The organism is Bradyrhizobium denitrificans (assembly GCF_013179005.1).
Taxonomy (GTDB): Bacteria; Pseudomonadota; Alphaproteobacteria; order Rhizobiales; family Xanthobacteraceae; genus Bradyrhizobium; species Bradyrhizobium denitrificans.
This window is the reverse complement of sequence record NZ_JABFDP010000013.1, coordinates 173,015-230,685: the sequence shown is the minus strand read 5'-3', so window position 1 is coordinate 230,685 and position 57,671 is coordinate 173,015. Positions and strand designations below refer to the sequence as shown.

Here is a 57,671-nt window from a genome sequence, read left to right as displayed (position 1 = left end):
AAAGCTCGGCATGATCAGGCCATGGGCCTCCGCGATCAGCGCGACCTTGTCCTGCTCCTCCACATAGCCGGCGAAACGGATGTTCGGCGGCAGGTTGCGCGCCTGATGCGTCTTGCCGGCATAGCCGATGACGACGAGATCGGCCTGAGGCAGCCGGCGAAAGGCGCGGATCAGCGCATCGAGATTCTTGCGCGGCTCCGCGGAGACGATGACGACGAAACTCGGCCGGGCGGCGCCCGCGGCGGTCGCGATGGGCGGCGCAGCCTCGTCGAACCGCGTTCGCGGATAGACCACGCGCGCCGGCAGATGCGCGTGCTGCGGCATCAATTCCCGGAAGCGCTCCAGGCTGTAGTTGGACACGAAAGCCAGCTCGTCGGCCTGCGCGATGCTGGTGGCCAGCCGCGACAGGAACAGCCGCGTCGCGGCATCGCTCAGCTTGAGATCCGTAAGCGGCAGGAGATCATGGACCACGCAGATCACGCGGGTCCCGGCATCGCGTCGGACCGCGACGCGCGTCGGCGTGTCGATCAGGACGATGTCATACCCGCGCGCGTCGATCCGCGGCGGCGGCAACCTGAAGAACGCCGAGCTGTCCTGGTAGCTGTAGAAGCCGGGCTCGAGCAGGAACTTTCGGAACAGCCGGAGATGCCGCAGGTCGGGCGGAATGTATTCGAGGCATTCCGTGCGGTTCTCCAACGCGTCGTGGCGTGGAAACCAGAATCCCAGCGCCCGGAGGAAGCAGCGGCAGTACTCCGCGGATACCGATACGGTGAGACGGCTCCGCAGCCAGTCCACGCGCTGGCGCAGACCGCTCCTGCTCGCGGAGGCGTTCATGTCGGCCTCGTCCAGGAAGCGATAGAGCGCCAGCAGCTCGATCAGTCGCGAGTTGGCGGCGAACAGCCGCGACTGCTGCTGGCGCTTGCGCAGCTTGCGATAGCGCCTGGTGGTCTCGACCAGCAAAGTGAGCTCGTGCCCTTCCGCGGCGAGCGATCGCAGCAGTTCGCGGGTGAAATGGAAGATACCGCGCTTGTGATTTGGCTCGCCCAGCGCCTCGCTGATGATCAGGATGCTGGTCATGCGCAGATCTCCTCCAGTTTCCGAGCCGATCGATCCGTCTCACCGCCTCCCTCCGCGCCGACGATGCGGCCGCGATCGAGGGGAACGATCCTGTTGCAGACGCGGCGCAGCAACTCCTGATCGTGCGATGCCAGCATCACGATCGCTGCACCATCCACCAGTTCGAGCAGCCGCCGCTCGGCCTTCGCCGAGAAGCGCTCGTCGACGACGCTGAGCCATTCGTCGAGCAGCAGGATATCGGCGGGGAACGCCGTGGCCGTCGCGAACAGGACCCGCATCAGCATGCCCGACGAGAAGGTGCGCAGCGGCAGCCGGCGCATGCGGTCCTCGAGCTCGGTGAACGCCCAGATGTCGTCGATGATCGCGGGCGTCGGCCGACGGCCGCCGATCCGCAGCAGCAGGCTGATATTGTCGGTGGCGACCAGGTCGAGATTGGCCCCCGCGGAGAGACCGAGCAGCGGCATCACCCTGCCCCGGACCTCGATACGGCCGCTGGTCGCCGGATAGACGCCGGCGATCAGCCGCAGCAGCGTCGATTTTCCCGATCCGTTCGGACCGAACAGTCCGATGCGCGCGCCGGAACGGATGTCGAGCGAGACCTGATCGATCGCCCGTACGGCATGCGCGCCGTCGGCCTCTCCGAGCAGGCGGTTCATGAGGCGCCGCTTGATCGAGAAGTCGTAGGCTCCGTAGAGCGGGTAGTCGAGACAGACGTTGCTGAGGGTGATGCTTGTCATGGCTCAAATCCAGAAGGCGGCTTTGCGCAGCCGGCTCAACGTCACGAGACTCGCGACCACGAGCACCGACAGGCTCATGACCACGTAGAGGACGCTCGACATCGGGACCTGCCCGGTTGCCAGCGGCTCGCGCCAGATCGCGAACAGATGCGTCAGCGGATTCACCCGCATGATGAATGACCCGCGGTCGATCATCTCGGGGGACCAGATGACGGGCGAGGCCAGGAAGGCGAGCGTCAGGCAGGATTCGATGATCGGCTTGAGGTCGCGAAACCGCGTGGCCAGGGCGCCGAGCACGAGGCTCGCCGCGAAGGTGAAGGCGATGAACAGCAGCACGCCCGGCAACGCGGCGAACACGCCGCCGACATCCATCGGATCGATCGCGAGCCACAGCGCCAGCGGCACATAGGCGTTGTGAAGCGCGAACAGGCCCTGGCGGAAACAGCATTGCAGCAGGAACACGACCGGCGGCAAGGCGCGGTCCTTGATCAGGCTGGCCGACGCCTGCAGCGCCGTGGTGGCATCGAGCACGACGCCGTTCAGGAACGTCCATGCGGTGAGGCTGAGCGCCAGCATCGGCAGCCGGGACAACCCGCCGGCCGGGCCGAAATGACTGATCACCGAGCCGAGCACCGCCACCATGATCGCCATCTGGATCGACATCCAGAACGGGCCGAGCAGCGAGCGCACGTAGCGATGGCGCAGATCCGACCAAGCCAGCGCGGCGGCGATCCGAACCGAATCGAGCAGTCCGACACCCTGCTCCGATGCGCGATGCGCCGCCGCATGCGCGGCGACAGCGCGGCGATAGATCCGCTCGATGCCCTGGTCGAATGCCGCGGTCGCAAAATGCGTCGCCGCGCGCTGCCGTGCGGCATCCCCCATGCGGCGGCGGCGCGCGGGGTCGGCGAGCAGCGCGTTGATCGCTCCGGCGAGCGCCACGGCATCGCCCGGCGGCACGGTGACGGCCTCGCGGCCATCACGGGCGACGCGGGGCACGCCGGTGTCGAGCGCGGTGTTGACGATCGGACGGCCGGCCGCCATCGCCTCCAACTGCACGAGCCCGAAGGTCTCGGCATTGGTGACCGAGGGCATGACGAAGACGTCGGCGGCGCCGATCTCGGCCACCATCTCGTCATCGCATAGCGAGCCGAGCAGCCGGACTCGATCCGCGATTCCGAAGCCGTCGATCAGCTGCTGCAGATGAGCGCGCTCGCGTCCCTCGCCGATGATCCTGACCTCGAAGTCGTGGTCGGCCGCGGCACGGATCAGCACGTCGAAGCCCTTGTACGGCACGAGGCGGCCGCAGGCGACGACGCGCCGGCCGGCGGAGCCCGGCCGCTCGCTGTTTTCCAGCGCCGCGAATTTCCGAAGATCGACGCCGAACGGAACGACGTGGCACTTGTTGGCGACGTCGCGCAGCAGCGCGGTCCGCGTCGCGAGCGCGGCATCGGAGACGATGATCGCCTCCGCGCGCTGCAACGTTCGCCGCATCAGCGGCTCGACCAGCCAGCGCAGCCGGCCATGCGACACGATGTCGGCATGCCAGTGCACGACCAGCGGACGCGCCCGCCCGAGACCGCAGGCGAATACGAGATCGGCCAGCGGAAACGGCGCATGCAGCGCGACCAGATCGTACGCGGCAATGCGGCGCCACAGCCGGAACGGATAGGTCGGCGCAATCGGCAGCGAGAACAGGTTTCCGAGCGAGCGCACGCGCTCGACCGGAATGCCGTTCACGATCTCGTGGCGGGGCCGCGGCGCGTCCGAGCAGACCAGCACCGACGACGCGACGGCGTGCGCCAGGCCGGCGCAGATGTCGCGGATCACCGTGAGCGTGCCGCCGAACAGGTCGGGATAGAAGACCTTGAAGACGTGAAGCACCGAGAAGCGGCGCGAAGAGGCAGGAGCTGCGTCCATGACCGGGCTCGCGGGGCTCAACGGGGCAGAACCAGGAGCATGGCCGGGACGCCGGCGAGCAGCGGCCGGGGATGAGATGGATCCGGGCTGCAGCGGAGGGACGCGTCGACGGGGGCGGCGGCTGCAGCGGATCGGACCTGAGAGCAGGGCATGATTGCGAACTCCTGTGCCTCAACTCCGCCTGCATTACGTGGGAATTTTTCACACGTCAATGGATGTGGGTGGGATTGTGTCCCACATGTGATCTCGCTAGACTTGATCGATGGATCCGAGTTCCGGACAATCGCCGCCGGCTGCGCCCTCGCCGCTCGCCGCGACACAGCTGCACGCGCCGCTGGCGCGGCTGCTGCGTCCGCTCGTGCGCCTGTGCATTCGCAGTGGCATGACGTTTCCGGCGCTGGCGCAGCTGCTCCGCGAGCTGTTCGTGAACGTCGCCGAGCACGACTTCGCGCTGGACGGCAAGCCGCAGACCGACAGCCGCGTCAGCCTGCTCACGGGCATCCACCGCAAGGAGGTGGCGCGGCTGCGCGGCGCCGGAGCTCCTGTGAACGAGGTGCCGGCGACCTTGTCGCGCACCAGCGCCATCATCGCGCACTGGCTGGCCGCGCCGGAATTCACCGATGCCAAGGGCGAGCCGCTGCCGCTGCCGCGCACGGCCGACGGCGATGCGCCGTCGTTCGAGGCGCTGGTCGCCGCGATCACCAAGGACGTGCGGCCGCGCGCGGTGCTCGACGAATGGCTCGATCGCAGGCTCGTGACGATCGATGCGCAGGACAACATCGTGCTGGCCGAGACCGGCCTCGTGCCGCGCGGCGACGACGACCGCAAATGGTACTATCTCGGCCGCAATCTGCACGACCACATTGCGGCCGCAGCGACCAACGTCTCGGGCGATGCGCCGCGCTTCATGGAGCGCGCGGTGCATTATGACGGGCTGTCGCCGAAGCTCGCGCGGCGACTCGAGCAGCGCTCGCGCGAGCTGGCGATGGAGGCGCTGAAAACGGCGAACCGCGAAGCCAACCGCGCCCTCGCCAAGGACAAGGGCGGCGACGCGCGCTGGAATTTCGGCGTCTACATTTATCTCGAAGAGCCGCCGGACGCGCCCGGCAAGGGCGGCACGTCATGAGCCGGCCGCCCGGTTTGTCGCGCAGGTCGCTGCTCGCCGGCATCTGGCTCGCCGGATCGTCGGCTCTGGCGTGGGGACAGACGCGCAAGGGCAATGATCAAGGTCTCGGCGGCACCGGCATCACCGGCGGCCAGGACCAGGGCATGGGCGGCACCGGCATCGTCGGCGTGATCCAGCGCTTCGGCAGCATCTTCGTCAATGGCGAACGCGTCAGCTACGCTGCCGACGTGCCGGTGCGGATCGACGGCGAGGCGGCCTCGGCTAAGGCGCTCAAGATCGGGCAGCTCGCACGCGTGCTGGCGCAGCGCGACGGCAAGGGCACGCTGACCACACGAAGCATCGACATCGTCAGCGAGGTCACCGGACCGATCGAGGCCATCAGGCCCGGCGAGCTCACCGTGCTTGGCCAGACCGTCGTCTCTCCGGGCCAGGAGAGCTGGCGGAAGATCGGCACGCACGTCGCCGTGTTCGGCCTGCGGCGCAGCGACGGCGTGATCGTCGCGAGCCTGGTCGATCCGCGCCAGACCACGGTCAGCCGAGTCAGCGGCGTGGTGGTGCGGGATCGCAACGGGCTCGCCCTCGGCGGGCTCCACCTCGCCGGTGTCGATCCGGCCCTGATCGGACGCCGCATCCAGGCCGAGGGCCGCATGGCGCAGGGCGTGCTGCAGGTCACACGTATCAGGCCCGACGATCTCCAGGATTTCGCCCGCGCCAGCCGGCTGCTGGTCGAAGGCTATGTCCGGCGTGTCGGCAGCGAGCTGCAATTCGGCTCGGGCTATGTCGCGCGTGACAATTCGCGCTTCCAGCCGTCTGGGGAGACACGCGTCGTCGTCAACGCCGTGCCCGACGGCGCCGGCGGGCTGCGGGTCGAGACCGTGCAGGCGGTGAGCCGATTCCCCGGCGAGTCCGTCCAGGGTCCGCACGCCCCGCCGCGCAGCCAGGGACCCATGCACGGACCGGGCGGCCCAGGTGGCGCGAATGCTCCGGGCGGACCGAATGGTCCGGGCGGATCGGGTGGACCGGGTGCTCCCGGCGGCCCGGGCGCGCCAGGATTCGGCAGGGACAATGGGATGGCGCCGCCCGGCGGATTCAGTCCCGGCGGCCCAACGGATGGGCCAGGCTTCGGCGGCGCCCCGGGCGGTCCGCCCGGTGGCGGCGGCGGCCGGCGCTGATCGAACCCGACCGGCGCCGCGACGGCTCGCTTGCCATCCGCGCCGGTTCAGCTCGCTGCCGTGCCGTTCGCCGCGGTCTCGTTCCTGAATGCGGCCGCGAACAGGGCGCGGGTGTAGTCGGTCTTCGGGGCCTTGAACAGGTCGACGGCCGGGCCCTCCTCGACCACCTTGCCGTGGCTCATCACGATCAGGTGGCTGGCGAGCGAAGCGACGACGCGCAGGTCGTGCGAGATGAACATGTAGGTGAGGTCGAGCTTGCGCTGCAGGTCGCGCAGCAGCGCGACCATCTGCGCCTGGAACAGCATGTCGAGCGCCGAGGTCGGCTCGTCCAGCACGACGAAGGAAGGCTCAAGCACGACGGCGCGCGCCACCGAGATGCGCTGGCGCTGGCCGCCGGAGAATTCGTGCGGATAGCGGAAGCGCGTCGCCGGATCGAGCCCGACCTCGTTCAGCGCCTTGATGACCTTGGCCTCGCGCTCCTCTTCGCTGAGCCTGGGCTGATGCACGCTGATGCCCTCGGCGATGATGTCGCCGACCGACATGCGCGGGCTGAGCGAGCCGAACGGATCCTGGAACACGATCTGCATGTCGCGGCGGAACGGCCGGACGTCCTTGAAGGACAGTCCCTGGATCTCCTTGCCGAGAAACACGATCGGGCCGTCGGAGGAGATCAGCCGCAGCAGCGCCAGACCGAGCGTGGTCTTGCCGGAGCCGGATTCGCCGACCACGCCGAGCGTCTCGCCCTTGCGCACGGCGACGCTGACGCCGTCCACCGCCTTGATGTGGCCGACGGTGGAGCGGAACAGGCCGCGCTTGATCGGAAACCAGACCTTCAGGTCTTTCGCCTGCATCACCACCGGCTCATTCGGCCGCGGCGGCGCCGGGTCCGGCTTCGGCTCGGCCGCGAGCAGCGCCTTGGTGTAGGGATGCGCGGGTGCGGTGAACACCTGCTCGACCGGCCCCTGCTCGACGATCTTGCCGCCATTCATCACGCAGACCCGGTCGGCGATGCGGCGGACGATGCCGAGATCATGGGTGATGAAGAGCAGGCTCATGCCGAGCCGCGCGCGGATGTCGGCGAGCAGCGCCAGGATCTGCGCCTGCACGGTGACGTCGAGCGCGGTGGTCGGCTCGTCGGCAATCAACAGGTCCGGCTCGTTGGCGAGCGCCATCGCGATCATGACGCGCTGGCGCTGGCCGCCGGAGAGCTGATGCGGATAGCTGCCGAGCCGCGTCTCCGGCTCAGGGATGCCGACCTGGGTGAGCAGTTCGAGCACGCGCTTGCGCGCCGCACTGTTCGAGATCGGCTGGTGCAGTTGCAGGATCTCGCTGATCTGCCGCTCGATCGTGTGCAGCGGATTGAGCGAGGTCATCGGCTCCTGGAAGATGATCGAGATGTCGCTGCCTCTGATCTCGCGCATCTCGCCTTCGGAGAGAGGCAGCAGATCGCGACCCTTGAAGCGGATGCTGCCCGAGGGATGCGAGGCGACCGGATAGGGCAACAGCTTCAGCACCGAGAGTGCGCTGACAGATTTGCCCGAACCGGATTCGCCGACCAGCGCAACGCATTCGCCGCGCTTGATGTCGAACGAGACGTGGTCGACGGCGGTCGTCGCGCGGCCCTGCTGGTGGAAGGCGACCGAGAGATCGCTGACCGATAGAAGCGGCTGGCTCATCGCATCCATGGCGGTCACCTGAACGTCTTGCGCGGATCGAAGGCGTCGCGCACGGCCTCGCCGACGAAGATCAGCAGCGACAGCATGATCGCGACCGAGAAGAAACCGGTAAGGCCAAGCCACGGCGCCTGCACATTCGCCTTGGCCTGCGACAGCATCTCGCCGAGCGAGGGTGAGCCCGGCGGCAGGCCGAAGCCGAGGAAGTCGAGCGCGGTGAGCGTCATCACCGAGCTCGACACGATGAAGGGCAGGAAGGTCATGGTCGCGACCATCGCGTTCGGCAGCAGATGCCGCCACATGATGACGGCATTGGAGACGCCGAGCGCGCGCGCCGCCTGGATGTATTCGAAATTGCGGCCGCGCAGGAATTCGGCGCGCACCAAGCCGACCAGCGACACCCAGGAGAACAGCAGCATGATCCCGAGCAGCGTGAAGAAGCCGGGCACCAGCACCGCCGACAGGATCAACAGCAGATAGAGATAGGGAATCGCGTTCCAGATCTCGATGAAGCGCTGGAACAACAGGTCGACCCAGCCGCCGAAATAACCCTGCACGCCGCCGGCGGCGATGCCGATGATCGAGGAGAAGAACGTCAAGGACAGGCCGAACAGCACGGAGATGCGGAAGCCGTAGATCAGCCGCGCGACCACGTCGCGGCCCTGATCATCCGTGCCGAGCCAATTGTATTCCAGATCCCGGCAGCTCTTCAGCCCCTTCTTCTCGACCACGGGCTTGCACTGCGCCTCGGTCAGCATCCAGGTCGGCGGCGACGGCGCCGGCGTCGGCAGATCGAGATTGTGGGTGGCGTAGGAATAACGGATCAACGGCCAGATCACGGTGCCGCCCTTGTCTGCGATCAGCTTCTGCAGATACGGATCGCGATAATCGGCGGCGGTCTCGAAGTCGCCGCCGAACGCCGTCTCCGGATAGGACACGAAGGCCGGCCAATACAGATGGCCGTCGAACTTGATCAGGAACGGCCGGTCGTTGGCGATCAGCTCGGCGAACAGCGAGACGATGAACAGGAACAGGAAGATCCACAGCGACCAGTAGCCGCGGCGGTTGGCCTTGAAGTTCTGCCAGCGGCGCTGGTTGAGCGGCGACGGCCGGAATCTGTGCCGCGTCGGTGGCACGGCCTCGCCGAGCGGCGCCTGCGTGGTGGTCTCGACGGGGGGCGCGGTTTTGAGCATCGTCAGACCTCCCGCGCCTCGAAGTCGATCCGCGGATCGATCCACATGTAGGTGAGGTCGGAGATCAGATTGACCACCAGGCCCAGCAGCGAGAAGATGTAGAGGTTGCCGAACACGACCGGATAGTCGCGGTTGAGGATGCTCTCGAACGACAGCAGGCCGAGGCCGTCGAGCGAGAAGATGGTCTCGATCAGCAGCGAGCCGGAGAAGAAGGCATGAATGAAGGTGCCGGGGAAGCCGGCGATCACGATCAGCATCGCGTTGCGGAACACGTGGCCATACAGCACCTGGGTCTCGCTGCAGCCCTTGGCCCGCGCGGTCATGACATATTGCTTGCGGATCTCGTCGAGGAACGAGTTCTTCGTGAGCAAGGTCATGGTGGCGAAGGCGCCGAGCGCCATCGACAGCAGCGGCAGCGTGAGATGCCAGAAATAGTCGATGATCTTCCAGTACCACGGGAAGTCGGCCCAGCCGTCTGAGGTCAAGCCGCGCAGCGGGAAGATGTTGAAGAACGAGCCGCCGGCGAACAGGATGATCAGCAGGATGGCGAACAGGAAGCCGGGAATCGCGTAGCCGATGATGATCACGGCCGAGGTCCAGACGTCGAAGCGCGAGCCGTCCTGAACCGCCTTGCGAATGCCGAGCGGGATCGAGATCAGATAGGTCAGCAGGGTCATCCAGATGCCGAGCGAGATCGACACCGGCAGCTTCTCCTTGATCAGCTGCAGCACGGTCGTGTCGCGGAAATAGCTCTTGCCGAAATCGAAGCGGGCGAAGTTCCAGACCATCAGCGCGAAACGTTCCGGCGCCGGCTTGTCGAAGCCGAACTGCTGCTCCAGCTTCTTGATGAAGGCCGGGTCGAGTCCCTGGGCGCCGCGATATTTCGAGTTGGTGTCACCGCCGGAGCCCACCTGGCCCGGCGGCCGCGCGCCGAAATCGGAGCCGCTGCCGCCGGAGATGCGCGAGGTGCCGCCAGTGTCGGCGCCGGTCAGTTGCGCGATGACGCGCTCGACCGGGCCGCCCGGCGCAAACTGCACCACGACGAAGGAGATGAACAGGATCCCGAGCAGGGTCGGGAGCATCAGAAACATGCGGCGAGCGATATAGGCAGCCATGAACTACTTCGCTTGCTCCAGCTTTGCGGCCTTGGCGGCATCGTACCACCAGATGTCGGGGGCGCCCACGCCGGATGCGTATTTCGGCGGCTTCGGCGGGTGACCGAACTGATCCCAATAGGCGATCGGATGGGTCTGGCGATACCATTGCGGTATCCAGTAATGGCCGGCACGGAACACGCGATCCAGCGCGCGGCAGGCGAGCGTCAGTTCACCACGGGTGTCCGCGCCGATCGCCTTGGCGACCAGCGCATCGATCGCGGGATTGCTGATGCCGGCGAGATTGTACGAGCCCTTGGTCTTGGCCGCGTCGGAGGTGAAGTACGGCCTCAGGCTGTCGCCGGGGGTCGGCGACATCGACAGCCGCTGCACCGTGATGTCGAAATCGAAATCCTCGACCCGCGCGCGGTATTGCACCGCATCGACGATGCGCAGGTCGGCATCGATGCCGAGCGTCTGCAGATTCTTGATCAGGGTGCCGTGATGCGGCTTGAACGACACCTCGTCGATCAGGAACTCGATGCTGAAGACCTCGCCCGATGGCAGCAGCCGCTTGCCGTCCTTGACCGGAAGACCCGCCTGCTGCAGCAGTTGCGTGGCCTTGCGGAGCATCGCGCGGTCCTGGCCCGAGCCATCCGAGACCGGCGGCACGAACGGTTCGCCGAAGACGTCGTCAGGCACCTGGCCGCGGAACGGCTCCAGCAGCTTCAGCTCCTCCGGCGAGGGCGGCCCGACGGCGACCATGTCGGAGTTCTGGAACGGCGACACCGTGCGCGCATAGGCGCCGTACATGATGGTCTTGTTGGTCCATTCGAAATCGAAGGCGTAGGTTAGCGCCTGGCGGACACGGGGGTCCTTGAACTTGTCGCGGCGGGTGTTGACGAACCAGCCCTGGCCGCCCGACGGCGTCTCGTCCGGCAGCAGCTCGCGCTTGACGCGGCCGTCCTTGATCGCCGGGAAATCGTAGCGCGTCGCCCAGATGCGCGAGGTGAACTCCTCGCGAAACAGATAGCTCTTGGCGGTGAAGCCCTCGAAGGCGACGTCGCGATCACGGTAGAATTCGTAGCGCACACTGTCGAAATTGTAGAGGCCGCGGCTGACCGGCAGGTCGGCGGCCCACCAATCCTTGACGCGCTCGAACTCGACGTAGCGGTTGATCTCGTATTTGCCGACCTTGTACGGCCCCGAGCCGAGCGGCACGTCCAGCGGATTCTCGTCGAAGGCACGGTTCGCATACCAGGCCTTGGAGAAGATCGGCAGGGTGACGACGTAGAGCGGCACGTCGCGGGCGCGCTTCTCGACGAAGCTGAGCACGACGGTCGCGTCATCGAGTGCCTCGGCCGTCACGAAGTCGCGCAGCTGCACGACGATCAGCGGGTGGCCCTTCTCCTTCAAGGTGTTCAAGGACCACGCGACGTCGTGCGCCGTGATCTTCGAGCCGTCGTGGAAGCGCGCCTCGGGCCGCAAGGTGAAGCGATAGGTCAGCTTGTCCGGCGAGATCGCCACGGACTTCGCGACCAGCCCATACACCGCATCCGGTTCGTCGGTCGCGCGCACCATCAGGGTGGCAAACGTCATGTCCATGCCCTGCGCGCCCTCACCCTTGAGGACGTAGGCATTGAAGGAATTGAACGTCTGATAGGACTGGTTGTAGGCGCGCACCGAGGGGATCAGCGAGAACATCCCGCCCTTCGGCGCGTCCGGATTGACGTAATCGAAATGAGGGAAGTCGGCCGGATATTTGAGGTCGCCGAACGCCGACATGCCGTGCGAGTCCGCGCCGAACTCCGCGGCCATCGCCGGCTTCAGCAGGGGAACGCCGAGCGCGCCGAGGCCAAGCCCGAGCACGCCGCGGCGCGACAGATGCGGGAGCCGGCTCAAGAGCGCTTCACCTTGGCAGCCTTGTCGGCGTCGTACCACCACAGCGTCGGCCAGCCGGTGCTGGCATATTTGGGGAACGGCTCGAAATGGCTGAAGCGGTCCCAGCGGGCGCTGCGCGCGAACGGATAGGTGAATTGCGGCACGACGTAGAAATTCCACAGCAGCACGCGGTCGAGCGCATGCGTCGCCGCTTCCAGGCTGGCACGGTCCTTGGCGAAGATGATCTTCTCGATCAGTTGGTCGATGGCCGGGTTCTTGATGCCGGCCGCGTTCTTCGAGCCCTGCTCGTCGGCCGCCTTGGAACCCCAGAAATCGCGCTGCTCGTTACCGGGCGACAGCGACTGGCCCCAAGTGTCGGTGATAATGTCGTAATCGAAGGTGCGAACCCTTTGCTCATACTGGACGTTGTCGACCTGGCGCACCGTCACGGTGACGCCGAGCCGCTCCAGCGACGGCTTGTAGAACAGCACGATGCGCTCGGACGAGGGATCCTGCACCAGCATCTCGATCGCGACCGGCTTGCCGGCAGGATCGACCAGCTTGCGGTCCTTGATCTCGTAGCCGGCGTCCTTCAGGAGCTTCGTGGCCTCGCGCAGATTGCCGCGCACGTTCTCCGGATTGCCGCCGACCGGGTTCTGGTAGGGCGTGGTGAACACCTCAGGCGGCACCTTGTCGCGCAGCGCCTCCAGCAGCTCGAGCTCCTGGCCCTGCGGCAGGCCCGAGCAGGCGAGATCGGTGCCTTCGAAATAGCTGTTGATCCGCTTGTACTGGCCGAAGAACAGCTGCTTGTTCATCTCCTCGAAATCGAACGCATAGTTGAAGGCGCGGCGCAGCCGGGCATCCTGGAATTGCGGGCGGCGCAGGTTGAACACGAAGCCCTGCATGCGGCCGGAATCGCGGACCGGGAATTCCTCCTTGACCGCGCGCTTGTCGACAATCGCCGGGAATTCGTAGGCGGTGGCCCACTGCTTGGCCGAGTTCTCGTTGATCCAGTCGGCCTGATCGGCCTTGAACGCTTCGAGGGCGACCTGGTTGTCGCGGAAGTACTCGTATTGCAGCTCGTCGAAATTGTTCTGGCCGATCCGGACCGGCAAATTGGCGCCCCAATAGTCCTTGACGCGCTCGACCTTGATCGAGCGTCCCGGCACGAAATCCTTGATCCGGTAGGGGCTGGACCCGAGCGGCGGCTCCAGGGTCGTGGCGGTGACGTCGCGCTTGCGCCCCTGCGCATCGGTGCCTTCCCAATAATGCTTCGGCAGCACGATCATCTCGCCGACGATGTGCGGCAGCTCGCGATTGCCCGGACCGTCGAAGGTGAACTTCACCTCGCGGTCGCCGGTCTTCTCGGTCTTGATGACGTGACGGTAGTAGGACGAGTAGAATGGGCTGTTCTTCTTCAACACGTCGAGCGAGAAGATGACATCCTCCGGCGTGACCGGCTTGCCGTCATGCCAGCGCGCCTCCGGGCGCAGCCGATAGATCACCCACGAATAATCGTCGGGGTAGGACGCCGCCTCGGCGAGCAGGCCGTATTCGGTCGAGATCTCGTCCTGCGACCGCGTCATCAGCGTCTCGTAGGGGAGCATCGCGGCCGCGGCGATGTTGCCCTTCACATACATCACGACGATGTTGAAATTGTCGAACGTCCCGAGCGAGATCATCCGGGCCGTGCCGCCCTTGGGCGCGTCGGGATTGACGTAGTCGAAGCGCTTGAAGTCGGCCGGGTACTTCACCTCGCCGAACAGCGACAGGCCGTGGCGCCAGACCAGTTGCTCCCCGGCCTGCGCCTGCGCGGCGTCGAGAGGGGCAAGGCTGGCGGCGGTGCCGAGCGCCGGGACCATCGCAGCGAAGGCGCTGCTCTGCAGGAGCTGTCGTCGGGTAATCGTCAAATGAGACTTCCTCTGAATAAGACCGCTGAGGAGCAGAGTCCGGCGGTGGACGCCCCTGCTCCCAGATCGAACGTTTGATCGTAACCCGTTTGGCGAGGGCGGGTTGCGCCGGCCGGGCAAGGGCGCCCGGAACCTGCGACCCCGTTCCATTCAGGGGACCAATATACGGCAAGGTTTCGACGAATAACCTTGCTTTTTCCTCATGATACCGGGTTGTGAACGGGACGGATGCGACCAAAGGTCCCAAATGGGGCGAAATTGGCCCGCCAAAGCAAAACGGCCGGGCTTGGGGCCCGGCCGTCGAAAGCCTGAGAGCTTAGCTTTGGATCACTTGGCCGCGGTCGGCAGCGGCGCCGGATTGTCCGACAGCGAGTTCAGATAGGCCAGCACGTCAGCCCGCTCCGAGTCCTTCTGGATGCCGGCGAAGCCCATCGCGGTGCCCGGGATGTAGCCCTTGGGGTTGGCGATGAACTGGTTCAGCGCGTCGATCGTCCAGGTGCCGCCCTTGGCCTTGATCGCCTGCGACCAGTTGAAGCCGCGGCCTTCGCCGATCTTGTCGCCGACGACGCCCCAGAGGTTCGGCCCGACGCCGTTCTTCTCGCCCTTCGCGAAGGTATGGCAGGCCGCGCACTTCTTGGCGGCGGCGGCGCCCTTCTCGACCGAAGCGGTCTGCAGCAGCTTCTCGATCGGCTCGGCGGCGGCCGGCGCAGCGCCACCCTTGGCGGCGCCCTCGCTCTCCTTGACGGCGATCTCGAAACCCGGCTTCTCGGGCATTTTCGGCGCGAACAGCGCGCCGGCACTGAAGCTCGTCACCAGCACGACCAGACAGGCAGCCAGGACGGCGCCGAGGATTTTGTTCAGTTCGAAGGAGTCCATTTTGGAATCAGGCTCCGAGGGCGGATTTCATTGCTTTTGAGGTCGCGGGGCCGCGACCGTGAATCGCCCCAGGACTCGAAGGCATCGAGACTCGTGAAGGCATCGAGCGGAATCGAGCCGTCGCGCCTCCCCCTGCGGCAGAAGTGAGATATCGGTTTGCCCGTGCTCTGGCAACCCGTATAAGCGGGCGGTTTTTACTGTCTCCACATCGTCCGGACGCGCTGTTGCGACCGGCTCCGACCTGCCGTTCCCCGGATGACCCAACCTAAGATCCTGGTGCTGATTCCTGCCCGCATGGCCTCCACCCGCCTGCCCGGCAAGCCGCTGCTCGACATCGCAGGCCTGCCCATGATCGTGCAGGTGCTCCGCCGCGCCCAGGAGGCCAATATCGGCCGGGTCGCTGTGGCCACCGATACGAAGGAGATCGCGGACGCGGTCATTGACCATGGCGGCGAGGCGGTGATGACCCGGCCGGACCATCCCTCCGGATCGGATCGGATCTACGAGGCGTCGTGCAAGCTCGATCCCGCTGGCGAAGCAGAGATCGTCGTCAACCTGCAGGGCGACTTCCCGACCATCCTGCCGCAGAACATCCGCGACGTGCTGCTGCCGCTGTCCGATCCGGCCGTGGATATCGCCACGCTTGCAGCCCAGATCCACACCGCCGAGGAGGACGCCGCGCCGAGCGTGGTGAAGGCGGTCGGCTCCCCGATCGGCGAGCGGCGACTGCGTGCGCTGTATTTCACCCGCGCCACCGCGCCTCACGGCGACGGACCACGCTACCATCATATCGGCCTCTACGCCTATCGCCGTGCCGCCCTGGAACGCTTCGTCAGCCTGCCGCCCTCGCCGCTCGAGCTTCAGGAGAAGCTGGAGCAGCTGCGCGCGCTGGAGGCCGGCATGCGGATCGACATCGGCATCGTCGATACCGTACCGCGGGGGGTCGATACCCCGCCCGATCTCGAAACCGCACGCCGGCTTTTGTCCAAGGCTTGAGCCGCTGCTACAAGGCCCGTCATGAGCAAGATCTTGAAAATCGCATTCCAGGGCGAGCCGGGAGCCAATTCCCACATCGCCATTTCCGAGGCCTATCCGACCGCAGAGGCCATGCCCTGCCCGACCTTCGAGGATGCGCTGAGCGCAATCTCCTCCGGCGAGGCCGATCTCGGCATGATCCCGATCGAGAACTCGGTCGCGGGCCGCGTCGCCGACATCCACCATCTGCTGCCGGCCTCCGGCCTCTCCATCATCGGCGAGTGGTTCCTGCCGATCCGTCACCAGCTGATGGCGCTGAAGGGCACCAAGCTCGCCGACATCAAGACCGTCGAGAGTCACGTTCATGCGCTCGGCCAGTGCCGCCGCATCATCCGCCAGCTCGGCGTCCGGCCGATCGTGGCCGGCGACACTGCCGGCAGCGCGCGGGACGTGTCCCAGCGCGGCGACAGGAGCGTTGCAGCGATTGCCTCGCGCCTGGCCGCGGAGATCTATGGCCTGGAAATCCTCGCCGAGGACATTGAGGACGAGGCCCACAACACCACCCGCTTCGTCGTGCTGGCGCGCGAGCCGCAATGGGCCGAGCAGAACTCCGGCCCGCTGGTCACGAGCTTCGTGTTTCGCGTCCGCAACCTGCCCGCCGCGCTCTACAAGGCGCTGGGCGGCTTCGCGACCAACGGCGTCAACATGACCAAGCTCGAGAGCTACATGGTCGACGGCAATTTCTTCGCCACGCAATTCTATGCCGATGTCGACGGCCATCCCGAAGACAAGGGACTCGCCTTCGCGCTGGAGGAATTGAAGTTCTTCTCGCGCGAGCTGCGTATCGTCGGCGTCTATCCGGCGCACCCGTTCCGTGCCACGTTCAGCGAACGGATGGAGTGACGCTCTGCTGCCGCCTCGGCGAAGGCCGGGGCCGACGACCGCCGGATCGAATGGTCGCAGCAAAGTCTCTCCTACCGCTGCCTCACCCAGACATCACGCGGAATGGATCCCGGGCCGGCGGCCAGGCAGCGCTGTTGCGCTGCCTGGCCTTGCCCGAGACGACGGCAAAAACTCACGCGGCCGCCTTCCGCTCCAGGCCGAAGGCGTCGGCGAGCAGGCTGTAGGAGCGCTTGCGGGCGTCGTGATCGAAGATCGCGGTGATCACCATCAGCTCGTCGGCCTGGCTCGCCGCGATCATCGGGTCGAGCTTGGCGCGCACCGTCGCCGGCGAGCCCACGAACAGGCGCGAGCGGTTGCGCGCGATCGAGGCGCGATCCGCGTCTGTATACGGATAAGCCGCCGCTTCCTCCGGGCTCGGCAGCGGCAGGAATTGTCCGCGGTCGCGCCGCAGGCGGTTCAGATCCATCGATGACGCGAGCCGCTCGGCCTCCGCGTCGGTCTCGGCCGTGACCACGGCCACCGCCAGGATGGCATGCGGCTGCGCGCGCCAGCGCGACGCCGTGAAATGCGCGCGGTAAGTGGTCATCGCATCGATCGCATCATGATTAGCGAAATGATGCGCGAAGCCAAAACCCATACCGAGCTGCGCCGACAGCTCGCTGGAATAGTCGCTGGAGCCGAGCAGCCAGATCGGCGGCAGCGGCGCATCGTCGGGCATCGCGATGACGTTGTTGTAGGGATGGCCGGCCGGAAACTCGCGGGTCTCCCACAACATCAGCTCGTGCAGCCGCTCCAGGAAGTCGTCGCCCTCGCGGCGGTCGAGCCGGCTCCTCAACGCATACGCCGTGGTGCCGTCGGTGCCGGGCGCCCGTCCCAGACCGAGATCGATGCGGCCGGGGAAGAGGGCTTCCAGCATCTTGAAGCGCTCGGCGACGACCAGCGGCGCGTGATTGGGCAGCATCACGCCGCCGGAGCCGACGCGGATGTGCTTGGTGGCGGCCGCGATCTGCCCAATCATGATGTCCGGCGACGGGCTCGCCACCGAGGGCAGGCTGTGATGCTCGGCCAGCCAATAGCGGACATAGCCGAGCCGATCGACATGGCGCGCCAGATCGATGCTGTTGCGCAGCGCCGCCGACGGAGGCGTCGCCGTGCTGGTGACCGAGAGGTCGAGGACTGAGAGCGGGATCATGCCGTCAACGTAGTGACTGCACCGCGGGCCACAATGGGCCAATCGCGCCGGTGACCTGCCGCAAACGCAGAGATTGGCTCGAATATGATTGGGACAGATCGCCTGTATACAATTTGATCTTTCCCTTGTCCCACACGCTCATTCGCGTAGGAATCGGCATTTTTGCTCACAAATCCCTGGCCTTAAGCATTCTCGTTTTGCCCAACGGCCAGTATTGCCGCCTTTCAAAACACATATCTCTCATAAAAGTGGGCAAAATCCCATTGTTGGTGGGCTGTATATTGCGTCGCACTTCCCCTATCTTGGCGGCTCCAAGGGACGATCCCCTCTTGAGTTGAAATTTACGCGCCATCGGGAAGCTGCGCCGCCATGACCGACCTCGCCACCGCCATCACCGACGGACATGCCGCGATCATCCGGCCGAAAATCTCCTTCGAGTTCTTCCCGCCGAAGACCGAGGAGATGGAGAGGACGTTGTGGACCTCGATCGAGCGCCTCGCCCCGCTGGAGCCGAGCTTCGTCTCGGTGACCTATGGCGCTGGCGGCTCGACGCGCGAGCGCACCCACGCCACCATCGCGCGCATCCTGAAAGAGACCGCGCTCTTGCCGGCGGCGCATCTCACCTGCGTCGGCGCCTCGCGCCACGAGATCGACGAGGTCGTCGACCGCTATCACGAGGTCGGCGTCCGCCACATCGTCGCGCTGCGCGGCGATCCGCCCGGCGGCATCGGCACGCCCTATTACACCCATGCCGAGGGCTATCAGAGCTCGCCCGAGCTGATCGCCGGCATCAAGAAGCGCCACCCCGACATCGAGATCTCGGTGTCGGCCTATCCGGAGAAGCACCCCGAGAGCCGCGACTTCGACGCCGACATCGACATGCTCAAGGCCAAGGTCGATGCCGGCGCGACCCGCGCCATCACCCAGGTGTTCTTCGACAACGATCTCTACTTCCGCTACCTTGATCGCGTCCGCGCCCGCGGCATCGACATTCCGATCGTGCCCGGCATCATGCCGATGCACAATTTCAAGCAGGCGCGCGGCTTCGTCACGCGCGCCGGCACCACGGTGCCGGACTGGCTGGCCGAGAAGTTCGACGGCCTCGATGACGATCCGGAGACCCGCAAGCTGGTCGCGGCGACCGTCGCCGCCGGCCAGGTGCACAAGCTCGCCAAGCATGGCGTCGACACCTTCCATTTCTACACCATGAACCGCGCCGACCTCGTCTTCGCGATCAGCCATCTGCTTGGCATCCGTCCGAAGTCCGCCAACAAGGCTGCCGCCTGATGTCCGCTCCCGTCTCGCCCGCGCGTACCGCCTTTCTCACGGCTGCCCGTGAGCGCATCCTGATTCTCGACGGCGCCATGGGCACGATGATCCAGGCGCTGCAGTTCGACGAGGCCGCGTTCCGCAGTGAGCGGTTCAAGGACTTCCATCGCGACCTCCGTGGCAACAACGACCTCTTGATCCTCACCCAGCCCGAGGCGATCGAGGACATCCACGCGCAATACCTGCGCGCCGGCGCCGACATCGTCGCCACCAACACGTTCTCCGCGACGTCGATCGCACAGGCCGATTACGATCTCTCCGACATCATCTACGAGCTCAACCGCGAAGGCGCCCGGCTCGCGCGCAATGCCGCGACCCGTGTCGCCGCCGAGGACGGCAAACGGCGCTTCGTCGCCGGCGCGATGGGCCCGACCAACCGCACCGCCTCGATCTCGCCTGATGTCTCCAACCCCGGCTACCGTGCCGTCACGTTCGACGACTTGCGCATTGCCTATGGCGAGCAGGCGCGCGGGCTGCTCGACGGCGGCGCCGACCTGCTGCTGGTCGAAACCATCTTCGACACGCTCAACGCCAAGGCGGCGCTGTACGCGATCGCCGAGCTGTGCGAGGCGCGCGGCATCGACGTGCCCGTGATGATCTCGGGCACCATCACCGACAAGTCCGGCCGCCTGCTGTCGGGCCAGATGCCCGAGGCGTTCTGGAATTCGGTGCGTCACGCCAAGCCGCTGACCATCGGCTTCAACTGCGCGCTCGGCGCCGAGGATTTGCGCGCCCATGTCGCCGACATCGGCCGCGTCGCCGATACCTTGGTCTGCGCCTATCCGAATGCCGGCCTGCCCAACGAGTTCGGCCAGTATGACGAGACGCCGGCCTACATGGCGCGGCTGATCGGCGAGTTCGCCCGCGACGGCCTCGTCAACATCGTCGGCGGCTGCTGCGGCACCACGCCGGACCATATCGCGGCGATCGCCGCCGCGGTCGCCCCGCACAAGCCGCGCGCCGTGCCTGAGATCGCGCCGCGGCTGCGGCTGTCGGGCCTGGAGCCGTTCGAGCTGACGCCGGAGATTCCGTTCGTCAATGTCGGCGAGCGCACCAACGTCACGGGTTCTGCCAAATTCCGCAAGCTGATCACCGCCGGCGACTACACCGCGGCGCTGCAGGTGGCGCGCGACCAGGTCGAGAACGGCGCCCAGGTCATCGACGTCAACATGGACGAGGGCCTGCTGGACTCGGAAGCCGCGATGCGGACCTTCCTCAACCTCGTCGCCGCCGAGCCGGATATCGCCCGCGTTCCGGTGATGGTCGATTCCTCGAAGTTCCACGTCATCGAGGCCGGCCTGAAATGCGTTCAAGGCAAGCCAGTCGTGAACTCGATCTCGCTCAAGGAGGGCGAGGAGAAGTTCATCCACGAGGCCAAGATCGCGCGCCGCCACGGCGCCGCCGTGGTCGTGATGGCGTTCGACGAGACCGGCCAGGCCGACACCTACAAGCGCAAGACCGAGATCTGCGCCCGCGCCTACAAGATCCTGGTCGAGCAGATCGGCTTCCCGCCCGAGGACATTATCTTCGACCCGAACATCTTCGCGATCGCCACCGGCATCGAGGAGCATAACAATTACGGCGTCGACTTCATCGAGGCGACACGCTGGATTCGCTCGAACCTGCCGCATGCGCATGTCTCGGGCGGCGTCTCCAATCTCTCGTTCTCGTTCCGCGGCAATGAGCCGGTGCGCGAGGCGATGCATTCGGTGTTCCTGTATCACGCCATCAAAGCCGGCATGGACATGGGCATCGTCAATGCCGGTCAGATGATCGTCTATGACGACATCGATCCCGAGCTGCGCCAGGTGTGCGAGGACGTCGTGCTCAACCGCGACCCCGGCGCCTCGGAGCGGCTGCTCGCACTCGCCGAAAAGTTCCGCGGCCAGGGCAAGCAGACCAAGGAGGCCGATCTCGCCTGGCGCGACTGGCCGGTCGACAAGCGCCTGTCCCACGCGCTGGTGCATGGCATCACCGAGTTCATCGAAGTCGACACCGAAGAGGCGCGCGCCGCGTCGACGCGGCCGCTCGACGTCATCGAAGGCCCGCTGATGGCCGGCATGAACGTGGTCGGCGATCTCTTCGGCGACGGCAAGATGTTCCTGCCGCAGGTCGTGAAATCGGCACGCGTGATGAAGCAGGCCGTGGCCTATCTGATGCCGTTCATGGAGGCCGAGAAGGCCGCCAACAAGGGCCGTGCCAATGAGCGCTCCAACGCCGGCAAGATCGTGCTCGCGACCGTCAAGGGCGACGTCCACGACATCGGCAAGAACATCGTCGGCATCGTGCTCCAGTGCAACAATTTCGAGGTCATCGACCTCGGCGTCATGGTGCCCGCCGCCAAGATTATCGAGACGGCGAAGACCGAGAATGCCGACATCATCGGCCTCTCCGGCCTGATCACGCCGTCGCTCGACGAGATGGCCTATCTGGCCTCCGAGATGGAGCGCCAGGGCCTCAACATGCCGCTCCTGATCGGCGGCGCGACGACGAGCCGCGTCCACACCGCCGTCAAGATCGACCCGAACTACCAAAGCGGCCCGGTGGTGCATGTCAACGACGCCAGCCGCGCCGTCGGCGTCGCCTCCTCGCTGCTGTCGGCGGAGCGCAAGGATGCCTATGCCGCCGAGATCCGGACCGAATATCAGAAGATCGCCGCCGCCCATCTGCGCGGCCAGGCCGACAAGAAGCGGCTGAAGCTTTCCGACGCCCGCGCCAACGCGCCGAAGATCGATTTCGCCAAAGCGAGGCCGGTCAAGCCGACCTTCCTCGGCGTCAAGACCTTCGCCGACTACGACCTCGCCGAGCTCGTGCCCTATATCGACTGGACGCCGTTCTTCCAGACCTGGGAGCTCGCCGGCCGCTTCCCGGCCATCCTCGACGACGCCAAGGTCGGCGAGGCCGCGCGCGCGCTCTATGATGACGCGCTCAAGATGCTGAAGCGCATCGTCGACGAGAAGTGGTTCACCGCGCGCGCCGCGATCGGCTTCTGGCCGGCCAATGCCGAAGGCGACGACATCGTGCTCTATGCCGATGACAGCCGCACCGAGCGGATTGCGACGCTGCATACGCTGCGCCAGCAGCTCGAAAAGCGCGAGGGCCGCTTCAACACCGCCCTGTCCGACTTCGTCGCGCCCGTGGGTTCGAGCGTGCCGGACTATGTCGGCGGCTTCGTGGTCACCGCCGGCCTCGGCGAGGACGCGGTGGCCGACCGCTTCAAGAACGCCAATGACGACTACTCCTCGATCCTGGTGAAGGCGCTGGCCGATCGTCTGGCCGAGGCGTTCGCCGAGCGGCTGCATGCCCGCGTCCGCCGCGAGTTCTGGGCCTATGCCCCAGACGAGGCGCTCTCGCCCGACGACCTGATCCTGGAGAAGTACCAGGGCATCCGTCCCGCACCGGGCTATCCGGCGCAGCCCGATCACACCGAAAAGGCGACGCTGTTCGAACTGCTGGATGCCGAAAACAACGCCGGCGTCCGCCTGACCGAGAGTTTTGCGATGTGGCCGGGCTCGTCGGTCTCGGGCCTGTATTTCGCCTCGCCGGAGAGCTTCTATTTCGGCGTCGGCAAGATCGAGCGCGACCAGGTCGAGGACTACGCCGCGCGCAAGGGCATGACCGTCACCGAAGTCGAACGCTGGCTGGCGCCGATCCTGAACTACATCCCGGCCCGCGGTGGCCAGGAGGCCGAGACATCACGCGCCACCACAGCCCCCGCTCCGGCCAACGACACCGCCCCCGCTGAACTCGCCGGCCACCCGCCCGGCTGCACCTGCGCGGTGCATCTCGCTTGGCGTAAGAAGGCCGTCGGCGCGAAATAGCCGGCGCTGCCTCGACATACACAGCCGTCGTCCCCGCGAACGCGGGGATCCCTGCCGCGTGATCTACCCCTCGTCGGCGGTGGCCGACATCGAGCGCCACAACAACTCCCTGTGGTTATAGGTCCCCGCGTTCGCGGGGACGACACCGCCTTTGACGCACTCTGGTCGGCGCGCATGAGGCACTCGCCGGCGTCCCTCCCCGTGTCCCCCGCGCCACGGCGGCTGCGAATGACAAAGCGCCACAGTGGCCGTCATGCGATGCAGCGTGGACATCTCCGCCGTAACCGGCTGAAATAGACCTGGGGCGTCGGGTGGTTGTCGTTCATGTCGCTGCAGTTCAGGCTTGCGTCGCGAAACCTGTTTCATGACAGGCTGCGCTTCATCGCCACCATCATCGGCATCATCTTCTCGATCGTGCTGGTGACCGTGCAGATGGGCCTCTATGTCGGCTTCCGCCTGATGGTCACGACCATGATCGACCACGCGCCGGCCGAGCTCTGGATCATGCCGGTCGGCACCAAATGTTTCGAAGACCCCTCGCTGCTCGACGAGCGGCAGCGGTTCCGGGCGCTGGCGGTTCCGGGCGTCGCCGAGGCCACGCCGCTGGTGATCGGCTACGCGCAATGGCGGCTGCCGCAGGGCACCACGACGCCGGTGTTCGTGGTCGGCTCGGAATTGCGCGGGCTCGGGCTGCATCCCTGGAACGTGGTCGAGGGCCGGCTCGACGACCTCTCGGTGCCCGGCGCCGTCGCGATCGACCAGACCTATTTCGAGCGGCTCGGCATCACCGGCGTCGAGCAGGCCGCCGAGCTGCGCGATCGCAAGGTGCAGGTGATGGCGGTCACCAAAGGCATCCGCTCGTTCACGACCACGCCTTACGTGTTCACCGATGTCGAGCGTGCACGCAGCTTTACCGGCATCGCACCGAACAAGGCGTCCTATCTGCTGGTGAAGCTCGCGCCGGGGGCGGACCTCTGGACCGTGCAGCAGGCGGTGCGCGCCAATCTGGCCGATGTCGAGGTGCTGACGGCCGCCGAGTTCGCCAGCCGCAGCCGCTCATTCTGGCTGTTCGGCACCGGTGCGGGCGCGGCGCTGTTCGCGGGCGCGTTGCTCGGCCTCATCGTCGGCACCGTGATCGTGGCACAGACGCTGTATTCCAGCACCAAGGATCACATCAACGAGTTCGCCACGCTGCGCGCGATCGGCTCGACCAGCCGCTACATCTACACGGTGATCATCTGGCAGGCGCTGCTCAGCGCCATCGTCGGCTTCGCCGGCGCCGCCGCGATCGGCAAGATCGTCGCGGCCGCGACCGCGGAATCGGCGCTGCCGGTGATCATGACGCCGCTGCTGACGGTCGCGCTGTTCGTCCTGACATTGACGATGTGCATCGGCTCGGCGATTGCGGCGATCGTGAAGGTGATGCGAATCGACCCGACCTTGGTGTTCTCGCGATGACCGAGATCGTGCTCGAGGCCACCGATCTCGTCCACCACCTCGGCCAGGGCGCCGGCCGGGTGCAGGCGCTGAAGGGCGTGAGCCTCGCGCTGAAGGGCGGCGAACTGGTGCTGCTGATGGGTCCGTCCGGCAGCGGCAAGACCACGCTGCTGTCGATCCTGGGCTGCCTGATGACGCCGGATGCCGGCACGGTGAAGGTCGGTGGCCAGGCCGTTGCGGCGCTCGATGCCGAGGCGCTGGCGAAGCTCCGGCGCGAGCGCATCGGCTTCATCTTTCAATCCTATCATCTGTTTCCGACGCTCAACGCCGAGGACAATGTCCGGCTCGCGCTCGACGTCCGCGGCGAGCGCGCGCGGGCCGCGAAGCTGGCGGCGCGCGAGGTGCTCGCCACGGTCGGTCTCGGCCACAAGCGCAAATCGCTGCCGCGCGAGCTCTCCGGCGGCGAGCAGCAGCGCGTCGCGATCGCCCGCGCCATCGTCGGCAAGGCGCAAGTCATTCTCGCCGACGAGCCGACCGGCGCGCTCGACACCGCCAACGGCCAGGCGGTGATGGCCCTGCTTGCCGACATCGCCAAGGACCCGGCACGCGCCGTGCTGGTGGTGACGCACGATCCGCGCATCCTGCCCTTCGCCAGCCGCGTCATCCATATCGAGGACGGCCGCATTGTCAGCGAGGAGAGCGGCGGCGAGTCCATGAAGAAGGTCTCAAACGCATGACATCGGCAGTTTCACATCGCACCGCCGCGCTCGGGCTGGTCGCGGCAGCGGCCTTCGCACTGGCCGTTGCACCGGCCTGGATCGCGCCACCGGCGCGCGCGGCCAATGCCCAGGACGAGCGCTGGCTCGCCGTCGCGCCCGGCCGAGTCGAGCCGGCCTCCGGCCTGATCAAGCTCGGCGCGCCCGTGGTAGCGCCGATCCTGGAGGTGCTGGTCAAGCCGGGCGAGACCGTGTTCGCCGGCCAGGCCTTGCTGCGCCTCACTGACGCCGAGGCCCGTGCCCAGCTCGCCAGCGCCGAGGCGCAGGCCGCGATGCGCAAGCGCGTGCGCAACAAGGAATCGACGCCGTCAGGCGCCGGGCCGCGGCGCCGCGCCGAGGATGGCGTCGCCGACGCGCAGGCGGCAGTGTTCGACGCGCGCACAGCGCTCGACAAGGCGGTGGCCGAGCGGCGGGCGGGACGCGGCGCGGATGGTGATGTCGAGAGCGCGCGCACGCAGCTCGCCAATGCGCAGGCCAAGCTCGAGCAGCAGGCCGACGAACTGCGCAAGGTCACCGCCGATGCACCGCTGCCGGTCAGCGTCGAGGGACAACTCAATGTCGCGCGCAGCGACCTTCAGGGCGCCCGCGCGACCCTGGAGAAGCTCACGATCCGCGCGCCGCTCGACGGCACCGTGCTGCAGGTCAATGCGCGCGCCGGCGAGATCGCCGCGCCGCAAGCGACCCAGCCGCTGGTGCTGCTCGGCGACATGTCGGCGTTGCGCGTGCGCGCCGAGCTCGACCAGCGCGACCTCGACAAGATCAAGGTCGGCCAGCAGGCCGTGGTCCGCTCCGACGCCTTCCGCGGCCGCGATATCGCCGGCAAGGTCGCAAGCATCGCGCCGCTGGTCGAGAGCAGCCGCACGGCTGCGCTCAGCCAGCGCAACATGACCGACGTCGACGTCGTCGAGGTGCTGGTCGATCTCGCTGAGCCGGGCCCATTCGCGGTCGGCATGAAGGTGGATGTGTATTTCAGGCCGTGAGCCTAGCGTGGCCGGCGTTCAATGATCGCCGTAGGCTGCGCCGCACGCTCCCCTGCTCACCCTCCCCTGGAGGGGAAGCGTCGCTCGCACGCAGAGCGGGCGAGCGGGGTGGGGTGAAGCCACGGGCGACGGCGGATGTGGAGAGATCACCCCGCCTCTCGTTTCGCTGCGCTCATCGTGAGGCGCCCCTCCCCCTCCAGGAGAGGGTGAGCAGCGAGCCGGAGGCGGTCGTCCACCGTCTCCAAACTCGCCACCTCAATCGCCGCTCGGCGGGGCTAGCGGCTGCACGATGTCCTGGAATGCCGGCAGCGCTTCGCACGTCGCCGCGTGAGCCGCCAACGCCGGATAGCGCGTCTCATCAAACAGATGCGGATGTGCCTCCGACGTGAAGCGGAGAACGCAGGCGACGGCGATGTCGGCGTGGCCGATGTGCTCGCCATACCAATAGTCCGTGGTCACGCCCGCGCGCTCGACCTCCAGCATCGAAAGCACGCCGGAGATCTGCGTCTCGCAGCGCGCCACCCATAGCGCCAGGCGGTCCTTGCGCAGCACGCGCTCGTAGATCAGGCTGACGGCCTTGTCGCCGAGCCCGGTCGCGAGCGCGATCGTGTGCAGCTGTTTCCGGCGCAACGGCCCGTGCGGCGCCAGCATCGCGCGCTCCGGCCCGACGGTCTCGTCGAGATGATCGAGGATCGCGGCCGAATCGATCAGCGCCTCGCCATCGTCGAGCACCAGCACCGGCACGCGCAGCAGCGGATTATACGTCGCGATCTTGTCGGCATCACCGAAGGTCGACCACGGCCTGTGCTCGAACGGCAGGCCATACAGCCGTAGCGCAATCGCAGTGCGGCGGACGAAGGGCGAGTCGTACTGGCCGATCAGGAACATGGCGCGTCCTCCTATGCGCGGCATTGAAGCGCCATTTGCGGCTGCTGTCACCCGCATTGGCTCACGCTCTCCGCTGTCATGGCCGGGCTGGTCCCGGCCATCCACGTCTCTCGCGACGCCGAACATGGATGCCCGGGTCAAGCCCGGGCATGACGACCGAGATTGGAGCTTCGCGATCGGTTCATCACGGGCAGGCCCGACCTAGCCGAGCAGCGGCACATGCGCCGCGACATTGCGCGGCAGGGTGCCGTCGAGCCGCGGATCCGGGGCAAGCTCGATCTGGCGACGATACGGGCGGAAGCCGCAACGCTGGTAGAAGGCCAGCGCGCGCGGATGATCCAAGCTGCAGGTGTGCACCCAGAGCCGCGTCAGCGGCTGCGCCCAGGCGCGCTGCAGCGCGCGGTTCATCAGCAGGCGGCCGGCCCCGGTGCCGATCAGCTTCGACGTGACGCCGAACAGCACCAGCTCGCACTCGTTCTTGTTGCGGAAGTCGAGCTCCAGCAGGGCCTCGTCGCCGCTATCATGCGCCAGCGTGTAGATCTCGACGCCGTCAGCGCGGATAGTGGCGGCGAGCTCGGCGTCGTTCATCCGCAGGCGCTGCGACCACAGCCATTCGCGGCCGACGCGGCTGTAGAGGTCGCGGTACCAGTCGAGACCGGGCTGCGCGACGCGGCGAACGCTCCAGTCGCCGGCCGGATCGGGCGGCAGCACTGGTGGCGCCAGCATCTCGAGCGAAGTCACGATCGCGGCGATCTTACCGAGCGGGATATCGAAATAACCGTCAGGAATGGACATCCCTACTCGCCCTCGTCGCTCGCCAACACGCCCTTCACCGCGCGGGCCCAGCCGGCCAGCTTGCGCTGGCGCGTGGCCGCGCTCATCGCCGGCTTGAAGCGATGCTCCAGCCGCCAATTGTCGGCGAACTTTTCCGGCTCCGGATAGACGCCCGCATTGAGGCCGGCGAGATAGGCGGCTCCTAACGCGGTGGTCTCCTGGATCATCGGACGGTCGACCGGCGCGTCGAGCAGGTCGGCGAGGCGCTGCATGGTCCAATCGGAGGCGGTCATGCCGCCGTCGACGCGCAGCACGATGGTGGCCGCCGACGCATCTGGCCAGTCGGCGCGCATCGCCGCCCACAGATCATAGGTCTGGTAGCAGACGCTCTCCAGCGTCGCATGCGCAAGCTCGGCCGGGCCGGTGTTGCGGGTCAGCCCGAACAGCGCGCCGCGCACGCGCGGATTCCAATACGGCGCCCCCAAGCCGACGAAGGCCGGTACCAGATAGACCGACTGCATCGAATCGGACTTGTCGGCGAGCGGGCCGGTCTCGGCGGCATGTTTGATGATGCCGAGCCCGTCGCGCAGCCACTGCACCGCCGAGCCGGCGACGAAGATCGAGCCTTCGAGCGCGTAGGTCCTGACGCCGCCCAGCTGATAAGCGATGGTGGTCAGCAGCTTGTTGTTCGACTTCACCGGCGTGGCGCCGGTGTTGAGCAGCGCGAAGCAGCCGGTGCCGTAGGTCGACTTCATCATGCCGGGCGTGAAGCAGGCCTGGCCGATGGTCGCCGCCTGCTGGTCGCCGGCGATCCCTGAGACCTTGATCGGACCGCCGAACAGGTCCGGCGTGGTGGTGCCGAACTCGGCGGACGAGTCCTTCACCTCGGGCAGCATCGAGCGCGGCACGCGCAGGAGCTTCAGCAGCGTGTCGTCCCACTGCCCGGTGTGGATGTTGAACAGCAGCGTGCGCGAGGCATTGGTGGCGTCGGTCGCGTGCACCCGCCCCCCTGTCAGGCGCCACAGCAGGTAGCAGTCGACAGTGCCGAACAACAGCTCGCCGCGCTCGGCCCGCTCGCGCGCGCCCGGAACGTGGTCGAGGATCCAGGCGACCTTGGTGCCGGAGAAATAGGGATCGATGATCAGGCCGGTCTTGGCGCTGACATCCGGCTCGTAGCCGTCGGCCTTGAGCTTGGCGCAAATGTCGGCGGTGCGGCGGTCTTGCCAGACGATGGCGCGGTGGACCGCCTGGCCGGTGGCGCGGTCCCACACCACGGTCGTCTCGCGCTGGTTGGTGATGCCGATCGCGGCGATGTCCTTGGCCTTGATCCCGGCTTTGTCCAGCGCGTCGCGGCAGGTCATCACCGTCGAGGTCCAGATGTCCTCCGGCTCGTGCTCGACCCAGCCCGAGGCCGGGAAATGCTGCGGGAATTCCTGCTGCGCGACCGCGGCGATCGAGATGTCGGAGCGGAACACGATCGCGCGCGAGGACGTGGTGCCCTGATCGATGGCCAGCACGAAGGACATGGGGGTTTCTTCCCGGGAAGTTGACGACGTTGGCGACAAGCAAGCGGATTGGGACGGGAAGGTCAAGGAGGTTGGGGTCACGCGCCGCCCGCACGCTGCAGCGGAAGTCGGCTCCGCTGCGCATGACTGCGCCCTCGCCCCTTGTGGGAGAGGGCTACACTGGCGGACGCTCCAAGCTCATTCGGGTGAGGGGTTGGTGCCACACTTGAGCTCTGAGTATGAGGAGAGACCCCTCACCCGGTTGCGCTTCGCGCAACCCCCCTCTCCCGCTCCAGGCAATCGCTACGCGATGGCCGCGAGGGAGAGGTGCAGACGTCGTGTGGATGGACGACTACACCGCCGCCGTGGTCACGCCGCCGTCGACGACGATGGTCTGCCCCGTCATGAAGGTCGAGGCGTCCGAGGCGAGGTAGGCGACGGCGCCGGCGATCTCGTGCGGCTCGCCGATGCGGCGCAGCGGCGTGGTGGCGCAGCGCTGCTTCAAGCGGGCTTCGTCCTCCCACAGCGCGCGGGCGAAGTCGGTCTTGATCAGGCCGGGCGCGACGCAATTGATGCGCACGCCCTGCGGGCCCCATTCGCCGGCGAGGCTGCGGCACAGCGCGAAGTCGGCCGCCTTGGAGATGCCGTAGGCGCCGATCACGGTCGACCCGCGCAGCCCGCCGATCGAGGACACGATGATGACGGAGCCTTTGCCGCGCGCCGCCATCGGCGGGATCGCCTTGGCGCAGAGCCAGAGATTGCTCTTGACGTTGGAGGCCATGATCTTGTCGAAGGCCTCGTCGGAGATATCGAGCAGCGGGCCGTAATACGGATTGACCGCGGCGTTGCAGACGAGGATGTCGACCTGGCCGTATTGCTTGACGGCGCCGTCGATCAGCGCGTCGACCTCGGCGCGGCGCGAGATGTTGCAGGGAATGACATGGGCCTCGCCGCCATGGGCGCGGATGCCGTTCGCGACCTCCTCGCAGGCCTCGGCCTTGCGGCTGGAGATCACGACCTTGGCGCCGAGCTGCGCGAGCAACTCAGCCGACGCGCGGCCGATGCCGCGGCTCGAACCGGTGATGACGGCGACCTGTCCGGCGAGGTTGAAGGGGTTGGGGGTCATGTTCTGCTCCTCCGCAGCGGCCTCGAAGCCCGGATGAGCGCAGCGACATCCGGGGTCTCACGAGCTGCCGAGATGAACCCGGATGTCGCTGCGCTCATCCGGGTTACGAAATCTGGCTCCGCCGTCATTGCGAGCGAAGCGAAGCAATCCAGGGCCTCACNTGCGAGCGAAGCGAAGCAATCCAGGGCCTCACGCGCGACTCTGGATTGCTTCGTCGCTTCGCTCCTCGCAATGACGGAGGAACCTGTCGACCTAGATCAACCCACCCGCCTCGCTGACGCGGCGCATGTGGTAGTCGGTGTCGCCGAAGGTGGTCTCGATCATCGTCAGGCGCTTGAAGTAGTGGCCGATCTTGGCCTCCATGGTCATGCCGATGCCGCCATGGAGCTGGATCGACTGCTGGCCGACGAACTTGCCGGACTTGCCGATCTGCACCTTCGCCGCGGCGATCGAGGTCGCGCGCTCCTTGGCGTCGTCGAATTCGGCGGCCATGGTCGCGAACATCGACATCGAGCGCGCCTGCTCCAGCGCCACGAACATGTCGGAGGCGCGGTGCTGCAGCGACTGGAACGAGCCGATCGCGACACCGAACTGCTTGCGCGTCTTGATGTACTCGACCGTGGTCTTGAGCGACTCGTCCATCAGGCCGACGGCCTCCGCGCACAATGCGATGCGGGCCTCGTCGACGACGCGCTCGATCAGCGGCAGGCCGTTCGCCGGGTTGCCGATCACGCTATCAGCACCGACCTCGACGCCGGTGAAGCTGATGTCGGCGGCGTACAGGCCGTCCTGGGTCGGATAGCCCTTGCGGGTGACGCCCTTGGCGCCGGCCGGCACGATGAACACGCCGATGCCGCTCTTGTCGCGCTGGCCACCAGCGGTGCGCGCGGTCACGATCAGGGTGTCGGCATTCTCGCCATTGAGCACGACGAACTTCTCGCCGTCGATGACATAGCCATCGCCCTTCTTCTTCGCCGACGTCGCAACGTCGAACAGGTCGTAGCGCGACTGCTTCTCGAGCTGGGCGAAGGCGAAGGTCTTGCTGCCGTCGATGATGCCCGGCAGATGCGCGGCCTTCTGCGCCGCCGAGCCGCCATGGCGCAGGAATCCGCCGGCGAGCACCACGGTCGCGAGATACGGCTCGAGCACGAGCGCGCGCCCCATCGCCTCCATCACGATCATGGTCTCGACGCCGCCGGCGCCGAAGCCGCCGTCTTCCTCGGAGAACGGCAGGCCGAGCAGGCCCTGCTCGGCGAGCTTGGACCAGATCGCTTTGCTCCAGCCGCCCTTTTCCTTCATGTACAGCTTGCGCTTGTCGAAGTCATAGGCATCCGCCAAGAGGCCGTCGATGCTGTCCTTGAGGAGGCGCTGCTCCTCGGTAAGATCAAAATCCATTGGTTGACTCTCCAATATCCCCATTCTCCGTCATGCCCGCGCTTGTCGCGGGCATCCACGTCGCGCCTTCGCGGGCTTCGCGTGGATGGCCGGGTCAAGCCCGGCCATGACGGCGTGCGTTATCGAAGCGCTGCGGCTCAAACCTCAGAGCCCCAGCACCGCCTTGGCGATGATGTTGCGCTGGATCTCGTTGGAGCCGCCGTAGATCGAGACCTTGCGGTTGTTGAAGTAGCTCGGCGCGATCTGGGCGGTCCAATCCATGGTCTCGTTGCTGTCGTCGTCGCCATGGACGTCGTAGGGCGCGGCGAACGGGCCGATCACCTCCATCAGCAGTTCGGTCGTGGTCTGCTGGATCTCGGAGCCCTTGATCTTCAGCACCGAGGAGGCCGGGTTGGGCTTGCCCTTGCCGTGCTTGCCCTCGTCAGCGACGACGCGCAGCTGCGTCAGCTCGAGCGCCTTCAGCTCGACCTCGCAGGCCGTGAGCTTCTCGCGGAACGACGGATCCTCCAGCACCGGACGACCGCCGGATTCGACCTTCGCCGCCAGCTCCTTGATGCGGCGGATGCGCTCCTTGGAGACGCCGACCCGGGCAATGCCGGTGCGCTCATTGCCGAGCAGGAACTTGGCGTAGTCCCAGCCCTTGTTCTCCTCGCCGATCAGGTTCTCGTAGGGCACCTCGACGTCGTCGAAGAACACCTCGTTGACCTCGCGGCCGCCGTCGATGGTCTGGATCGGACGCACCGTGACGCCCTTCGACTTCATGCTGAAGACGATGAAGGAGATGCCCATCTGCTTCTTGGCGGAGGGATCGGTGCGGCACAGGCAGAAGATCATGTCGGCGTGCTGGGCGAGCGTCGTCCAGGTCTTCTGGCCATTGATGATCCACTTGTCGCCGCGGCGCTCGGCCTTGGTCTTCAGCGAAGCGAGGTCGGAGCCCGAACCCGGCTCCGAGAAACCCTGGCACCACCAATCGTCGACATTGGCGATGCGCGGCAGGTACTTCTTCTTCTGCTCCTCATTGCCGAAGGTGTAGATCACCGGGCCGACCATGCTGACGCCGAACGCGAGCGGCTGCGGCGCAGGATAGGCCTGCAGCTCCTCGTTGAAGATGTAGTGCTGCACCGAACTCCAGCCGGTGCCGCCATATTCCTCCGGCCAGTGCGAGACGCCCCAGCCCTTCTTGTTGAGGATGCGCCACCAGGTCACCATCTCGTCCTTCGACAGATGGCGGCCCTCGATCATCTTGCGGCGCGTCTCCGGCGGGACATTGTCCCTGAAGAACTGCCGCACTTCCTCGCGGAACGCCTGCTCTTCCTTCGTGAATGCAAGATCCATCGGATCCTCCCGTGTGTCTATAAGACTCGATATATCCGCGGAGGCGGTGCGCCCCCTCTCCCATGGGGAGAGGGCTGGGGTGAGGGGTTACGGTCCAACGAGGGACCGTCCCCTCACCCGGATCGCTTCGCGATCCGACCTCTCCCCGACGGGGAGAGGTGGAGCGGCGATTGCGGCACGCCCGCCTCACGCAACTCCTTACTGCAGCACCTCGAACAGGCCGGCGGCGCCCATGCCGCCGCCGACGCACATGGTGACGACGGCATACTTCGCCTTGCGGCGGCGGCCTTCGATCAGCGCATGGCCGGTCAAGCGGGCGCCCGACATGCCATAGGGATGGCCGACCGAGATGGCGCCGCCATTGACGTTGATCTTGTCCGGGTCGATGCCGAGCTTGTCACGGCAATACAGCACCTGCACGGCGAACGCCTCGTTCAGCTCCCACAGGCCGATGTCGTCGACGGTCAGGCCGTGGCGCTTCAACAGACGCGGCACAGCAAAGACGGGGCCGATGCCCATCTCGTCGGGCTCGCAGCCATGCGAGACGAAGCCGCGGAAGATGCCGAGCGGCTGCAGGCCGCGCTTGGCGGCTTCCTTGTCGCTCATGATCACGCAGGCGGAGGCGCCGTCGGAGAGCTGGCTGGCGTTACCGGCGGTGATCGAGAAGCCGTCGCCGCGCACGGCCTTCAGGCCGGCGAGGCCTTCAGCCGTGGTCTCGGGGCGCGGACCCTCGTCCTGCGACAACGTGATGTCCTTGAACGAGACGTTGCCGGTGGCCTTGTCCGTCACGGCCATCTTGGTGGTGATCGGCGCCAACTCGTCGTTGAACTTGCCGCCCTGCTGCGCCGCTGCCGTCCGGCGCTGGCTTTCCAGCGCATATTCGTCCTGCTTCTCGCGCGAGATGCCGTAGCGCTTGGCGACGATCTCGGCGGTATCGATCATCGGCATGTAGACGTCGCCCTTGATCTCCAGCAGCGCCGCATCGGTGGCCTGGAACGCGTTCATCTTGTCGTTCTGGACCAGCGAGATCGATTCGCCACCGCCGCCGACCGCGATCTCGACACCGTCGAAGATCACCGAGCGCGCGGCGAGCGCGATCGCCTGCAGGCCGGAGGCACATTGGCGGTCGATCGTGGTGCCGCCGACCGACACCGGCAGGCCGGCGCGCAACAGCGCCTTGCGCGCGATGTTGCCGCCGGTCGAGCCCTGCTGCAGGGCCGCGCCCATCACGACGTCCTCGACCTCGGCCGGATCGACCTTGGCGCGCTTGACGGCCTCGCCGATGGCGTGGCCGAGCAGGGTGGCGCCGCCGGTGGCGTTGAGCGCGCCGCGATAGGCCTTGCCGATCGGCGTGCGGGCGGTGGAAACGATGACGGCATCGGTCATGGGCGACCTCCTGTTGTTGTTGCTAATGTTTGCTGTGAGACGTGGATGATTGCTGCTGGCGCAATTCGTGACGCGACAGCTTGCCGACCGGCGTGCGCGGCAGCTCGTCGACGAACTCGACCGCCGCCGGCAGCTCGTGCTTGCCGAGCTTGCCGGTGAGGAATTCGCGCAGATCCTCGACCGGGAACGGCGCAAAGCCGTCGCGCAGCTTGATGAAGGCCTTGGCCGCCTCGCCGCGATAGGCGTCGGGAATGCCGATCACGATGACCTCCTGCACCGCAGGATGGGTGTAGATCGCCTGCTCGATCATCTGCGGATAGACGTTGAAGCCGCCGGAGATGATCATGTCCTTCTTGCGGTCGACCAGGAAGTAGAAGCCGTCGGCGTCGACATAGCCGATGTCGCCGGTCAGGAAGCGGTCGCCGACGAAGGACTGCGCCGTCTCCTCCGGCCGGTTCCAGTAGCCCTTGGTCACGTTCGGTCCCTTGACGCGGATCTCGCCGACCTCGTTCACGCCGAGCACCCTGGTTGGATCTTCGAGCGACACGACGTCCATCTCGATGCCGGGCAGCGCGATGCCGATCGAGCCCGGCTTGTCGGGGCCCTCCTTGGGATGGCTGGTGCCGGGCGAGCAGGTTTCGGTCATGCCCCAGCCGCTCTTCAGCTTCATGCCGACGCGGCGCTCGAGGATGCGGGCAACCTCGACCGGCAATGGCGCGCCGCCGGAGCCGACGCTGGTCAGCGACGACAGATCGCGCTTGTCGAGATCGGGTAGGTTGGCGATCGCGATCCACATCGTCGGCACGCCGGGAAAATAGGTCGCGCGCTTGTGCTCGATATCGCGCATCACGGCCTCGAGATCGAAGCGCTGATGCAGCGATACCAGGCTGCCGATGCGCAACGCGGTCAGCAGTACGACGGTCAGCGCATAGATGTGGAACAGCGGCAGCACACAGATGACGCGGTCGCCCCCCTCGCTCCGGGTGCGGGTGGCGCGGCTCCAGATCTCGATGATCGAGACCGCCGAGGTGAGATTGCCGTGGGTCAGCATCGCGCCCTTGGGCAGGCCGGTGGTGCCGCCGGTGTATTGTAAGAGCGCGATGTCATCGGGCGAGATGGCGGGCCATACGGCGGGCGCAACGGCACCATCGACGAAGGCGCGGTGCGTGATCACAGCGGGGCTGTCCGGCAACGCCGTCTGCGGCGTGCCGACTTGGCCCCAATGATCATCCTCGCAGACGATCAGGCGATCGAGCAGGCCCTTTTCCAGGAACTTCAGCGCCATCGGCAGCAGAGCCGACAGGTTCGACGTCACCAGGATACGTGCGCCGGAGTCGCTGAGCTTATGCGACAGCGCGATCTCGCCATCGAGCGGCGACAGATGCACGACGCGGGCACCGGCCTTGAGCGCGCCGAAGAAATTGATCGGATGGTCCGGCGAATTGCCGAGGAAGAGCGCGATCGAGGCACCCTTGCCAAAGCCCGCACGCAGGAACGCGGCCGCAGCCTGGTCGACGAGCCCGGCGAGCGCGTTGAAGCTGATCGGACGGTCGCGGAATTCGAGTGCGCCGCGATCGCCGAAGTCGCTCACCGCTTTCGCCAGCAGCTCCGGCAAGGTGCCGCGCGCGATCGGCGCGTCCCAGCGGACGCCTTCGGGATAGAACTGCTCGCCGGGATGGGTCATGAGGACTCTGTGTTTCTTGCCGGAAGGCAGCCCCGCTCTTTGCGTTCCCTCCCCTCTTGTGGGGGAGGGTCAGGGAAGGGGGTGGCCCCAGGCGAGACCGCCGCTGTGGACCCCCACCCCCGTCCCCTCTCCGCAAGGGGGAGGGGAGCGCGCCTGCGCACGGAGCAACAGTGAAACTTCGACCTCAAGCGGCCTTCCCCTGGGCCAGCGACGCGAACGTCTTGCCCTCGTCAGCGAGCTTCTTGAGCAGCGGCGCCGGCTCCAGCGACGGATCGTTCGTCTCCTTGGCATAGAAGGCGAGGCGCTCGGCGATATGCTTCAGGCCGACGCTGTCCGCCCAGTACATCGGGCCGCCGCGATAGATCGGCCAGCCATAGCCGTACAGCCAGACGACATCGATGTCCGACGGACGCGCGGCGATCCCCTCGGCGAGGATTTTCGCGCCCTCATTGATCATCGGATACATCATGCGCTCGAGGATCTCCTCGTCGCTGACTGCGCGGCGCTTCAGGCCGAGCTTGGCGAGCGTCTCGTCGATCAGCTTCTCGACGTCGGGATCCGGCAACGGCGCGCGCGAGCCGGCCTCATATTTGTAGTAGCCCTTGCCGGTCTTCTGGCCGAAACGACCGGCTTCGCACAGCGCGTCCGCGATTTCGCTCTTGATGCCGCGGTCCTTGCGCGAGCGCCAGCCGATGTCGAGGCCGGCGAGATCGCCCATCGCGAACGGGCCCATCGGCATGCCGAACTTGGTGACGACGGCGTCGACCTGCTGCGGCAGCGCGCCTTCGAACAGCAGCTTCTCGGCCTGCTTGCCACGCTGCGCCAGCATGCGGTTGCCGACGAAACCGTCGCAGACGCCGACCACCGCCGGCACCTTGGCGATCTTGCGCGCGATCGACACGGCGGTCACCAGCGCATCCGGCGCCGTCTTCTCGGCGCGGACGATCTCGCACAGCTTCATCACGTTCGCCGGCGAGAAGAAGTGCATGCCGAGCACGTCCTGCGGACGGCTGGTCTCTGCGGCGATGGCGTCGATGTTCAGGTAGGAGGTGTTGGACGCGAGCACCGCGCCGGGCTTGGCGTATTGATCGAGCTTGCCGAACACTTCCTTCTTCACCGCCATGGTCTCGAACACGGCCTCAATGACGAGGTCGGCATCCTTGACGTGCTCGAGCCCGACCTTGCCGTCGATCAGCGCCATGCGCTTGGCCGGCGCATCCGCCGGGATGCCGCCGCGCGCGGCGGTCGCCTCCCAGTTCTTCTGCATGACGCCCATGCCGCGCTTGAGCTGTTCCTCGGCCGTCTCGATCAAGGTCACCGGGATGCCGGCATTGGCAAACGACATCGCGATACCGCCGCCCATCGTGCCAGCGCCGATGATCGCGACGCGATCGACCTTGCGGCCCTTGGTGCCCTCGGGCACGCCGGCAATCTTGGCAGCCTCGCGCTCGGCGAAGAAGGCATAGCGCTGCGCCTTGGACTGGTCGCTGGTGAGGAGCTTGAGGAAGCCCTCCCGCTCCCGCTTCAGGCCCTCGTCGAACGGCAGGTCGATCGCATAGCCGACGGCATCGGCCGCGGCGAACGGCGCTTCTAGGCCGCGCGACTTCTTGGTGATCGCAGCGACCGCATTGGTGAAGATCGAACGGTCAGCCTTGGCCGCCGCCAGCTTGGAATCATCGTCGCGCAGCTTGCGCAGCGGACGGTTCTCCGCCACCACCTTGCGCGCAAAGGCTTCGGCCCCTGACGCGGGCCCCTCGACGATCTCCTCGATCAGCCCCGCCTTGTGCGCCTCCGCGGCACCGATCGGATCACCACCGACGATCATCTTCACGGCGAGTTCCGGACCGACGGCCCGCGGCAGGCGCTGCGTTCCGCCCGCCCCCGGCAGCAGACCGAGCTTCACCTCGGGCAGGCCGAGCTTCGCGTCCTTGGTGGCGACACGATAATGACAGGCGAGCGCCACCTCGAGACCACCGCCCAGCGCCGTTCCATGAATAGCGGCGATCACCGGCTTCGGGCTGTTCTCGATCGTGCTCAGCACGTCGTTGAGCGCCGGCGGCTTCGGCGGCTTGCCGAACTCGGTGATGTCGGCGCCGGCGATGAAGGTGCGCCCGCCACAGGTCAGAACGATGACCTTGATCTCGGGATCAGCAATGGCCGCTTTGACGTTGTCCAGGATACCACCGCGAACTGCGGCACTCAGCGCATTGACGGGCGGACTGTCGATGGTGACGATGCCGACGATATCATGACGATCAAGCTTTGCCACTTCGCTCACGCTAGGCTCCTTGGGATGTCGTTTCTTTGTTGCCGGTTAACGCCCCGGCGACTTCTTGGCTCTTCATTTGCGCGGAGTATCAGCCTTGCTTGCGTTGAGTCGCTGCCAAGGCTCAATTCCGCAGTGCGAAATCTAATTCCACATCTTGACAGCCAGGGTTATTTTGAAGCACGAGCGTTGTCAACGAGGCTCTCAATCAATAGCCGATGACATGAAACGCCCAGGGAAGAAAGCTGCGACCGATCGCAACTTCGTCGTTGCGTTGTCGCGCGGCCTCGAGGTGCTCAGGGCCTTCAGGCCCAATGACGGACTGCTGGGCAACCAGGAGATCGCCGCGCGCACCAACCTGCCCAAGGCCACCGTGTCCCGGCTGACCTACACTTTGACCAAGCTCGGCTATCTCACCCCGGTCCCCCGCTTCGAGAAATATCAGCTGGCGCCGTCCGCCCTCCTGCTCGGCTATGCCGCGCTCGCCAATCTCGGCGTGCGTCATCTCTCCGAGCCGTTCCGCGAGCAACTGATGCGCGAGACCGGCGGGGCGGTCGCAATCGGCGGCCGCGACCGTCTCAGCATGATCTATATCGGGCAGAGCCGGCATGGCGTCGTCAATGTTCAACTCGACGTCGGATCCCGCATCCCGATCGCGACGACCGCGATGGGGCGTGCCTATATCTGGGCGCTCTCCGAGGAGGAACGCGCCGTGCTGATGCGCGAGCTGCGCGAGCACTACGGCAGCCGCTGGCCGAAGATCCGCGAAGGCATCGAACGATCCGGCGAGACTGTCGCCCGCTACGGCTTCACGATCTCGGCCGGCGAGTGGCAGGACGACGTCCATGCGGTGGGCGTCGCGATGAAGCTCAACGACGGAACTGGCCCTTACGCGTTCAATTGCGGCGCGCCTGCATTCCGCTTCACGGAAGAGCGGCTGCGCACCGACATTGGACCTCGTCTGCTCGCGATGGTAAGAAACATCGAAGCGGCAGTCGGCGGATTAGCGCCGGCAACTAATCAGCCAAACAAAGAACCAAGCAAAAAGCAGAAGCCAGGAGGAAAACTTGCCCGTGTTGCCGAGGGTATCAGATAGCCTGCATGGTCACGCCAGTCCGGCGCAGCATCCTTCCGTCTCGCTGATCGTTATGGTGGGCGAGACGACATGACGCAGGCGCAACTTGCTCGCAGCAGCGATCCGTTGCTCGCGGTGCGTGACGTCAACGTCGTGTTCGGCGGCATCGTCGCGCTCGCCGGCGTGTCGTTCGACATGCACCAGGGACAGATCCTCGGACTGATCGGCCCGAATGGCGCCGGCAAGACCACGCTGTTCAACTGCCTGAGCCGGCTGTATCAGCCGTCCGCCGGCGACATCCTGATGGAAGGCCGCAGCATTTTGTCGCGGCCGCCGCACAGGATCGCCGAGATCGGCATCGGGCGGACGTTCCAGAACGTCGCGTTGTTTCCAAACCTTTCCGTGCTCGACAATGTCCGCGTCGGCACCCATGCCCGCACCTCCAGCGACATCATCTCCGATTCGCTGCGGCTCGCCTGGGTCCGGCGCAGCGAATCCGCGGTGAACACCAAGGTGCAGGAGATCCTAGCCTATCTCGATCTCGAAAGCGTCGCCCACCGCACCGTCTCCGGCCTGCCATTCGGCACCCAGAAGCGCGTCGAGCTGGCGCGCGCGCTGGCGGCCGATCCGAAGATCCTGCTGCTCGACGAGCCCGCGGGCGGTCTCAACCACGAGGAGGTCTACGTCCTCGGCGACCTGATCCGTCGCATCCGCGACGACCGTAAGATCACGGTGCTGCTGGTCGAGCATCACATGGGACTCGTGATGTCGATTGCCGATCACGTCGTTGCGCTCAATTTCGGCCGCAAGCTGGCCGAGGGCACGCCGGCCCAGGTGCAGGCCGACCCTGACGTCATCAAGGCCTATCTGGGGAGCAAGGATCAATGACGCCGCTTCTCAACGTCAAGGATCTGCGCGCCTATTACGGCCAGGTCCAGGCCCTGCACGGCCTCTCCTTCTCGCTCAACGAGGGCTCGCTGACGACGCTGCTCGGCGCCAATGGCGCAGGCAAGACCACCACGCTGCGCGCGATCTGCAACATGGTCCGCTCCACCGGGGCGATCGAGTTCGACGGCAAGCCGCTTAACAACAAGTCGACCGAGAGCATCGTCCGCTTCGGCATCGCCCATGTGCCGCAGGGCCGCGGCACCTTCACGACAATGACCGTGGAGGAGAACCTGCAGCTCGGCGCCATCACCCGGACCGACAAGGCGATCAGCTCCGATATCGAGCGCATGTATGGCTACTTCCCGAAGCTGAAGGAGCGACATACGCAGCAGGCCGGCACGCTGTCCGGCGGCGAGCAGCAGATGCTGGCGGTGGCCCGCGCGCTGATGCTGCGGCCGCGCCTGATGTTGCTGGACGAGCCGTCGTTCGGATTGGCGCCGCTGGTCGTGCGCGATCTCTTCCAGATCCTCGGCAGGATCAACCGGGACGAGAAGGTGTCGATCCTCGTCGTCGAGCAGAACGCGCAACTCGCGCTGGAACTCGCCGACCAGGCCTATGTGATCGAGACCGGCCGCATCGTCATGTCCGGCGCGGCCAAGGACATCGCGCAGGACGAGAACGTCCGCAAATCCTATCTGGGCTACTGACGGAGTCGGGACAATGGAGCTTTTCACCAACCAGGTCCTGGCCGGAATCGCGACCGGTGCGATCTATGCCTGCATGGCGCTCGCGGTCGTGATGATCTACCAGGCGATCGACCATCTCAACTTCGCGCAAGGCGAGATGGCGATGTTCTCGACCTTCGTGTCGTGGCAGCTGATGCAATGGGGCGTGCCCTATTGGGGCGCCTTCGTGCTCACCTTGGCGTTCTCCTTCGCCGGCGGCATCGTCATCGAGCGGGTGCTGTTCAAGCCGCTGGCGAAGGCGCCGATCCTGACCCAGGTCGCCGGCTTCATCGCGCTGTTCTCGATCATCAACTCCTGCGCCGGGCTGATCTGGGACTTCACGATCAAGCAATATCCGACGCCGTTCGGCTCGACACCGTTCCTCGGCAGCCAGCTGATCTCGACCCATCAAGCGGGCATGATCGGCATCACTGTGCTGCTGCTGATCGGGCTCTACGTATTCTTCCAGTACACCCGCATCGGCCTGGCGATGCGGGCGGCGGCCTCGGTTCCTGAATCCGCGCGGCTCGTCGGCATCAACACCTCCTGGATGATCGCGCTCGGCTGGGGCATGGCGGCGGCGATCGGCTCGATCGCCGGCATGCTGATCGCGCCCGTCGTCTTCCTCGAGCCCAACATGATGGGCGGCGTGCTGATCTACGGCTTCGCCGCGGCTGTGCTGGGCGGCCTCACCAGCCCGTTCGGCGCCGTGCTCGGCGGCTTCCTGGTCGGCATCTTCGAGAACCTCGCCGGCACCTACATCCCTCATGTCGGTAATGAGATGAAGCTCCCGATCGCACTGGCGCTGATCATCACCGTCCTGGTCGTCAAACCCGCCGGTCTGTTCGGCCGCAACATCGTGAAGCGAGTCTGATCATGAGCGCAATCGAGGAAGTCGGGTCTCAGGCGCCCGCGGTCGAGGCGGTTCCGAAGCGGGCCATGACCCTCAGCTCCGGCACGGCCTTCGTCGTCGTGCTGCTGCTCCTGGTCGTGCCGCTGTTCGTCAAGAACTTCATCATCTTCCAGATGACGATGCTGCTGATCTACGGCCTCGCGGTGCTGGCGTTGAACATCCTGACCGGCGGCTCGGGCCAGTTCTCGCTCGGCCAGAGCGCCTTCTATGCCGTCGGCGCCTATACGTCAGCGATCCTGATGGAGCAGTACAATATCAACTACGCGCTGACCCTGCCGGTCGCCGGCGTCGTCTGCTTCGGGTTCGGCTTCCTGTTCGGCCAGCCGGCGCTGCGGCTGTCCGGCGTGTACCTGGCGCTGGCAACCTTCGCGCTCGCCACCGCTATGCCGCAGATCCTGAAGCTCGGCTTCTTCGAGCACTGGACCGGCGGCGTGCAGGGCCTGGTCGTGACCAAGCCGGACGCGCCGTTCGGTCTGCCGATGTCGCAGGACATGTGGCTGTACTACTTCACGCTGGCGATCACGATCGCGATCTACATCTTCTCGGTGAACCTGCTGCGCTCGCGCTCCGGCCGGGCCTTCATGGCGATCCGCGACAATGAGATCGCGGCCTCCGCGATGGGCATCGACGTCGCCACCTACAAGACGCTGGCATTCGGCGTCAGCGCCGGCATCACCGGCGTGGCCGGCGGTCTTGGCGCCATCGCGGTGCAGTTCGTCGCGCCCGACAGCTACACCATCGTCCTCGCCATCTCGCTGTTCCTCGGCATGGTGGTCGGCGGCGTCGGCTGGCTGCCCGGCTCCTTCATCGGCGCCGCCTTCATCATCTTCGTTCCGAACATCGCCGAGGGCATCTCCAAGGGCCTGTCCGGCGCGGTGTTCGGCGTCCTGTTGTTCCTCATCATCTTCCTCGTGCCGCACGGCGCGCGGCAGGTGGCGATGGTGGCTCAGCAGCTGCTGAGCAAAGTCCGTAAGACCTAAGGAGGACATCTTGCACGTGATGCAACAATTACGAATCGCCGCGCTCGCGACGGCGGTCATCGCACTCACCTCGGGCGGCGCACTCGCCCAGAAGAAGTACGACACCGGCGCGTCCGACACCGAGATCAAGATCGGCAACATCATGCCCTATAGCGGACCCGCATCCGCCTATGGCGTGATCGGCAAGACCGAGGAAGCGTATTTCAAGAAGATCAACGCCGAAGGCGGCATCAACGGCCGCAAGATCACCTTCGTCACCTATGACGACGCCTACTCGCCGCCCAAGGCGGTCGAACAGGTGCGCAAGCTGGTGGAAAGCGACGAGGTGCTGCTGGTCTTCAACCCGCTCGGCACGCCCTCCAACTCGGCGATTCAGAAATATCTCAACTCCAAGAAGATCCCGCAGCTGTTCGTCGCGACCGGCGCCACCAAGTGGAACGATCCGAAGAACTTCCCCTGGACCATGGGCTGGCAGCCGAGCTACCAGAGCGAGGGCCGCATCTACGCCAAGTACCTGCTGAAGGACAAGCCGGGCGCCAAGATCGGCGTACTGTTCCAGAACGACGATTTCGGCAAGGACTATCTCAAGGGCCTCAAGGACGGTCTCGGCGACAAAGCCGCGAGCATGATCGTCATGGAGGAGAGCTACGAGACCTCCGAGCCCTCGATCGACGGTCACATCGTCAAGCTGAAGGCATCGGGCGCCGACGTGTTCTTCAGCGTCACGACGCCGAAATTCGCGGCGCAGGCGATCAAGAAGCTGGCCGAGATCGACTGGCATCCGCTGCATCTCGTCGTCAACGTATCGGCCTCGGTCGGCAGCGTCATCAAGCCGGCCGGCTTCGAGAACTCGCAGGGCATCCTCTCGGCAGCCTATGCCAAGGACGCTGCCGACGCACAGTGGGACAACGATCCCGGCATGAAGAAGTTCTTCGAGTTCCTGCAGCAGTATTATCCCGACGCCAACAAGCTCGACAGCTCAGTGGTGTATGGTTACGGCGCAGCACAGACGCTGGTGAAGGTACTGCAGATGTGCGGTGACGATCTGACCCGCGCCAATGTCATGAAGCAGGCGGCCAGCCTGAAGGATTTCACGCCGGATACCATGCTCCCCGGCGTCAAGATCAACACCTCGGCGACCGACTTCGCCCCGATCGACCAGCTGCAGATGATGCGGTTCAAGGGCGAGAAATGGGAGCTGTTCGGTGAGGCGATCAGCGGCGCCATCGAGTAATCCTGCGTCAGCCAGCAGCTCTGTCTGCCCTGCCCTCCGCGCCAGCGCGCGGGGGGCTTTTTGTTGCGCCGCGTCGCCATTGCGTCCGCCGGTGCATCGCCACCGCTTTACTGATCTCAGGCTGTTCTTGCAGAGCAAGCGCTCGCCGAGATTGCCGATCTCGCAGCTGCACATCGAGGCGGCCAACGCCGGCCGCGAAAACACGGCCCGTGCCGCGATGTCGCAGCCGTGGCTCCCCCGCTCTGCTATAGTTCGCAGGCTAACAAGAGCTTCCGACAAGGAAGCCACGACACGTCATCCAGAACCAATACGGGAGATACGCACCATGATGATCACGCGCAGGGCAGCCCTCGCCTCCGCTGCCGCCATCGTCCTCGCCTCGAGCAGCGCATTCGCCGCGGACAAGAAATATGACACCGGCGCTTCCGACACCGAGATCAAGATCGGCAACATCATGCCCTATAGCGGGCCGGCCTCGGCCTACGGCATCATCGGCAAGACGGAGGCCGCCTACTTCAAGAAGATCAACGCCGAAGGCGGCATCAACGGCCGCAAGATCAACTTCGTCTCCTATGACGACGCCTATTCCCCGCCCAAGGCGGTCGAGCAGGCGCGCAAGCTGGTCGAAAGCGACGAGGTGCTCCTGATCTTCAACTCGCTCGGCACGCCGTCGAACAGCGCGATCCAGAAATACATGAACGCCAAGAAGGTGCCGCAGCTGTTCGTCGCGACCGGCGCCACCAAGTGGAACGATCCATCCAACTTCCCGTGGACCATGGGCTGGCAGCCGAGCTACCAGGCCGAATCGCGCATCTATGCCAAATATCTCCTGAAGGAGAAACCCGGCGCCAAGATCGCGGTGCTGTACCAGAACGACGATTACGGCAAGGACTATCTGAAGGGCCTCAAGGACGGGCTCGGCGCCAAGGCCGCCAGCATGATCGTGATGGAGGAGAGCTACGAGACCACCGAGCCCACGATCGACAGCCACATCGTCAAGCTGAAATCGACCGGCGCCGACGTCTTCATGAACATCACGACGCCGAAATTCGCCGCGCAGGCGATCAAGAAGGTGAAGGAGATCGACTGGAAGGCGCTGCACCTGCTCAACAACGTCTCGGCCTCGGTCGGCAGCGTGCTGAAGCCGGCCGGTTTCGAGAACTCGCAGGAGATCATCTCGGCCGCCTATCTGAAGGACGTCTCCGATCCGCAGTGGAAGGACGACCCGGGGATGAAGCAGTTCCTCGACTTCATGGCCAAGGAGTTCCCGGAGGGCGACAAGCTCGACGGCGGCACTGTCGTCGGCTACGCCGTGGCGCAGACCCTGGTGCAGGTGCTGAAGCAGTGCGGTGACGACCTCACCCGTGAGAACGTGATGAAGCAGGCCGCATCCTTGCGCAATTTCCGGACTGAGATGCTGCTGCCGGGCATCACGATCAACACCTCGGCGACCGACTTCGCACCGGTGAGCCAGCTGCAGCTGATGCGCTTCAAGGGCGAGAAGTGGGAACTGTTCGGCGACGTCATCTCGGCCGATGTCGGCGGCTGATCTCAGGGCGCAGATGTAACCTGACTCCTGCGGCGTCGCGCCGCAGGAGTCGCTGTCTCCCAACATCTCGGCGATCTTTGCCAATGATTTCTTAAGCTAGCAGGAGAAAGACAGGCGGGCATGCGCCGGCGGCAGTTACCTGCCGGACGCTGCTGCGCTATTGGGGGCTCGTTCGGAGTGAAACGAGTCGCCCGCGCTGCGGGCGGATCCAACAACAAGGCCAAGCTCCAAGGCCCAGAAGGAGTCCCCCACGTGACCACTGCCCTCACCCGCCGCACCGTCTCCAGCCTGCTCGGCCTCGCCTTGGTCGGCGCCGCGGCCGGCAGCGCATATGCCGACAAGAAGTACGACACCGGCGCCAGCGACACCGAGATCAAGATCGGCAACATCGTGCCCTATAGCGGCCCGGCATCGGCCTATGGCTCGGTCGGCAAGGCGATGACGGCCGTGTTCAAAAAGGTCAATGATGAGGGCGGCATCAATGGCCGCAAGATCAATTTCATCTCCTATGACGACGCCTATTCGCCGCCCAAGACGGTGGAGCAGGCGCGCAAGCTGGTCGAGAGCGACGAGGTGCTGTTCCTGTTCGGCGTGCTCGGCACCGCGCCCAACACGGCGATCCAGAAATATCTCAACGCCAAGAAGGTGCCGCAGCTGTTCGTCGCGACCGGCGCCACCAAGTGGAACGAGCCGAAGACCTTTCCCTGGACCATGGGCTGGCTGCCGAGCTACCAGTCGGAGGCCCGCATCTACGCCAAATATCTCACGGCGCAGCAGCCGAGCGGCAAGATCGCGGTGCTGTATCAGAACGACGACATGGGCAAGGACTATCTCAAGGGCCTCAAGGACGGGCTCGGGGATCCATCGCGGCTGGTGCTGGAGGAGAGCTACGAGATCGCCGAGCCCACGGTGGAGTCGCACATCGTCAAGATGAAGTCGGCCAATCCCGACATCGTGGTGCTGTTCACGACGCCGAAATCCGGCGCCCAGGCGATCAAGAAGCTCGGCGAGATGAGCTGGAAGCCGCTCACGATCATTTCCAATGTCAGCGCCTCGACGGCGGCGGTGATGCGGCCGGCCGGTGTCGAGAACTCACAAGGCGTGATCTCGGCCGCCTACGCCAAGGATGCATCCGATCCGCAATGGGCCAATGACCCAGGCCTGGGCGCGTTCAAGGAACTGTTGGCCAAATATCTGCCCGAGATCAACCCCGTGGATTCGTCGGCGCTGACCGGCTACAACATCGCCACCACAATGGTCGAGGTGCTGAAGCGATGCGGCGACGAGTTGACCCGCGCCAACGTCATGAAACAGGCGGCAAGCCTGAAGCAGTTTGCGCAAGGCGGGCTTTTGCCCGGTGTCACGCTGACCACGGGGCCCGACGATTTCCAGCCGATCGAGCAATTGCAACTGATGCAGTTCAAGGGCGAGCGGTGGCAGCTGTTCGGCGAGGTCATGAATGGCGAGCTGAAGTAAGCCGCCTCACCGACGCGGGCGGCGCCGCATGAGCAGCCGCCGTCCGTTGTTGCGCGCCATCTTTGATGCCGCGGTCGCCGCCGCTCATCCCGACATCGTGCTGCCGGCCTATCTGCCGGCCGCTCCGAAGGGGCGGATCATCTGTCTCGCCGCCGGCAAGGGCGCGGCCGCCATGGCGTTCGCCGCCGAGCGGCACTACCTCGACACGCTCAAGGTCGATCCGGCGCGGCTGGCGGGCATCGCCACCACCCGTCACGGCCATGGCGTGCCGACCCGGCGGGTCAAGGTGATCGAAGCCGGGCACCCGATGCCGGACGAGGCCGGCCTGAAGGCCGCCGACGAGACCCTGCAGCTCGCCGCAACCGCCGAGACCGACGACCTCATGCTGGTGCTGCTGTCCGGCGGCGGTTCCGCCAACTGGATTGCGCCGGCGCATGGCGTGAGCTTCATGCAGAAGCAACAGCTGACCCGCGCGCTGCTGCGCTCAGGCGCTCCGATCGGCGAGATCAACACCGTCAGGAAACATCTGTCGCGCATCAAGGGCGGCCGGCTGGCCCGGGCCGGGCAGAAGGCGGAGATCGTCACGCTCGCGATCTCCGACGTGCCGCATGACGATCCCTCGGCCATTGCCTCGGGGCCGACGGTGCCGGATCCGACCACGCTGGCCGATGCCCGCGCGATCATTGCGAAGTACCAGCTCGAGATCGACCCGGCGATCGCCCGGGCGCTGGATGATGCGGCCAATGAGAGCTGCAAGCCGGGCGACGCGGCCTTCGCCCGCGCCTCGTTCGAGCTGATCGCGCGCCCTGCCTCCGCGCTGGAGGCTGCCGTGGCCAGCGCCAGAAACGCCGGCTACGACGTGCTCGACCTCGGCGCCGATCTCGAGGGCGAGGCGCGCGAGGTCGCGGCCGATCACGCCAAGCTGGCGCGCGAGGCGCGCGCGCTCGGCCGCCGCATGGCAATCATCTCCGGCGGCGAGCTCACGGTGACCGTGCGCGGCCAGGGCCGCGGCGGGCCGAACCAGGAATACGCCCTCGCCTTGGCCGACCTGCTCCAGGACATGGAGGGCGTCGCGGCGCTCGCCGGCGACACCGACGGCGCCGATGGCGGCGGCGGCAGCGCCTCCGATCCGGCCGGCGCGCTGGTCGATGCCGAGGTCATCGCGGCGATGCGGGCGCAGCACCTGGATCCGCAGGCCTATCTCGCCAACAATGACGCCACCGCGTTCTTCGCGGCAACCGGCGGCCTGCTGCAGACCGGCCCGACGCTGACCAATGTCAACGACGTCCGCGTGATCCTGGTCGATTGAGGGCGCCCGATCGGCGCCCTCAGAAGTCCTCGGCGATCTTCGTCAGCATCGCCAGCAGCGTCTCGCGACCGTCCGGACCGAGCAGCTCGTTCAGCCGCGCCTCATGCTTGGTCACGACCAGCTTCTTGGCCCGCGCCAGCACGCTTCTCCCCTTGTCGGTCAGCATCAGGATGTGCGAGCGGCGGTCATTGGCAGAGCGGACCCGCGAGCAGAGGTCGCGGCTTTCCAGGCTGTCCAGCAGCGAGACGAAGTTCGGCCTGAGAATGCCCAGCGTATTGGCAATCTCGGTCTGGTTCCGACCGGGATTGCCGTCGAGCAGCAGCAGCACCGAGAACTGGGCCGGCGTCAGCTGCAGCGGCGCAACGCAGCGCAGGAAGTCCTCGAACACCTTCAACTGCGCCCGTTTCAGCACATAGCCGAGCAGATCGGAGAGCTCGCCGAGCTGGACCGCTTGCGTCTCGTCGACGGCTACGGCAGCTTCCTTTCGGCTTTCCCTGTGGGGCCTGCTGACGGGTTTGGCGCTATCGGCCATCACAAACCGCCAAGATCATCGCACCTGCTTCCATCCCTGGTCTCGAATGCCGCAGCCGGAACAGCGGCCTTGAGATTATAATCGATAATTGTTATCCACTATACCAAACACGGGCAGGCGAATTCAACTGCCCGGCCGGCGAGAAGGCGCGCGGCGCCGCCCGCATCCGGCCATCACAGAGGGGGAGCGTCCTGTCTTGAACACAACGATCTTGCTGTTCCTGTTGCAGGACGGCATTACCAACGGCGCGATCTATGCCCTGCTTGGGCTGGCGCTGGTACTGGTATTTGCCGTCACCCGGGTGATCCTGATCCCGCAGGGCGAATTCGTCACCTATGGCGCGCTCACTTACGCCTCGCTCGCCGCCGGCCGCATGCCGGGCACGGCGAAGCTTGCCGTGGTGATGGGCCTCATCGCGTTTGCCTTCGACCTCTATGCGATGCGCAAGACGCTGCACGTGCCGAAGATCGCGCGAACGTTCGGCCTCAACATGGTCTTTCCGGTGGTCGTTCTGCTGGCCAGCCTATGGGCCGCTGACCAGCGCATGCCGGCGGGCGTCAGCCTGGTGCTGTCGCTGCTGATCGTGGCCAGCATCGGTCTGTCGCTGTACCGCATCGTGTTCCAGCCGCTCGCCCACACCTCGGTGCTGGTGCTGCTGATCGCCTCGGTCGGCGTGCATCTGGCGCTGCAGGGCCTGGGCCTGCTGTTCTTCGGCGCCGAGGGCCAGCGCGGCCCGACCCTGCTCACCGCCAGCGCGACGCTCGGCTCGCTGCGCTTCACCGGCCAGGGCATGGCGGTCTACGGCATCACCATCGCCTTCATCGTCGGCCTCTGGCTGTTCTTCGGCCTGACCCTGTACGGCAAGGCGCTGCGCGCCACCGCCGTCAACCGGCTCGGCGCCCGTCTCGTCGGCATCCGCACCACGCTGTCCGGCCAGATCGCCTTCCTGCTGGCCTCCACGATCGGCGCGCTCTCCGGCATCCTGATCGTCCCGATCACGACGCTCTATTACGACACCGGCTTCCTGATCGGCCTGAAGGGTTTCATCGCCGCGATCATCGGCGGCCTGATCAGCTACCCCCTGACCGCTGTGGCTGCCCTTGTCGTCGGCATCGTCGAGGCGTTCTCCTCGTTCTACGCCTCGAACTTCAAGGAAGTGATCGTCTTCACGCTGCTGATCCCGGTCCTGCTGCTGCGTTCGCTCGCCGCGCCCGCGGTCGAAGAAGAGAAGGATTGAGCCGTGCGCGAGCGTTGGCCTCTCATCGTCTTTGCCGTCCTCGTCGCGGCGATCCCGTTCATCCCGGGCGTGCCGCCGTTCTGGATCGTCCTGCTCGACAATATCGGCCTGTCCGCCTTGGTCGCGATGGGCCTGGTGCTCTTGACCGGCGTCGGCGGTCTCACCTCGTTCGGCCAGGCCGCCTTCGTCGGCTTCGGCGCCTACACGACTGCGGTGCTGTCGGCGCAGTACGGCGTCTCGCCCTGGCTGACCCTGCCGCTGTCGCTGCTGGTCTCCGGCCTTGCGGCGGTGCTGCTCGGCCTCGTCACCGTCAGGCTGTCCGGGCATTACTTGCCGCTCGGCACGCTCGCCTGGGGTCTCGGCCTGTATTATCTCTTCAGCAAGCTCGCCTTCCTCGGCCGCAATGACGGCATCTCCGGCATCCCGCCGCTCTCGATCGGCAGCCTCAAGATGCTCGATCCCGGCACGATCTATTTCGCGATCTGGGCCGCCGTGCTGATCGCAGCGCTGCTGACGATGAACCTGCTGGACTCGCGCACCGGCCGCGCCATCCGGGCCCTGCGCCGCGGCCATATCGCGGCCGAGGCGTTCGGCGTCTACTCGCCGCGCGCCAAGCTGCTGGTGTTCATCTACGCGGCCGTGCTCGCCGGCCTGTCCGGCTGGCTCTATGCGCACTTCACCCGCGCCGTGAACCCGACGCCGTTCGGCGCCCAGGCCGGCATCGAATATCTGTTCGTCGCGGTCGTCGGCGGCGCCGGCTATGTCTGGGGCGGCGTGCTGGGCGCGGCGATCGTCGTGATCCTGAAGGAGGTGCTGCAGAGCTACCTCCCGCTGCTGCTGCATGGCGAAGGCCAGCTCGAGACCATCGTGTTCGGCATCCTCCTCGTCACCCTGCTGCAGCTCGCGCCGACCGGCCTGTGGCCCTGGCTGACCGCGCGGCTGCCGTTCAAGCCGCTCGCCAAGAAGCCCGACACCTCGATCGCGCTGCCGGCCCGGGCGCGCTCCGCCTCGGCGCCAAGCGTGCTGCTGCAGGTCGACAACGCACGAAAGCAGTTCGGCGGCGTGGTTGCGGTCAACAACGTCTCGTTCGACGTCCAGGCCCGCGAGATCGTGGCGCTGATCGGCCCCAACGGCGCCGGCAAGAGCACGACCTTCAACCTGATCACCGGGGTGCTGCCGCCGACCTCCGGCAACATCTCCGTGCTCGGCAAGGCCGTGGGCAACGCGCCGCCGCAGGATGTCGTCAAGCTCGGCATTTCCAGAACCTTCCAGCACGTCAAGCTGGTGCCGGACATGACGGTGCTGGAGAACGTCGCGATCGGCGCGCATCTGCGCGGCCATTCCAATGCGCTCTCCAGCATGTTCCGGCTCGACCGCGGCGACGAGGCCAAGCTGCTCGCGGAGGCGGCGCGCCAGATCGAGCGCGTCGGGCTCGGCGACCAGATGCACCAGCTCGCCGGCTCGCTCTCACTCGGACAGCAGCGCATCGTCGAGATCGCCCGCGCGCTGTGCGTCGATCCGATGCTGCTGCTGCTCGACGAGCCGGCCGCAGGCCTGCGCCACATGGAGAAGCAGCGCCTTGGCGCGCTGCTGCGCGACCTCCGCGCCGGCGGCATGTCGGTGCTGCTGGTCGAACACGACATGGGCTTCGTCATGGACCTCGCCGACCGCATCGTGGTGCTCGATTTCGGCACCAAGATCGCCGAGGGCACACCAGCCGCGATCAAAACCAATCCCGAGGTGATCAAGGCGTATCTCGGAGCCACCGCATGAGCACCTTGCTGGAAGTCACCGACGCGCACGTCTCCTACGGCAAGGTCGAAGCGGTCAGGTCCGTCTCGCTCACCGTCGCCGAGAACGAGATCGTCACCATCATCGGCGCCAACGGCGCCGGCAAGACGACGCTGCTCAGCGCCATCATGGGCGTGTTTCCGCTCAAGGGCCGCGTCTCGTTCCTGGGGGAGGACCTGGCCCGCTACGAGATCGAGGACCGCGTCGCACGCGGCCTCTGTCTGGTGCCGGAGCATCGCGAGCTGTTCGCGAGCATGAATGTCGAGGACAATCTGCAGCTCGGCGCTTTCAGAATGTCGAAGGCGCATGCTGCCAGAGGCTTCGAGCACGTCTACACGCTGTTCCCGAAACTGAAGGAGCGGCGCAAGCAGCTTGCCGGCACGCTGTCCGGCGGCGAGCAGCAGATGCTGGCGATGGGCCGCGCGCTGATGGGCGCGCCGAAGATGCTGATGCTGGACGAGCCGAGCCTCGGGCTGGCGCCGATCATCGTCGCCGGCATTTTCGAGATCGTCGCCAAGCTGCGCGAGGAAGGCGTCTCGGTGCTGCTGGTTGAGCAGAACGCCAAGGCTGCGCTGAAGGTCGCCGACCGCGCCTATGTGATGGAGCTCGGCGAATTCGTGCTCAATGGCAAGGCCAGCGAGATCGCGACTGACCAACGCGTCGCGGCGAGCTATCTGGGCTTTGCCGAGGCGGCGGCCAGCTGAGCCTGATGTGAAGCGGGAGGCGCCGTCTCAGGATGGCGGCTGTCGCGACAACAGGAAGTCGACCATTACGCGCTCCAGCGCCCGGTACATGTCCGTACCTGTCGCCGTCAGGCAGCCGCGCTCACGCGCGGCGGCGATGAACGGCGAGACCTCGGGACGCGTGATCACGCAGCCGCAATAGGCTGACGGGCTCACCGTGGCCATGTCGACCGGCAGGGGATCGCCCGGCTGCATGCCGGCCGGCGTCGCGTTCGCCACCAAGTCGAATCCGGTTGCATCCATGGCGCCGATCAGCGCCCGGCCCCTGCCGCGCTCATTGAGGCGCGCGATCAGCGCATCACGCCGCCCGGCGTCGCTGTCGTGAATCGCGAGCTCACGCACGCCCGCATCGATCAGCGCCAGCGCAATCGCCGATCCGGCGCCGCCGGCGCCGATCTGCAGCGCGCGGGTGCCGTTCGGATCAAAGCCCTTGGCCCGCGCAGCACCGACGAAGCCCAGGCCATCGACCATGTCGCCATGCCAGCCGCCATCGGGGCTGCGCCGCATCAGGTTGACCGCGCCGATGAAATGCGCACGCTCGGTGGCGGTGGCGCAGGCGCGGTAGCAGGCGAATTTGTGCGGGATGGTCGCGACGATGCCATCGAGATTCTTCACGCGCGTCGCCGTCGCGAGGAAGCCGGCGAGATCAACTGGTGCGACCTGGACTGGGACGAGGATCGCATCGCTGCCACGCTCCGCAAAGGCCCGGCTGACGCCGGCCGGAGCGCGCACCTGCGCGATCGGATCACCGATGATGATGTGGAGCCGGGTCGCTCCGGTGGGGGCGGGAATCATGCAGGGCCTCCGTGAACCAAAAAATCATGGTCCTCATAGCCGAAAGGCCGGCTCACAGAGCCGGCCTTTCTGATCTTGCCATGGTTCGCGCGACTTATTTCGCGGGGACGTATTTGCCGTCCTTCACGGTCAGGATGATGCGGGCGCGGTCGTCGAGGCCGGAGCGGTCCTTTTCGGTGAAGTTGTAGACGCCCTGGGAGGCCGCCAGGTCCTTTTCGGAGAGCAGCGCCTGGCGGATGGCCTCGCGGAACTCCGGCGTGCCGGGCTTGGCGGTCTTCAGTGCCACCGGGATCACGCGCTTGAGGATCTCGAACGCGTCATAGGAATGGCCGGCGAACTGGCTGCGGCTGTTCGGGCCATACTTGCCCTCATAGGCCTTGTTGAGCTCGAGGCCGGGCTTCTTGGTGAGCGCGCTGTCGTCCTGGGTTTCCGGCGACATCACCGGACCCGAGGCCATGATCACGCCCTCTGCCGCCTTGCCGGCGATGCGGATGAAATCCATGCTCGCCGCGCCGTGGGTCTGATAGATCAGGCCCTGATAGCCGCGCTCGCGCAGTTCGGTCTGCGGCAGCGCGGCCGCGGTGCCGGAGGCGCCGACCAGGATCGCATCCGGATTGGCGGCGACCAGCTTGAGCACCTGCCCGGTGACGGACGTGTCGGGGCGGGCAAAACGCTCCTCGTCGACGATGGTGATGCCCATCGGCACGCCCTGGTTCTTGAGATCGTTGAACCAGAGATCGCCGTAGGAGTCGGAATAGCCGATATAGCCGACGGTCTTGATGTTGTGCGCCTTCATGTGCTCGTAGAGCACCTTGCCCATGATCGGCACCGGCTGCGGCATCACCACCGACCACTTCATCCGCTCCGGCGTGACCGGGAACGGCGCCAGGCCGAAATGCGGAATCCCGGCTTCGTTGGCGACGTTGGACACCGCGATCGTCGGCGGCGTCAGCGCCGAGCCCATGATGATGTCGGCCTTGGACTCGGTCACGAAGCGCCGCGCGTTGGTGGTCGCCGTGGTCGGATCGCCGCCGTCATCCAGCACGATCACCTTCAGCGGCACGCCGCCGATCTCCTTCGGCACGAATTCAAGCGCATTGCGCTCGGGAATGCCAAGCGCGGCGCCCGGGCCCGTGGTGGTGGTGGTGATGCCGATGGTGATTTCGCTGGTCTGCGCCAGCGCCGGCGCAGAGGCTAGCATCGCGATGACGCCTGCCGCCGCCAGATAGGCCTTTCTCATTCAATCCTCCCTCAATCTTTTCGGTTCAGCTCGTGATCCGCCGATCCTGTTTGCAGTCCCGCCCTGATCCAGGGCGCCTTCGATCTCGGCCGGCCGATATGTGTCCAAACGTGATCCTGGCATTGAACACGAGAAGATCACGTCTCACCAGTCGACCAAAGCACGACAGAGATTCATCCTTAAGACGGCCGCATGTCGCACCTGTTGCAGCGCCTCACCCTCCAAGAAACTTGCTCCGCATCTCCTCGGGAAAAGGCGCCGATTTCAGCTTGTCCGGATCGGCCGGATCGCGCCCGACCAACACCCGGGTCTCGAACCCTTCAATGGCCAGCGCCTCGCCCTTGAACACCTTGTGGGTGACGTCGAACGAGGAGCGCTTGATGCTCTCGATCCGGCTCTCGATCGTGATCCAGTCGCCATAGGTCGAGGGGATGTAGAACTTGGCCCGTGTGTCCACCATGGGAATGCCGACCAGGCCGTAACGGCGGACGATGTCCTGCTTGGAGAAGCCGGCCGCCTCGAACATCACCGAAGTGGCGTCGTCGAACATCGCGAAATAGCGCGGATAGTAGACGATATTGGCGGGATCGCAGTCGCCCCACTGGATCTGCACGTCGCGGCGGTTGACGAACATCGATTGTGAACCTCGCTACAAGCCGCGGAGAATATTGCGCTCCCTCTCCCCGTTCTTACGGGGAGAGGGCTGGGGTGAGGGGCAACCACACCCACCGACCTCGCGGAGAGCCCCCCTCACCCGGATTGCATCTGCCGATGCAATCCGGCCTCTCCCCGCACGCGGGGAGAGGCTGGGAGCCTGCTCATGGCCGGCGGCCGAACTCATTCGAACATTCAATCCTACTTCGGCGCCATGCGCAGCGAGCCGTCGAGGCGGACGACTTCGCCGTTCAAATAGGCGTTCTCGACCATGTGCAGCGCGAGCGCGGCGAACTCGTCGGCCTGGCCGAGCCGGCGCGGGAATGGGATCGCGGCGGCGAGCGAGTCCTGGGCCTCCTGCGGCAAATTGGCGAGCAGCGGGGTCAGGAACAGGCCGGGCGCGATGGTCAGCACGCGGATGCCGAACTGCGCGAGCTCGCGGGCGATCGGCAGGGTCATGCCGACGATGCCGCCCTTCGACGCCGAATAGGCCGACTGTCCGATCTGGCCGTCATAGGCCGCGACCGAGGCGGTGTTGATGACGACGCCGCGCTCGCCGGTTGCCTGCGGCTCCAGCTTGGTCATGCCGTTGGTCACAAGGCGCAGCATGTTGAAGGAGCCGATCAGGTTGACCTTGATGACCTTCTCGAAATCGGCCAGCGGCATCGGGCCGTCACGGCCGACCACGCGCTTGGCGACGCCGATGCCGGCGCAGTTCACCAGCACGCGCGGCTGCTGTCCGAGCGCCTCGACCGCCTTGGCAACGGCGGCTTCCGCGCCGGCCGCGTCCGAGACGTCGCAGACCACCGCCACGCCCTTGATCTCGGCGGCAACCTCCTCCGCCAGCTTGGCGTTGAGGTCGAACACGGCGACCTTGGCGCCCTGCGCCGCGAGCTTGCGGGCGGTGGCGGCGCCGAGGCCGGAGGCGCCGCCGGTGACGATGGCGGCCTGATCCTTCAACAACATGTCGTTTCTCCCTTGAATGCGGCGGTCAGCGGGCCAGGATGATGTCGTCGCCCGGTGTCGCGGCGTAGATGCGCTCGATCAGGTCCTTGCGGTTCTCCAGCACGGCGCGCTGGTTGATCGAGCCCTTGTCGGTGACCTCGCCCTTGTCGATCGACAGCGGCACGCCAAGCAGCACGGCGCGCGTGATCCGCGTCGAGGAGCCGGTCGCGGTGCCCTGGAATTTGGCAAAGCGCTCGCGGAAGGCCGCGACGATCAGCGGATCTGCCGCGGTCGCGGCGAGATCGTCCATCGGCAAGGTCGGGTTGATCAGGCGGCAGCCGTCGAGATCGAGCACGACGATGGCGGCGATCTCGTCGCGGTTGATTCCGGCGATGATCACGTCGCGTGCCAGCGGTGCACAGGCGGCGACGAAGCGCGCGCGCAACGGACCGACCGAGACCCAGGTGCCGGAGGCGAGCTTGAAGTCCTCGGCGACACGGCCGTCGAAATCGAAACCAGCGTTGAAATCGTTGGGATCGACGGGCTTCAGCGCGTCGCCCATCTGATAGTAGCCCTCGGAATCGAACGCCGCGGCCGAGACCTCGGGCAAGCGCCAGTAGCCCGGCGTGACGTTCGGCCCCTTGGCGCGCACTTCCATCTTGCCGTTGTTCGGCACGAGCTTGGCTTCGTTGCCCGGCACCGGCAGGCCGACATGGCCGGAGCGGCTGGTACGCGGATTGACCGACATGAAGAACGGCGCCGTCTCCGTCGAGCCCAGGCCGGTCAGCATCGGCACGCGAGTGCCGGTCTCGGCCACCGACAGCTCATCGAGCTCGTTCCAGACATGCGGCGCCAGCGCGGCGCCGGAGAAGAACATCGCATGCAGCCGGCTGAAGAAGGTCTTCCGCAGGCCCGGATCCTCGCGGAAATAGGGCAGCAGCGACTCGTAGCCCTTCGGCACGTTGAAATAGACCGTCGGCGAGATCTCGCGCAGGTTTCGCACCGTCTCCTCGATGCCGCCCGGCACCGGCTTACCCTGGTCGAGATACATCGAGCCGCCGTTGAACAGCGTCAGCCCGATATTGTGGTTGCCGCCGAAAGTGTGATTCCAAGGCAGCCAGTCGATGATCACCGGCGGCTCGTCCTTCAGGAAG

Annotated in this window: 46 protein-coding genes (2 of these 46 running past the window's edge); 21 read left to right on the top strand and 25 right to left on the bottom strand. The window is 66.2% G+C overall.

The features are described 5' to 3' along the window. The 3 genes in view from HL671_RS16455 to HL671_RS16445 are tightly spaced (at most 3 nt apart) and all read right to left on the bottom strand, a layout consistent with a single transcriptional unit that may run on beyond the window. On the bottom strand, nt 1-1,077 hold the 5' portion of the coding sequence (locus HL671_RS16455; RefSeq protein ID WP_172237009.1) for a glycosyltransferase family 4 protein. It extends 345 nt beyond the left edge of the window; only the first 1,077 of its 1,422 coding nucleotides appear in the window; the start codon lies at nt 1,075-1,077; its stop codon lies off the left edge, out of view. Continuing rightward, nucleotides 1,074-1,814 (bottom strand): ABC transporter ATP-binding protein, encoded by a 741-nt coding sequence (locus HL671_RS16450; RefSeq protein ID WP_172237008.1) that lies wholly within the window; start codon nt 1,812-1,814, stop codon nt 1,074-1,076. Before HL671_RS16450 ends, HL671_RS16455 begins: the two co-directional genes overlap by 4 nt. 3 nt (nt 1,815-1,817) lie before the next feature. After that, nucleotides 1,818-3,734 (bottom strand): glycosyltransferase, encoded by a 1,917-nt coding sequence (locus HL671_RS16445; RefSeq protein ID WP_172237007.1) that lies wholly within the window; start codon nt 3,732-3,734, stop codon nt 1,818-1,820. Between the two features lie 262 nt (nt 3,735-3,996). Here HL671_RS16445 and HL671_RS16440 point away from each other — a divergent pair, with 262 nt between their 5' ends. Beyond that, nucleotides 3,997-4,860: a DUF6502 family protein gene (locus HL671_RS16440; protein WP_012046861.1), complete on the top strand. Its 864-nt coding sequence runs from the start codon at nt 3,997-3,999 to the stop codon at nt 4,858-4,860. Beyond that, nucleotides 4,857-6,032, top strand: coding sequence for a DUF5666 domain-containing protein (locus tag HL671_RS16435; protein ID WP_172237006.1), 1,176 nt, complete (start codon nt 4,857-4,859; stop codon nt 6,030-6,032). The genes HL671_RS16440 and HL671_RS16435 overlap by 4 nt, the downstream gene beginning before the upstream one ends. A gap of 47 nt (nt 6,033-6,079) precedes the next feature. Here HL671_RS16435 and HL671_RS16430 read toward each other — a convergent pair whose 3' ends face one another. The 6 genes from HL671_RS16430 to HL671_RS16405 form a co-directional block, all read right to left on the bottom strand. Beyond that, nucleotides 6,080-7,717, bottom strand: a complete 1,638-nt coding sequence (locus HL671_RS16430) for an ABC transporter ATP-binding protein (protein ID WP_172237005.1) — start codon at nt 7,715-7,717, stop codon at nt 6,080-6,082. A 5-nt stretch (nt 7,718-7,722) separates the two neighbouring features. After that, entirely contained in the window at nt 7,723-8,898 is a 1,176-nt protein-coding gene (locus tag HL671_RS16425) for an ABC transporter permease (protein WP_012046864.1), read from the bottom strand. Between the two features lie 2 nt (nt 8,899-8,900). Further along, nucleotides 8,901-10,013, bottom strand: coding sequence for a microcin C ABC transporter permease YejB (locus tag HL671_RS16420; protein ID WP_012046865.1), 1,113 nt, complete (start codon nt 10,011-10,013; stop codon nt 8,901-8,903). A gap of 3 nt (nt 10,014-10,016) precedes the next feature. Beyond that, nucleotides 10,017-11,894 (bottom strand): extracellular solute-binding protein, encoded by a 1,878-nt coding sequence (locus tag HL671_RS16415; protein ID WP_210263926.1) that lies wholly within the window; start codon nt 11,892-11,894, stop codon nt 10,017-10,019. Beyond that, the gene (locus tag HL671_RS16410) at nt 11,891-13,735 is read right to left on the bottom strand and encodes an extracellular solute-binding protein (protein ID WP_012046867.1); all 1,845 of its coding nucleotides are present in this window, start codon (nt 13,733-13,735) and stop codon (nt 11,891-11,893) included. The genes HL671_RS16415 and HL671_RS16410 overlap by 4 nt, the downstream gene beginning before the upstream one ends. A 375-nt stretch (nt 13,736-14,110) precedes the next feature. Then, nucleotides 14,111-14,659 (bottom strand): c-type cytochrome, encoded by a 549-nt coding sequence (locus HL671_RS16405; RefSeq protein WP_012046868.1) that lies wholly within the window; start codon nt 14,657-14,659, stop codon nt 14,111-14,113. 255 nt (nt 14,660-14,914) lie between these two features. Between HL671_RS16405 and HL671_RS16400 the strand changes: the two genes are divergently transcribed. Beyond that, a complete protein-coding gene (locus HL671_RS16400) occupies nt 14,915-15,655 on the top strand; it encodes a 3-deoxy-manno-octulosonate cytidylyltransferase (protein ID WP_172237004.1) in 741 nt (246 codons plus the stop codon). A 21-nt stretch (nt 15,656-15,676) separates the two neighbouring features. Beyond that, complete coding sequence (locus tag HL671_RS16395) at nt 15,677-16,537, top strand: prephenate dehydratase (RefSeq protein WP_012046870.1); 861 nt, start codon at nt 15,677-15,679, stop codon at nt 16,535-16,537. Nucleotides 16,538-16,709: 172 nt separating this feature from the next. On the opposite strand, the gene HL671_RS16390 is transcribed toward HL671_RS16395, so the two are convergent. Further along, complete coding sequence (locus HL671_RS16390; RefSeq protein ID WP_172237003.1) at nt 16,710-17,729, bottom strand: LLM class flavin-dependent oxidoreductase; 1,020 nt, start codon at nt 17,727-17,729, stop codon at nt 16,710-16,712. A gap of 369 nt (nt 17,730-18,098) precedes the next feature. Between HL671_RS16390 and metF the strand changes: the two genes are divergently transcribed. The 5 genes from metF to HL671_RS16365 all read left to right on the top strand — a co-directional run bounded on the left by metF (nt 18,099) and on the right by HL671_RS16365 (nt 26,072). Continuing rightward, complete coding sequence (gene metF / locus HL671_RS16385) at nt 18,099-19,016, top strand: methylenetetrahydrofolate reductase [NAD(P)H] (RefSeq protein ID WP_012046872.1); 918 nt, start codon at nt 18,099-18,101, stop codon at nt 19,014-19,016. Next, nucleotides 19,016-22,879, top strand: a complete 3,864-nt coding sequence (metH, locus tag HL671_RS16380; protein ID WP_172237002.1) for a methionine synthase — start codon at nt 19,016-19,018, stop codon at nt 22,877-22,879. Before metF ends, metH begins: the two co-directional genes overlap by 1 nt. A 324-nt stretch (nt 22,880-23,203) precedes the next feature. After that, nucleotides 23,204-24,337, top strand: a complete 1,134-nt coding sequence (locus tag HL671_RS16375) for an ABC transporter permease (protein WP_012046874.1) — start codon at nt 23,204-23,206, stop codon at nt 24,335-24,337. Next, nucleotides 24,334-25,053, top strand: coding sequence for an ABC transporter ATP-binding protein (locus tag HL671_RS16370; protein ID WP_012046875.1), 720 nt, complete (start codon nt 24,334-24,336; stop codon nt 25,051-25,053). Before HL671_RS16375 ends, HL671_RS16370 begins: the two co-directional genes overlap by 4 nt. After that, nucleotides 25,050-26,072 (top strand): HlyD family secretion protein, encoded by a 1,023-nt coding sequence (locus HL671_RS16365; RefSeq protein ID WP_012046876.1) that lies wholly within the window; start codon nt 25,050-25,052, stop codon nt 26,070-26,072. Before HL671_RS16370 ends, HL671_RS16365 begins: the two co-directional genes overlap by 4 nt. A gap of 255 nt (nt 26,073-26,327) precedes the next feature. Here HL671_RS16365 and HL671_RS16360 read toward each other — a convergent pair whose 3' ends face one another. From HL671_RS16360 to HL671_RS16320, 9 genes are all read right to left on the bottom strand, one after another. Continuing rightward, nucleotides 26,328-26,960: a glutathione S-transferase family protein gene (locus HL671_RS16360; RefSeq protein ID WP_172237001.1), complete on the bottom strand. Its 633-nt coding sequence runs from the start codon at nt 26,958-26,960 to the stop codon at nt 26,328-26,330. 201 nt (nt 26,961-27,161) lie between these two features. Continuing rightward, nucleotides 27,162-27,755 (bottom strand): GNAT family N-acetyltransferase, encoded by a 594-nt coding sequence (locus HL671_RS16355; RefSeq protein WP_172237000.1) that lies wholly within the window; start codon nt 27,753-27,755, stop codon nt 27,162-27,164. A 2-nt stretch (nt 27,756-27,757) separates the two neighbouring features. Next, nucleotides 27,758-29,260, bottom strand: coding sequence for a glycerol kinase GlpK (gene glpK / locus HL671_RS16350; RefSeq protein ID WP_012046879.1), 1,503 nt, complete (start codon nt 29,258-29,260; stop codon nt 27,758-27,760). Between the two features lie 331 nt (nt 29,261-29,591). Then, on the bottom strand, nt 29,592-30,365 hold the full coding sequence (locus tag HL671_RS16345; RefSeq protein WP_172236999.1) for an SDR family NAD(P)-dependent oxidoreductase: 774 nt from the start codon (nt 30,363-30,365) through the stop codon (nt 29,592-29,594). Nucleotides 30,366-30,617: 252 nt separating this feature from the next. Beyond that, nucleotides 30,618-31,760 carry a pimeloyl-CoA dehydrogenase small subunit gene (gene pimD, locus HL671_RS16340; RefSeq protein ID WP_172236998.1) on the bottom strand — a complete coding sequence of 381 codons (1,143 nt, stop codon included), beginning with the start codon at nt 31,758-31,760 and terminating at the stop codon, nt 30,618-30,620. Nucleotides 31,761-31,904: 144 nt separating this feature from the next. After that, entirely contained in the window at nt 31,905-33,095 is a 1,191-nt protein-coding gene (gene pimC / locus HL671_RS16335) for a pimeloyl-CoA dehydrogenase large subunit (protein WP_012046882.1), read from the bottom strand. 198 nt (nt 33,096-33,293) lie between these two features. Further along, nucleotides 33,294-34,481: an acetyl-CoA C-acyltransferase gene (locus HL671_RS16330; RefSeq protein WP_172236997.1), complete on the bottom strand. Its 1,188-nt coding sequence runs from the start codon at nt 34,479-34,481 to the stop codon at nt 33,294-33,296. 22 nt (nt 34,482-34,503) lie between these two features. Then, nucleotides 34,504-36,165: a dicarboxylate--CoA ligase PimA gene (gene pimA / locus HL671_RS16325; protein ID WP_172236996.1), complete on the bottom strand. Its 1,662-nt coding sequence runs from the start codon at nt 36,163-36,165 to the stop codon at nt 34,504-34,506. A 184-nt stretch (nt 36,166-36,349) separates the two neighbouring features. Beyond that, complete coding sequence (locus HL671_RS16320; RefSeq protein WP_012046885.1) at nt 36,350-38,443, bottom strand: 3-hydroxyacyl-CoA dehydrogenase NAD-binding domain-containing protein; 2,094 nt, start codon at nt 38,441-38,443, stop codon at nt 36,350-36,352. Between the two features lie 211 nt (nt 38,444-38,654). On the opposite strand from HL671_RS16320, the gene HL671_RS16315 reads away from it, so the two are divergent. The 9 genes from HL671_RS16315 to HL671_RS16275 all read left to right on the top strand — a co-directional run bounded on the left by HL671_RS16315 (nt 38,655) and on the right by HL671_RS16275 (nt 48,580). Continuing rightward, nucleotides 38,655-39,527 carry an IclR family transcriptional regulator gene (locus HL671_RS16315; protein ID WP_041751051.1) on the top strand — a complete coding sequence of 291 codons (873 nt, stop codon included), beginning with the start codon at nt 38,655-38,657 and terminating at the stop codon, nt 39,525-39,527. Nucleotides 39,528-39,596: 69 nt separating this feature from the next. Continuing rightward, nucleotides 39,597-40,394: an ABC transporter ATP-binding protein gene (locus HL671_RS16310; RefSeq protein ID WP_012046887.1), complete on the top strand. Its 798-nt coding sequence runs from the start codon at nt 39,597-39,599 to the stop codon at nt 40,392-40,394. Further along, a complete protein-coding gene (locus tag HL671_RS16305; protein ID WP_012046888.1) occupies nt 40,391-41,101 on the top strand; it encodes an ABC transporter ATP-binding protein in 711 nt (236 codons plus the stop codon). The genes HL671_RS16310 and HL671_RS16305 overlap by 4 nt, the downstream gene beginning before the upstream one ends. Before the next feature lie 13 nt (nt 41,102-41,114). Beyond that, complete coding sequence (locus HL671_RS16300; RefSeq protein ID WP_012046889.1) at nt 41,115-41,993, top strand: branched-chain amino acid ABC transporter permease; 879 nt, start codon at nt 41,115-41,117, stop codon at nt 41,991-41,993. A gap of 2 nt (nt 41,994-41,995) precedes the next feature. After that, nucleotides 41,996-43,012: a branched-chain amino acid ABC transporter permease gene (locus HL671_RS16295; protein WP_012046890.1), complete on the top strand. Its 1,017-nt coding sequence runs from the start codon at nt 41,996-41,998 to the stop codon at nt 43,010-43,012. Nucleotides 43,013-43,031: 19 nt separating this feature from the next. Then, complete coding sequence (locus HL671_RS16290) at nt 43,032-44,246, top strand: ABC transporter substrate-binding protein (protein ID WP_012046891.1); 1,215 nt, start codon at nt 43,032-43,034, stop codon at nt 44,244-44,246. 325 nt (nt 44,247-44,571) lie between these two features. Then, nucleotides 44,572-45,795, top strand: a complete 1,224-nt coding sequence (locus tag HL671_RS16285) for an ABC transporter substrate-binding protein (RefSeq protein ID WP_172236995.1) — start codon at nt 44,572-44,574, stop codon at nt 45,793-45,795. Nucleotides 45,796-46,047: 252 nt separating this feature from the next. Beyond that, a complete protein-coding gene (locus tag HL671_RS16280; RefSeq protein WP_172236994.1) occupies nt 46,048-47,271 on the top strand; it encodes an ABC transporter substrate-binding protein in 1,224 nt (407 codons plus the stop codon). Nucleotides 47,272-47,299: 28 nt separating this feature from the next. Next, the gene (locus tag HL671_RS16275; protein WP_012046894.1) at nt 47,300-48,580 is read left to right on the top strand and encodes a glycerate kinase type-2 family protein; all 1,281 of its coding nucleotides are present in this window, start codon (nt 47,300-47,302) and stop codon (nt 48,578-48,580) included. Between the two features lie 19 nt (nt 48,581-48,599). Here the strand turns inward: HL671_RS16275 and HL671_RS16270 are convergent, their stop codons facing one another. Further along, on the bottom strand, nt 48,600-49,112 hold the full coding sequence (locus HL671_RS16270) for a MarR family winged helix-turn-helix transcriptional regulator (protein WP_012046895.1): 513 nt from the start codon (nt 49,110-49,112) through the stop codon (nt 48,600-48,602). A gap of 196 nt (nt 49,113-49,308) precedes the next feature. Here HL671_RS16270 and HL671_RS16265 point away from each other — a divergent pair, with 196 nt between their 5' ends. Genes HL671_RS16265 through HL671_RS16255 form a run of 3 tightly spaced genes read left to right on the top strand, consistent with a single transcriptional unit; the run spans nt 49,309 to nt 52,844 of the window. After that, a complete protein-coding gene (locus tag HL671_RS16265) occupies nt 49,309-50,349 on the top strand; it encodes a branched-chain amino acid ABC transporter permease (protein ID WP_172236993.1) in 1,041 nt (346 codons plus the stop codon). 3 nt (nt 50,350-50,352) lie between these two features. Further along, on the top strand, nt 50,353-52,122 hold the full coding sequence (locus tag HL671_RS16260; RefSeq protein WP_012046897.1) for a branched-chain amino acid ABC transporter ATP-binding protein/permease: 1,770 nt from the start codon (nt 50,353-50,355) through the stop codon (nt 52,120-52,122). Beyond that, a complete protein-coding gene (locus HL671_RS16255; protein WP_012046898.1) occupies nt 52,119-52,844 on the top strand; it encodes an ABC transporter ATP-binding protein in 726 nt (241 codons plus the stop codon). The genes HL671_RS16260 and HL671_RS16255 overlap by 4 nt, the downstream gene beginning before the upstream one ends. A gap of 27 nt (nt 52,845-52,871) precedes the next feature. Here the strand turns inward: HL671_RS16255 and HL671_RS16250 are convergent, their stop codons facing one another. The 5 genes from HL671_RS16250 to HL671_RS16230 all read right to left on the bottom strand — a co-directional run. Then, on the bottom strand, nt 52,872-53,678 hold the full coding sequence (locus HL671_RS16250) for a shikimate dehydrogenase family protein (RefSeq protein ID WP_172236992.1): 807 nt from the start codon (nt 53,676-53,678) through the stop codon (nt 52,872-52,874). 94 nt (nt 53,679-53,772) lie between these two features. Further along, complete coding sequence (locus HL671_RS16245; RefSeq protein ID WP_012046900.1) at nt 53,773-54,918, bottom strand: ABC transporter substrate-binding protein; 1,146 nt, start codon at nt 54,916-54,918, stop codon at nt 53,773-53,775. 214 nt (nt 54,919-55,132) lie between these two features. Continuing rightward, nucleotides 55,133-55,552, bottom strand: coding sequence for an acyl-CoA thioesterase (locus HL671_RS16240; protein ID WP_012046901.1), 420 nt, complete (start codon nt 55,550-55,552; stop codon nt 55,133-55,135). A 221-nt stretch (nt 55,553-55,773) separates the two neighbouring features. Beyond that, complete coding sequence (locus HL671_RS16235; protein ID WP_012046902.1) at nt 55,774-56,538, bottom strand: SDR family NAD(P)-dependent oxidoreductase; 765 nt, start codon at nt 56,536-56,538, stop codon at nt 55,774-55,776. A 25-nt stretch (nt 56,539-56,563) separates the two neighbouring features. Beyond that, a protein-coding gene (locus HL671_RS16230) for a feruloyl-CoA synthase (protein ID WP_172236991.1) crosses the window boundary here: on the bottom strand, nt 56,564-57,671 show its 3' portion. Its footprint extends 794 nt past the window's final position; only the last 1,108 of its 1,902 coding nucleotides appear in the window; its start codon lies off the right edge, out of view; its stop codon occupies nt 56,564-56,566.

What these genes read in the sequence shown, in the direction of transcription:
- HL671_RS16445 (WP_172237007.1), bottom strand. Translation starts at nt 3,734, where the DNA reads ATGGACGCAGCTCCTGCCTCTTCGCGCCGCTTCTCGGTGCTTCACGTC.
- HL671_RS16395 (WP_012046870.1), top strand. Translation starts at nt 15,677, where the DNA reads ATGAGCAAGATCTTGAAAATCGCATTCCAGGGCGAGCCGGGAGCCAAT.
- HL671_RS16250 (WP_172236992.1), bottom strand. Translation starts at nt 53,678, where the DNA reads ATGATTCCCGCCCCCACCGGAGCGACCCGGCTCCACATCATCATCGGT.
- HL671_RS16305 (WP_012046888.1), top strand. Translation starts at nt 40,391, where the DNA reads ATGACGCCGCTTCTCAACGTCAAGGATCTGCGCGCCTATTACGGCCAG.
- HL671_RS16295 (WP_012046890.1), top strand. Translation starts at nt 41,996, where the DNA reads ATGAGCGCAATCGAGGAAGTCGGGTCTCAGGCGCCCGCGGTCGAGGCG.
- HL671_RS16300 (WP_012046889.1), top strand. Translation starts at nt 41,115, where the DNA reads ATGGAGCTTTTCACCAACCAGGTCCTGGCCGGAATCGCGACCGGTGCG.
- HL671_RS16435 (WP_172237006.1), top strand. Translation starts at nt 4,857, where the DNA reads ATGAGCCGGCCGCCCGGTTTGTCGCGCAGGTCGCTGCTCGCCGGCATC.
- HL671_RS16425 (WP_012046864.1), bottom strand. Translation starts at nt 8,898, where the DNA reads ATGCTCAAAACCGCGCCCCCCGTCGAGACCACCACGCAGGCGCCGCTC.
- HL671_RS16240 (WP_012046901.1), bottom strand. Translation starts at nt 55,552, where the DNA reads ATGTTCGTCAACCGCCGCGACGTGCAGATCCAGTGGGGCGACTGCGAT.
- HL671_RS16365 (WP_012046876.1), top strand. Translation starts at nt 25,050, where the DNA reads ATGACATCGGCAGTTTCACATCGCACCGCCGCGCTCGGGCTGGTCGCG.
- pimD (WP_172236998.1), bottom strand. Translation starts at nt 31,760, where the DNA reads ATGGATTTTGATCTTACCGAGGAGCAGCGCCTCCTCAAGGACAGCATC.
- HL671_RS16450 (WP_172237008.1), bottom strand. Translation starts at nt 1,814, where the DNA reads ATGACAAGCATCACCCTCAGCAACGTCTGTCTCGACTACCCGCTCTAC.
- HL671_RS16390 (WP_172237003.1), bottom strand. Translation starts at nt 17,729, where the DNA reads ATGATCCCGCTCTCAGTCCTCGACCTCTCGGTCACCAGCACGGCGACG.
- HL671_RS16330 (WP_172236997.1), bottom strand. Translation starts at nt 34,481, where the DNA reads ATGACCGATGCCGTCATCGTTTCCACCGCCCGCACGCCGATCGGCAAG.
- HL671_RS16355 (WP_172237000.1), bottom strand. Translation starts at nt 27,755, where the DNA reads ATGTCCATTCCTGACGGTTATTTCGATATCCCGCTCGGTAAGATCGCC.
- metH (WP_172237002.1), top strand. Translation starts at nt 19,016, where the DNA reads ATGTCCGCTCCCGTCTCGCCCGCGCGTACCGCCTTTCTCACGGCTGCC.
- HL671_RS16290 (WP_012046891.1), top strand. Translation starts at nt 43,032, where the DNA reads ATGCAACAATTACGAATCGCCGCGCTCGCGACGGCGGTCATCGCACTC.
- pimC (WP_012046882.1), bottom strand. Translation starts at nt 33,095, where the DNA reads ATGGATCTTGCATTCACGAAGGAAGAGCAGGCGTTCCGCGAGGAAGTG.
- HL671_RS16270 (WP_012046895.1), bottom strand. Translation starts at nt 49,112, where the DNA reads ATGGCCGATAGCGCCAAACCCGTCAGCAGGCCCCACAGGGAAAGCCGA.
- HL671_RS16345 (WP_172236999.1), bottom strand. Translation starts at nt 30,365, where the DNA reads ATGACCCCCAACCCCTTCAACCTCGCCGGACAGGTCGCCGTCATCACC.
- HL671_RS16360 (WP_172237001.1), bottom strand. Translation starts at nt 26,960, where the DNA reads ATGTTCCTGATCGGCCAGTACGACTCGCCCTTCGTCCGCCGCACTGCG.
- HL671_RS16440 (WP_012046861.1), top strand. Translation starts at nt 3,997, where the DNA reads ATGGATCCGAGTTCCGGACAATCGCCGCCGGCTGCGCCCTCGCCGCTC.
- HL671_RS16400 (WP_172237004.1), top strand. Translation starts at nt 14,915, where the DNA reads ATGACCCAACCTAAGATCCTGGTGCTGATTCCTGCCCGCATGGCCTCC.
- HL671_RS16420 (WP_012046865.1), bottom strand. Translation starts at nt 10,013, where the DNA reads ATGGCTGCCTATATCGCTCGCCGCATGTTTCTGATGCTCCCGACCCTG.
- HL671_RS16430 (WP_172237005.1), bottom strand. Translation starts at nt 7,717, where the DNA reads ATGGATGCGATGAGCCAGCCGCTTCTATCGGTCAGCGATCTCTCGGTC.
- HL671_RS16245 (WP_012046900.1), bottom strand. Translation starts at nt 54,918, where the DNA reads ATGAGAAAGGCCTATCTGGCGGCGGCAGGCGTCATCGCGATGCTAGCC.
- HL671_RS16310 (WP_012046887.1), top strand. Translation starts at nt 39,597, where the DNA reads ATGACGCAGGCGCAACTTGCTCGCAGCAGCGATCCGTTGCTCGCGGTG.
- HL671_RS16275 (WP_012046894.1), top strand. Translation starts at nt 47,300, where the DNA reads ATGAGCAGCCGCCGTCCGTTGTTGCGCGCCATCTTTGATGCCGCGGTC.
- HL671_RS16375 (WP_012046874.1), top strand. Translation starts at nt 23,204, where the DNA reads ATGTCGCTGCAGTTCAGGCTTGCGTCGCGAAACCTGTTTCATGACAGG.
- HL671_RS16255 (WP_012046898.1), top strand. Translation starts at nt 52,119, where the DNA reads ATGAGCACCTTGCTGGAAGTCACCGACGCGCACGTCTCCTACGGCAAG.
- glpK (WP_012046879.1), bottom strand. Translation starts at nt 29,260, where the DNA reads ATGTCCTTCGTGCTGGCCATCGATCAGGGCACCACGTCCTCGCGCGCG.
- HL671_RS16405 (WP_012046868.1), bottom strand. Translation starts at nt 14,659, where the DNA reads ATGGACTCCTTCGAACTGAACAAAATCCTCGGCGCCGTCCTGGCTGCC.
- HL671_RS16315 (WP_041751051.1), top strand. Translation starts at nt 38,655, where the DNA reads ATGAAACGCCCAGGGAAGAAAGCTGCGACCGATCGCAACTTCGTCGTT.
- HL671_RS16235 (WP_012046902.1), bottom strand. Translation starts at nt 56,538, where the DNA reads ATGTTGTTGAAGGATCAGGCCGCCATCGTCACCGGCGGCGCCTCCGGC.
- metF (WP_012046872.1), top strand. Translation starts at nt 18,099, where the DNA reads ATGACCGACCTCGCCACCGCCATCACCGACGGACATGCCGCGATCATC.
- HL671_RS16285 (WP_172236995.1), top strand. Translation starts at nt 44,572, where the DNA reads ATGATGATCACGCGCAGGGCAGCCCTCGCCTCCGCTGCCGCCATCGTC.
- HL671_RS16410 (WP_012046867.1), bottom strand. Translation starts at nt 13,735, where the DNA reads ATGGTCCCGGCGCTCGGCACCGCCGCCAGCCTTGCCCCTCTCGACGCC.
- HL671_RS16370 (WP_012046875.1), top strand. Translation starts at nt 24,334, where the DNA reads ATGACCGAGATCGTGCTCGAGGCCACCGATCTCGTCCACCACCTCGGC.
- pimA (WP_172236996.1), bottom strand. Translation starts at nt 36,165, where the DNA reads ATGACCCATCCCGGCGAGCAGTTCTATCCCGAAGGCGTCCGCTGGGAC.